A 57,671-nucleotide genomic window follows, 5' to 3' on the forward strand; every position below is an offset into this window, starting at 1 on the left:
ATATTCATGGTAAAAAGATCTTTGTTGTGGATGATGTTACAGATACGGGTAAAACACTAAGTCTTGCCGTAGAATACCTGGAACGCCTTAAACCAGCAGAGATTAAAACGGCAGTCCTCCAGCACAAAACATGTTCAGATTTCGTGCCGGATTATTATGCTGAGAAAATTATTAAATGGCGCTGGATCATTTACCCATGGGCTGCTTACGAAGATCTTACAGGATTTACCGAAAATATAATTGCTGACAGGACTTTAACCCCTAAACAAATTTGTAACGAGTTTGATGCCTGCTACAGTATAACTATAAAACGATCTGATCTGACAGAAATACTTAAAGACCTGAATGAAAGGGGACGTATAGAGTGCATTGATGATAAAGAGAATATGTTATGGAGAAAAGCAAACGTTTCGAAATAAACCGTGGATAAGTAGATTGCAGGTCCTTTGATTTGTATAAAAAATAGTTTAAGGATGTTCCTCCACAACCGCCACGCTCGGTGGATTGTCCTTTTAGAACTCAGTGGTAGTATACATCTTTTAACGTCCATTATCAGGCAAATATACAACTATACTGGATTGGAATGGCAAGCTCCTGACAACAATGTTACCTTCTGAAAGTACTAATGTCAAAACAAAGTTTGCACAGTATCATGCTTATGAAGATAAGGATGCAAGAGTAACGCTTGCCAAGAAGTTCATTGAGGCCAAGTTCTTTAAATCTGAGGCTGTCCTTGCTTACCTTAAACAGAGGTATCCTGGAATAGAGTATGATTTTACTGATGATAAGACTAAACTTGAGAAAGCCAAATCCATAAGAGAGATACTTGGAATTGAAGGTGGTGTTGCTTGGAAGTACTGGAATGAGTATGCTAAAGCTGTTCCTGAACAATATGATTTCAAGGCACGAACTGACAATTACAGAAGGGCAAATGGAGCAGGCGATAAAGTTAATGTAATGCTTAATTATGGTTATGCTTTGCTTGCTGTTATGATTACGGCAGGATCTAAACTGTTCTTGGCAATGGCTGAAGCTAAGGTTAAGGAACTTGGCTCAGTTCATGCATATATGGATACTGATTCTATCTTTGTTCCTCCTGAACATGCTCAGGAGATCATAGATTATTTCCAACCTCTTAATCCTTACAACCTTGATATTAATCTGTTGAAGCCTGAGAAAGAGGATATGTGGTTTTATGGAATTTCTTCAAAAAGATATGCTCTTTACACTTATGGGAATGAAGAAATCAAGTTTATGGAAGGAGAGAGATCTTTCAAATTACATGGACTTGGACATTTAACAAATCCGTTTCCAAAGGCTGTTGATGATTGGCAGGCTGAGATATGGGAAGATATTCTCATGTTGCATTATGGGATGATTTCAGGAACGAATATTGAAGAGAAGTATTCAAGTTTGTATGCTATCTCAAGACTTACCGTTTCAACTGCAAATGTTTTGCATAGGTTTGATACGATTAACAAAGGCAAGGAATGGAAAGACCAGATAAAACCTTTCAATTTCTATCTTGTTGGGTTTCAAGTTGCTGAAGAAGATGGTAAGGCAGTAAAGCCTTTAGCCCCTTATTCAAGTGATTCTCAGAGTGTTGTTTATGATTCGTTTATTGATTATGCAACTGGAGAGGTTAAGAAAGGATCTCATTATTTCAAGCCATTAAGCAGGACAATAATGCAGTATGTGGAACATCTTGAGCATAAGTTTGATGGTAAGGTTGGGATTCTTGAGAGGAAGCATGTTCATGCTGATGGTGTTGTTTACATTGGAAAGGAAGCCAACAATATTGATGAACAGGAATTGAATGTGAAGAAGGCTCAGGTGTTTTTGAACAAAAAAGAAATTATGCAAAAGATACTTGCCTTACCACAAAAGCTGGCTGAAGAATGGGGAGTGGATAGGAAGACTTTCCAGCGAATCAAGAGGAGGATTAAAAAGGGAAGGAATATTAATCTAAGAACTAACGCTGTCGAAAGGTTAGTTAAGCATTTAAACAAATAAAACAGAAATACAAATAAATATTAGAAAGTTTCAACTTTGACTATTTCCCACACAATTATGAGAGAAAAATTGTTTCTTCATAATTGATCTTTTTAAAATTTTATAACCACAACACTTCTAAAAATGTAGATATTATTTTACTACATCAACAATGAAAGATTCTGTGAGGAATACTATTCAAATTCAAAAAATTAAACTTTTTAGGAGAGTGGCATTTTTCTTAGTTACCTATATCCCCGAAAGGTTGTGCGGGGAAAGGGATTCGAACTCTCGTATTTTTGTTTATTTTTCTTTTTTTAGTTTAGTAAAGCACAACATATCTAAGTATAGTGATATATTAACTGAAATGTTTCAATATCGTGAAACTTATTTCCTGTAATCCGGGACCAGCTTCTTCTCCATTGCCGTAAAGATCACATCCAGCGTAAGTGCTATCAGTATCGCAGGAATGGCACCTGCAAGTATCTTCTCATTGTTGAAGCCCACCAGACCGTCAAAGATAAGCTCACCAAGACCACCGCTGCCTATGTAGGCTGTCAGGATAGCTATGCTGTTGATGAGGATGGAAGCGAACTTAATACCTGCAAATATGGCAGGATAAGCATTTGGAAGACGTATATAGCGGAGGATCTGCCACTTGTTAAGACCGATACCGTCCGCATAGTCAAGCATGGAAGTATCCACTGTGGAAAGGCCGATGTAGGTGTTCTTGATGATAGGCAGAAGTGCCCTCAGCAAAATTGCTATCAGAGCAGGATAGAAACCTATGCCGATGAGAGGTACAACAATAGCAACGACAGCGAAGCTCGGCACTGCCTGGGCCAGGTTCGCAAACTTCATGATGACATATCCGACACGCTTGCTGTAAAGGGAAGCAAACGCAAGGGGCAGGGAGATGCAAATGCTGACGAAGAGTGTGGTAAGTAAAAGCACAAGATGCTCACCGGTGTGTCCGAGGATGGTCTCAATGGTTACCATGTGCTATACCTCCTTTGTAGTTTCTTCTCAATGGAACCGGCAAAGCCGTCAAGGATCACTGCCAGAAGACCGGTCCATATACCGGCCACAAGTATGGTTCCGACCTCATAGAGTTGTATGCCGGCTATAAGGGCTGCTCCAAGACCACCTGCTGCGATAAGTCCTCCAAGTGTTACAACACCCATGGTGAAGACAAGAGCTATCCTCAATCCACCAGCTATCATAGGTAAGGACAGCGGAATTCTCACCTTGAACAGTATATCCCGCTGGGAAAGTCCCATTGCATGTGCTATATCCACATACTGCTGGTCGACCTCTTTCAGGCCGGTGTAGGTATTACGCGTGATAGGTAAAAGCGAATAAAGTATAGAAGCCACGATCGTTGGTTCCTCTCCGAGTCCGAATATTGGCAGAAGAAGTACAAGTAACGGGATATCAGGTATAGTTTCCACAACGTTCAGGAAATTGAGAACAGGATGAGCAATTCTGGGTCGGCTATACAGGTAGATACCTAAGCTTACCCCGATGATGGAAGAAATGACAATAGCAATGCTAAACATCGTCAGATGCTCAATAGTACGTGTGGTAAGGGAATTTGCTTCCCAGACGTTCATGAGGTCAGATAGCAACAAAAATTCTCACTCCCTATCAAACCAGTTGCCTGAAGACATCGTTGGGAAACAGGAAACCGCTGATCCTGTCGTCATCTGTAACAAATGCGATCGAATGACCTTTCTCATGCAGGTCCTTAAGTGAAGGCTCAAGAAGCTCATCACTGGCAAATGACGGGACACTAACAGCATGGTCACCAATCGTATCATTTGTCTCCCCCAGACGCATCAGGTCAGGTAGTCTGACAACGCCAACAGGTTCGTTGCCATTAGATACAACAGCAAGCTCGATGTCCTTATCCAACATTGAATCGATCGCTTCATCAACAGCAAGAGATGCAGCATGGACATATTTGTTGTCAAGGGGAGTCATAAGGTCCCTTATCCTCAAAGTATCAAGATGTTTGAACTTTTTCCCGGTATCAACAATACTTGCCACCATATCGTTTGCAGGATGGAAGATCAACTCCTCTGCTGTTCCTATCTGGACGAGCTTTGCATCGTCCATAATGCCTATCCTGTCCGCCAGCTTGAAAGCCTCTTCGATATCATGTGTCACGAAAATAATGGTCTTGCCAAGTTTCTCCCGGATAATACAGAACTCTTCCTGAAGCTGCTTTCTCAGGATAGGGTCAAGTGCACCAAAGGGTTCATCCATAAGCAAAAGTGGTGGGTCCATCACCAGTGCCCTTGCAAGTCCCACCCTCTGTTGCTGGCCTCCACTTAACTGATGGGGGTACCTGTTCATGAACATCTCTGATGGGAGGGAAACAAAATCCAGAAGGTATTTTACCCTTTCACTGATCTTTTCCTTATCCCAGCCTTCCAGTTTAGCAACAAGTCCTATATTTTCAGCTATTGTCATGTGAGGGAACAAGCCGATGTTCTGGATTACATAACCAATGTTCCTCCTGAGAGAAACCTGCTCAAGTTCCATAATATCCTGCCCGTTTATGTGAATAGTACCGGAATCCGGTTCGATCAGACGGTTGATCATACGTAGCGTTGTAGTCTTCCCCGATCCGCTTGGACCAATGAGAATGAGCATTTCCCCGCCTTCAATATCAAGGGTCAGGTCATTGATGGCAAACCTGCCTTCATACTTTTTGGTCACGCCACGAAGCTGGATCGAATCTATCCTGTCGAATATCCTTTTGGATGGCATAAGTAGATCTCAATAAAAAAGCTGTTTCTGCAGCTATACTAAAAAAACAAGAGAATGACAGAGGAATTAGGCCTCTATCAATCTGCTTTCTATCAAATAGTCTCTTGCAATGTCCTCTGCATCACGCTTCTCGACATCGAACTGGTAGTTCAGACCCCTCATTGTGTCTGTGTCGATCTGTCCTTCCAGTTTCTCAAGAGCAGCAACCGCATCAGGGTTTGCATCTGCAAAGTCTGCAGACATCACAATGATAGCATCGTATGGAGGCAATGCATTCTTATCATCATTCAGGATGCGAAGATCGAATAGTTCGTTCCTGGTGTCGGTGGTATATGCTGAAACAACATCAACCTCATCGTTTTTGATAGCCTCGTACATGATGTTTGCAACTGTAGGTTTGACTGCCTTGAACTCAAGACCATAAAGTTCATTGATGCGAGGCAGACCATCTTCACGGTTTGCAAACTCAGGATCAGTGCCTATGATCAGTTCAGATGCATATTCTTCCAGGTCGCTGATGTCAGAGACATTATTTTCCTCGGCCCAATCTTTCTTTACAGCAAGTGCATATGCATCCTCAAAGCCAAGGTCTGCTACGATGACAACACCATCAGCATTGAGGCCTTCCTCGGATTTCTGGTAGACCACTTCAGGATCCCATACTTCAAGTGCAGGTTCCTTCAGGATCTGGCTATATGCAGTACCTGTATACTCCACATACGCATCCACAGTGCCCTGTTTGAGACCTTCATAATTTATGAGAGTGCCTCCAAGACCTTCTTTTACATCGACCTCATAGCCTTCTTCCTCGAGCATGATGGCAGTCATGTGAGCCAGAATATACGACTCCTGGAACAATTTAGAACCAATGACCACTTTTCCCTTCTCACCATCTGCAGGATCTTCAGATTCCGTACATCCACTAAGGATAACAGCCAGAACAACAAAAGTTGTTAATAGAATTTTCCAATTCATTTTTTACCCCTCTTATAATGGAAACTTTTGAATATTTATAAGTATGGTCCATATGATCGATCTTTCGGAGTGCAATCCCTTATTGTAAATAAAAAGAGCTATTATATAAAATTACCAAAATATAAATGGATGGATTGATCTACAATATATTGTATATTATACATAATTAAAAATCGATAATTGATAAATAGATAATAAACAAAAAAAGAATGAAAATGAAAGAATCAATCTGAAATCAGATTGCATCCTTTCCGATCTGTGCGATCGTCTTGTCAATGTCTGCTGCAAGCTCTTCCGGAAGACCGGTTATACCCACATCAAGGAAACCACGAACGATCATTCCTACAGCATTCTCTTCGGAAAGTCCACGTGCCATAAGGTATTCGACCTGCTCCTTTGCGATCCTTCCGACAGCAGCTTCGTGTGTAAGCTCCACATCATCCACATTTGCCTCAAGTATTGGAATTGCGCGCTGTGTACCTTTGTTGCTAAGTACAAGTCCATGACATTCCAGATGACCTTTTGAGTGCAGTTCATTTGCAACCATCTCTCCTCTGGCAGTGATCTTACCGCCGGTAGTGATGGTCCTTGAAACAAGTTCAGCCTTCGTGTTTGGAGCATTGAAAAGTACTCTGCTTCCAAGATCAAGTTCAGAACCGGGGTGTGCAACAGCAATTGTATGGAACCTTGCAAAAGCACCCTCTCCTGCCAGGATAGCAGTAGGATAGGACTGTATCGACCTAACAGGCTTTAGCAGGATATAGTTGTTAACAAATGTTGCACCTTCTTCCAGATGAATAGCAGTTCTTGGACGTACTCCTATATCTTCGGCCCAGTTGTGTATCATTGTGAAGTTAAGGACACCGCCCTTCTTGACATATATCTCGGAGATGCCAAGGTGCATTGCCCTTTCCACGCCTTTTTTGGCAGTACAGCCGGTAATGACATCAAGCTGTGCATCTTCCTCTACAATAAGGATGTTGTGAACGGTCTGTGTCACATCCTCATGGCCCATTACAAGACAGGTCTGCACCGGCATAGAACTTTTCTTACCTGCAGGTGCACGAATGAAATAACCATTGGCATTCTCAAGATAGCTTTTTGCAGTGTACTTGTCAGCATCCACAGAAACGAGCTTCCAGGAATATTCTTCCAGCCAGTCATGTTTCTCCATTGCTTCATGCAAAGACATCAGTTCAATGTCAGGATCACTAATAGACGAATGGGATATTGCATTGTCAAGCATCAGGAAACTGCCTGAACGCTCCTTTTCATCAGGGAGAACACCTACATTTACAAGCGTCTGCTTAAGATCACTATCAAGATCCTCAAGATCATCCGTTAAAGGAACTTCTCTTGTACCGACCTCGAACTCGTTAAGATCGAAGTCCTCTCCATACATTGCAGTCTTTGCTATGGCCTTTTCAGCCTTTTCCTTTAAAGCTGTCCCCGTTTGCATTTAATGCACTCTCCATATCCCTGACTCTTTATTTCCTTGAGCATCTCACGTGGGTGACCTTTGCATATAACAGTACCATTGCAAAGTATGTAACCCATATCAGGCTCAACATAATCCAAAACCTGACCTGTATGTGTTATAACAAGTGCGGAATTTCCTCTCTTGTTATGGTCAACAAAACATTTTGACCTGCTTGCCAGCAGTTCGTCGATGGTCTTGCCTATCTCTTCAATGCTTACAAGGTCAACACCTGACTCTGGCTCGTCGAGCAAGTAAAGGCACGGGTTCTGTGCTGATAACTGTAATAATTCAGATCTCTTGATCTCGCCACCCGAAAAACCAACATTAACGTCCCTTTCCATGAAACGCTCCATATCAAGTTTCTTTGCGATCGCGTCAGTGTTAAGGCTATCTTCAGTGGATATGGCGTTCACAAGGTCCTTGAGCTTAACACCTGTCATGTTAGGTGGTCTCTGGGTCATAATACCCAATCCTCTTTTTGCTCTTTCATCAACTGAAAGGTTAGTTATGTCCTCACCCTTGAATATTATCTGCCCACTAACAACATTGTAACCGCTAAATCCCATAAGCGTCATGAGAAGTGCGGATTTACCAGCTCCATTGGGCCCGAAAAGAACAGTGGTGCTACCCTGCTCTACTTTGAGATTGACCTTGTTCAGGATCGTCCTGCCGCCAATCTCAACTACCAGATCTTTTACCTCGAGCATGTTTCCTCCAATTTTTTGAAGAGATATTAGTTACCTATGAATTTAACACAAAGTTTACAGATTAAACGTAACCAGTTGCTGATCACTAATTTATCTATAGCATTTTTCAAATCAGAACATGAGTATCTGTTACTTAGTTCTATCGACAAAATTGTTCAGGCCGTTAGTCTTATAGACATTACTGATAAGCTTTTGTGTTTGAGTTAACGGCGTGAATATGGGAATTGATGGGATATATAATTTATCTTCGGAAAATGAAAATGAATTCTGGCAAAGTAACCGCTAGCTCCGAAAGACAAATTCTGTGAATTTTTGGGAGTATATATATAAAACTTTGATTTCAAGTTGAAAATGAGGCAAATTGTTTAGACTATTGCTATTTCTTCAACAGACTTTATATGTATTGAGTTTGTTTAATATCATAAACAAATATGCTTATGGTTTGTTATTAAAAAAATTATTTCCACTTTTTTGAATGATAAATTATATTGATCATATTTGGTTAATCTTCCAACAAATAATCTCAGTGGAACTTTATAGAATTAGATACCATTAAGTGGTTCAGGTGCTTTATAGCAATTCACACATTTCACACTTATTTGTTTATAGAATAGGACAGAATGTTATACACACATTCTAATGATTTACATACTAACAACGAGGAATTAATCTGGCCAATTATAGAAGTAATATGAGAAAAAATAAGGGTGCAAGCGGCAAAGCTTCCGATACTCCGGAAGTTACAAGAGTTCGTACCCCACGAAAAGATAAAAATGAGATCTTAGCAACTGTTGGTACATTGCTTGGTGGAAAAAGAGTCAAATTACAATGCATGGACGGCATTGTAAGGATGGGCAGGATCCCCGGTTCAAAGAAAAAAAGGATGTGGGTTCGCGAAGGCGATATTGTAATAGTGACCCCATGGTCTTTCCAGGATTCCAAAGCTGATGTGATCTGGAAGTACACATTTCCACAGGTAAACTGGCTTCAACGCAAGGGCTACCTGAAATAAAATAATGAATGTATGATCATTCATTATTTATTTTCATCATCTATTTTCATTATTTTGTTAAATTTGGTATCTATGTCTCAATTAAATTAAGAAATGTGGATGGATATAGATATGGGTAATATAACGGCTGGTTTCACTATCAACCAGATAAATATTACAATCTATACTATAATTTAAAACTGCAACTCAAAACAAGAATTAGTATTAAAAAAGTGACAATGAAAGATCGAACAATACGACCTTCCATCATTGAGCTTATAAAGCTGTAATTAAACGAGTTCGCCGAATGCGAATTTTCTCATGACCTTGGTAATTTTGATTGATACTTCGTCGCCAACTTTTGCGCCTGGGACAAAAATTACAAAACCGCTTACTCTAGCGATTCCATCGCCTTCTCTTGCGATATCTTCAATTGTTACGTCGTATGTTTCGCCAGCTTCTACTGGTGCAGTTGATTCCATGTTATTGAACAAATATTTCACTTCCTTTAAAGTGCTTAAAAAGATAATAACCAGACTAGTAAACATAAGGAGAAATAGCAAAACAGTTAAAGCAATACCATCCAAACCTATATATTCATCAAAGCAGCGTTAATTCTCTAAAAGCAATTTATACATACCTTATTTACATATAAATCTATTGGATAATACTGCCACCATCGACTGAAAAGAAAACAAATATATCATGTCAGATTTGATTCTTCTTAATTGTCTATTCAGATCTATATTAAAAAAAACATAATTAATTCAAAAATCTTTTATACCATTACAATAGATATAATAGAATATTCAACATATAATATATTTAAAATTTTAAATACTTATGGGCATAGGGGGAGCTAAACTGATAAAATCTAAATACTATTCATTTAGTCTAATAATTTTAGCATATGCTGCACTTGCTTTAGTAGCAAAAACACTTCTTCAATTGGAAATTGCTGCAATGAGATCCGGAGTCAGCGTATTCCTTGAAAGTAACACATTTCTTATGATAGCTCCTTCAATGGCCCTGGTAGGATATGCTGCAGTTAAGACCCTTAAATTAGCTGAGTAAGATCAAGGATTCTCTCCTTGACCATGATTTTATTGTTCATTTAACTTTATAGGTTTCCATCATATCTACACATCATATGTAATGTAAATCCTTATTCTGACAATTGATCTTTGAGATATTGACCTTCATTTAGATAATCTCGATGTAGATCATCCCATTATAATCTCTATATATAGTTTAAGAGAAAAACTATAGAATGATAATATTGTGTAGCAGATGCTGTATTTGCTATCAAGAGGGGGAATTGACAATTACTAATGATTCTGAAACATTTCAGGATGAGATCAGATCAGTTCAAAAAGGCTTAGCCCGCAATGAAATTATCGCAAGAACTTCAAAAAGTGTGTGCCCGGAATACCTTAAAGTCATTAATTGCCAGATGATACTGCGTGAGAATAAGGTCTTTTTACGTAAACACTGTGTGGATCACGGTTCTTTCGAAACCCCTGTGTATTCGGATGCCAACGATTATCTTGATGTCTTAAGCACCAGGGCCTGTTCAAGCCCCCTACACTACCAAAAGCCTGTTTCGAAGAGCTGTCGCCTTGATTATGGATTGTGTGCGGATTATCAACAACACACATGCGTTGGGATTGTAGAGATAACTGATACGTGCAATCTGAATTGCCCGATCGGTTTTGTAGATTCAAGAGGAAGTTTTATACCTACCTTTTGAGAAGGTAAAGGAGATGATAGACCGTCCAAGTGATCAATCTAAAGGTTTCATCTTTGATAATATCAGAGTTGATAATGCTATTCTCTGGCTAAACTCAGTTTCAAGCATGAAATCTTTCATGAATTGCTCAGCTTCAGGATTATTGATCAGCATTAGCATATCGCTGAAATATTCGGGAATATAATATTCCGTATTTCCTGCTTCGATCGCATTCCTGTATTCATTCCTGACCTGTTCATCAAAATATTCTGCTTCATAACAGAGAAGTTTGAGGATAAGCTCAACTGCTTCCTGCTTCCTTTCCAGAACTGCCATGCTTGCAAAAGGAGGAACAAAGATACTTAAGAAATAGAATGTCCCGCTTAATGAATTCTCAGGATCGTACCAGATCTGAAGTTCGTCCATCATTTCACGATTCTTTTGCTCTCTCAATGAATCAGAAAGGGAATGGGTCTCAAAGATAGAAAGAATTGTCCGGAACTTTTTCTTTAGTTCCTGAAAGATCTTATCCCGGTCCAATAAGCTAGCTGAGTCAAAATGTTTCCAGCCCGGAGCAAAATAAAATGGAACGACAAGCGGTTCCTCGCCGATGGCCGGATAATAAAGCGTGTCAGACTCCCCTGTAATAATATCAAAGTAAGGCATCCTTAATCTGAGACTATAGCAAGCGTTTTCCTGGGATGAAATGTTAATAGCGATCTTATCTGCACCTTCACCGTTGGCACTGAATGTACGCTCAGGTTCATTGTTCAGCTTAAGCAATGGATATTGCGTTTCATGTACGCTGAGTTCAGCCTCCAGCATAACAAAATTCAATGGGGCTGCCGGCAAGGAGTAATCAATTGTGGTGTCAGGTTCCCACTTTTCGACCTCCAGGAAGATCTCCTCTACAATAATTGATCCGGAACCTGTATTAGCTAGAATAAATTTGATCTCATTGTTTCCCTGAGGGTAATCCAGAGTTATAGTAGGCCGGACCATCTTTAGGCATGATGACTCATTTTTCTCCATCAATAATTGCCTTAGAAGAGATATTTCGTTTGTGATCTCATCCATTTGTATGTTGTAGGACATCAGTTCATTCTCAAATGAACTGGTCGAAGCCTGGATGTTGCTGAGCATATCTATGGCATCAGAATAATTTCTGCCCATCCCTTGTTCTTCTCCGAATGCACGCCTTATAGTAGAAGCAAGCACGGTGCCCAGAAGAGGAACTGGCATTTTATTGATCTCATCACAAATAATATTCAAAGCCACTTCGCCAGTTGATTCCTTTAACTTCTGTGGAAGAGCTTTGAGCATAAAGCCAATGTAATTCTGAGCAAACGAAATGATCGAGTCCTTAGAAACTTCCTCTTGTCTTTCATTCAAATTGCCAGACATATTATCCCCACTTTTATTTTAGTGGGAAACTATAAACTATTTCGTCCGGGAACGTTAAAATTAAAGTAAAAATTGAGCGGAAATTGAGAAACTTAGAGTGATAGTATCAACAAAAAAATCAACTGCTTTTAACTCTCGCATGCCACCATACATATTCAAATTCTTCTGATAACAATTGCTCTTTATCTTTATCACCAGTAAAATCATTCCAATCGATCTGTGTAGCCAGATCAAAATTGATCTCGGTGTGGAAGATCTTCATCATTGTACGGGTGCCTCTTGCATTAAGCGAGATAGAGCTACCTGTGAAAACGATCTTTTTGCCACTCAGCTCTTCGGTATGATTAAGAACTATAGGCATGATCTTAAAAATAGAATGGATCATTGAATTACGCAAGTGTTCATTGTCAGAATATGACCTTTTTTCAAGGCCGATCACTATTGCGTCAATGTTTTCATAGTAACTTACTCCAACTATATTTACACCTGAATCCAGTGACATTTCAGATAATTCGTACATCAGGGTGTCTGCTATTGTTGGAGGTTCTGTTTGTGCGGAACCAACCATTGTTCCTACAGAGCCTGATGTGCTGTTGCTAACGATCAGAGCTGCAGTAGTGATCAAAAGGACCACAATTACCAGACCCATTGATAATTTTAAGACAGATTTCATCACTTTAGTACCACCACATATTGAATGAGCGGATTAGCTAAAAGATTAATTGTAATATATATTTTTCGATTATTTTGTACTGATGCAGATACAAAAAGGCACATAATAACAAATTCTGTGCTTTTTGTCAATCCTCAAATGAAGGTATACAAAAAGTGCATGTTGCACAGAATCTTTAAATGGTACAACAAATTAAAAAATAACTATGAGTTCTGTCCATGGGGTGGTGCAATTGCTACCGATTACGAGATCACTGGGATGCAGATCAGAATATCTTTGATGATGCAGTGATTCGGAAAGGACATCGGCTATTCAAACATTGTAATGACATCAAAATCACGCGTACTGTGCCTAACTGTTTTCTTAAGTTGCATATTACACAGGAATTAGGTATGCTGGGAGCCAGTTGTATCATCAACTATCATTTCTGTAATATAGCCGACAACAACCGATGCTATGATCATGTACAGTGTAAGTATCAACGTATAGGTAACACCAAAATAATGTATCATGATAGGAAGTAGAGGGAGTTTTATAGAGCGGTTATACAGGAATGTGCTCATGAAAGAAGTTCTCATTCCTTTTTCTTTAAGATCTGAAAGAAGAGGATACCATACATAAATTGGACCTGCACTCAAGATGCCCGCTACAATTGAAAATATCCAGCCTCTTGCCCCTGCTTCCTGTCCAAGATACGTCCCGATTTTGTCAGGTTTGATAAACAAGTCGAAAAGGAATATGAAAACAAATACTAATGCAAGTATTGGAATTACACTTAAAAGGATCGAGTAGGTTTGCAATACCGCTTCGTAGAACAAAGAAGGAAACGTAAAATAAACCATTAGGTAGATTGCGATCATTATTCCAACAAAATAATAATTTCTCACGGTTATATTTCTCCTATAAATCCCAGAGTTATTATTGTTAATATGGCCACAAAAAAAGCTACGATAAAGCAGATTATATTTCTTGTGAGTGCAAATTTTTTCCCAAGGAGGTCCATCTCAGCAGGGAGATTTAAAATTCCTACAGTAACCCAACTTAACAAGAATGCTGTAACAGCAACAAGAGATACACCTTCATTAAGGAGTTCACCTCCAATTACATAACTTGTTATCGGATTTCCCGCTGCCACACTCCCGATAAAACTACCGACGAGGGGATCAATAAGGATATTACCAGTAAAAATTTTAGAATAGAGATATTCAGGTACTGCAGCTATCAGAAGACTTATTGCCATTACGACTCCAAAAACTATAGGAAAACTCTGATTTATGGTATTCAGGGTTTTTCTGGCACTTTTTTCAAAATTAAGCATACATCCATCACCTTGATTAAGCACTATGAATGTGTTTTACTGGAAAATACTTAAACTTTGTTATACATCTATGCCTGTAGCTGGGAGTGTCAATCCATCCAGCAAATATCAAGATATATCAGTGTATTACCTGAACAAAATCAGAAAAATATTTGATTTAGAAAAAATTGGTAGCCCGGCACGGATTCGAACCGAGGTTGCGGGATCCAGAGTCCTGCATGATTGACCACTACACTACCGGGCTGCTTATGATTACAGCACCTACATAGTAACCCTAATTAATAAAGCTATCGGCTGGTGCTTAAAAAGAGCTTAGAGATCATCCGGATTCTCGTCCAGAATAGCTGTCATCCACCATCTTGCCATATCCATAAGATCGCGGCTGAACTGGCCCGATAAACGATACTTGTGGTTCTTATTGGTGATCATACCGGCACCAAGAAGCTTGTTACGCATCGCGTAGAATGAGGCACGGCCTATATCAAGCTCTTTTATGACATCCTGCCATTCGCTTGTCTTGATAGGATTACCTGCCTTCTGGCGCTCTTCAACCATGGTAAGGAATTTCTGCCCGCGCATAGCTGTGGCATCTTCCTGGAAAAGACGGCGCATAAGGCTGAAATAAGGATCCCTGGAACGGGTTATGCGCGCATTTGTATCGGAACGTACCATTATGGTCGTAGAGGTTCTGGGTGCATCTTTTACAGATACCATTTAAGATCAAAGCCTGCTGATCAGAGATCAGCTTGAGGCAATCCCCTTAGAATTAAGTTCTGACTTTAAAAGATCGGTATATTCTTCCTTTAAAGAATAGACTGTAAGAGTCTTATAAGATTCCTTATGGGACCTTAGAATTCCGAGCTTTGAATGTATATAGCCCACCATCGAAGCAACTGCGCTTCTGGAAACATCATACTTTTTGGTGATGCTTGCATGTAATTCATCTACAGTAGACTCTTTTAAGTTTAAGAACAACGATAGTATGTAGCTCCTAAGTCCATCAACGTCCAGTTCAATGAATTTTTCAAGCCGGTCTTTAATTTTAGATCGAATAGATGCCATGATATGTATTCTCCCTAAAGAACAGTAACATATATTATGTAGATTGGAGTATATATATCTTTGTAAAATAATGAAGCAGAATTGATATCAGAACCACTGATTCGCAAAGGGATGATAATGACAGCTCAAGATACTCGAAATTATAGTTATGATCTGAAAGAAAATATACTTTATGCAGGAGATCAACAGGTACCTGCCTATGAGCTGGAAGAAAATGAGATCGGTACCTGTGGGAACTGTAAATCGACCATCACAAGTCTCAGTTATCATGAGACAGATGATAAATTCATTGTTGTAGGCAACTGTACTAACTGTGGAACTCTCTTTGCAAACATCTATGGTCCTGACTGGAACTGGGTTAGCGAAATAGCCATTTCTCACTATTCCGGGCCGATCTCTGAACATAACGCAGAAGGAGTATCTAAAATATTCCCTGGTGCCAAAGGTCCTAAAGAATCAGAAACCCCTGATATTGATGGCCTGGAACTATTGAACAGAATCCCTATGAAGCAGATAGAAACCATTTTTTCACCCACGGAGATCACAGCACTGTTTGCACGTGCAAAAGGTGAGAAATGTATTAGGCAATATCTCTATAATGCCAGGAAAAAATATCAAACTTTTGAAGATGTTTTTGGGGTCAAGCTTACAATTTAAAATGAGGGCTTATGATTGCGTTTTTTAAAGTTCAAATCCATTCAGATCGATAATGTAATAAAATAATATTACAACAATTGATCAGCAAAATATAAATTAAAAGTATAATTGGATAATATATTATTGAAAATATTATATTGTGCACAAATGAACTAATTTATAACTGTTGGACCAGTACCAAACAAAGCAAACATATACAATTATTTAGAGTGTAAATTAAAAATCAAATTGAGTATTATTATAATAAAAATTAAATTTAAAATGTAGTACCTTATTTTGTACTATGTGTTTCAATTAACTTTTAAAATGTAGAGTGTATATGTAATAAGCTGAATGTTGGTAGAAAAACATAGGCATGTTTTTAAAAAATAATTATGGACATTTTGCAAATCATAAGACAAATTATAAGAAATGAAGATCTTTATTAAGCTCTAACTCAAAAAAATGAGTGATACTTTAGAGCATTAAAAGATATCTCTATTTTATTTATGCGCTTCAATAGAACAACTAACTATGGACGGAAAATGCCTATGCTTTTTTAGTATAATATTGATTGCAACCTATACCAGTTGTAATCTGAAAAAGTACAGAAAAATATAGGAGTTTTTGGGCAATGAAATGAGCCAACTTCAAAATCTAATTAAAATAATCAGACAAATTGGATCTGCTTTCACGAATATACCTGGCATAACTGAAATTAAAAAACTACTAAATTTGATATTGCGCATTACATATACTATATGCATAGGTTGTAGTAACATTCCTAATATGCATTTCTCGATTATTTTTTGCAGAGAATGGGGGGTTCGCAGGTTATAAAATGCATATTCGTATAGTCTATGGAATTGATGTGTTTGGGAAAGTACCCTCTTTTACACCTGCACATATCCCATTCTCATATAATATAAGAATGGTATACGGGTGGGATCTTCGTCGAGATCTACTCTGGACAAAGAGCGATTTCACCAAAATTAATGAGAAAGTTAAAAACTTCTCGAATAAATAGCCTAAAATGCAGGTTACTTCCATTAAAAATACTGTAAAAATTAAAAATTTTGGCTAAAATTTGCTATGTTTATTATGGTACTTTTGAGTTGTTACCTATACACTAACTGGTTGATAAAGGAATATATAAATATAGGCAAATAATAATTAAATTTACAAAATATATTGTATAATATATACTATAATACATATTCTGTTTGAAATGCTACGGAATAATAGGTATTATGCTCAAATAATAAGTTTAATAAAGTATATGCTTTAAAATACATAGTCGATAGTATACTAAAAAACAGTTATATATATTTAAAAATAAAAGATAATATAATATATGAAATATATGGTATAAAGTAATTGTTGGCATATAACGATTATATAGTATATAATAGATGATATATTATTAAAAAGAAAGTAAAGTAATAAAAAGTCAAACATGCACAAATTTTTTAGAGCAATTGCCTATACGAACGGAGGTATTTTTGAATCCGAGCCTATACACTATTCAATTTGTAAAGTAATAAATAAATATAGGCTTATAAAATTAAAATAATTCTTTTAAAGGAGGTTAAATTTAACACGGACTTAACACATCGATATATTAACAAAATTGAATAATAATCAACATGTTTATTTTTATTCAATCAATAATACAGATTGGAATATTATTGCCTGATTGAAGATCTGTAAATAGATTCTTATTAAAATTATAATGAATGACATTGCAATTCTAAATATATACTTTATGACATATATCAAAAAATATAGTCTTTTCATTTTCGATTGTACTAATATAGAGACTCACAATAAATAAAACAATATATTTAAACATATATAATTAGAAGTATTTATTGAATAACAATTAGACTAATTATATAAAATATAATATATACACAATGTGTTTTTAAAAATGTAATCATAATTATATATAGTATATTAAAAATATAATTAATAGTATTTAATTAAATATACATATCAGAACACAATTCTATTAAAGCTAACTAAATGAATTAAATGATAAATAGTATATAATAAAAGATATATTGCTATTTTCAGTACTATACGTACCAATCATTATAGTTTTTTACTTTTTAGTTTAAGGAATGGACAAAATGTGTAGCTACCTCACAAATATGATAATGGCTACTTGAAAATATATGGCAAGTAACTATATACTAGACAAATAAATATTAAAGAATACTAGCAAAGTTGGGGAACCTGGGGCATAAAATGAAAACCTATGATGATGACAACAGAAAACCGAACAGGTTGATCCATGAGAAAAGTCCGTACCTTCTGCAGCATGCATACAACCCTGTAGACTGGTATCCATGGGGAGAAGAAGCATTCAAAAAAGCGAAAGATGAAGAAAAACCGATCTTCCTGTCCATAGGATATTCAACCTGTCACTGGTGTCATGTGATGGAAAAGGAATCCTTTGAGCATCAGGACCTAGCAGATCTGCTAAACAACAATTTTGTTTCCATAAAAGTGGACAGGGAAGAAAGGCCGGATATTGATGCTGTCTATATGGAAGTCTGTCAGGCTATGAACGGAAACGGTGGCTGGCCGCTTACAATAATAATGACATCTGAAAAAGTGCCCTTTGTAGCTGCAACATATATGCCAAAAGAGAGCATTCCGGAGCGCATTGGGTTGATGGAACTTTTACCACAAATAAATGTGATCTGGACCAAAGAGCATCACAAGATAGACGAGCAGACATCCATGATCCGTTCCCATCTCTCAGAACAAACAGCTCAGAAGCCTATGGGAGAAGGAACAGTTGACGATAATGTCCTGTATCTGGCCTTCAAGCATCTTGAGGACACATTCGATGAAGAGAATGGCGGTTTTGGGAATGCACCAAAGTTCCCTTCCCCACACAACCTTATGTATCTGCTTAGATACTGGAACCGGAGCGGTGATGAAAGGGCACTGGAAATTGTAGAAAGAACTCTCAGTGCAATGAGATCCGGGGGGATCTATGACCATCTCGGTTTTGGATTTCACAGATATTCCACAGATAGCGCGTGGCTTGTGCCTCATTTTGAGAAGATGTTATACGATCAGGGAATGCTGGCAATTGCCTATTCAGAAGTCTATCAGGCAACCGGCAAAACCGAATATGCAGGAACGGTCAGGGAGATATTCGAGTATATCGAAAGAGATATGTCATCCCCGAAAGGTGGATTCTATTGTGCTGAAGATGCCGACAGCGAGGGTGTTGAGGGGAAGTTCTACGTTTGGGATACTAGCGAGATCAGAGAGATTCTTGAAGAAACTAATGCAGAGTTATTCATAGATCATTTCAACATGGAAAAAAGCGGCAATTTCCTTGATGAAAGCACTCGCAGACCAACCGGAAAAAACATATTGCACATAAAAGCCAGTCCTGATGAGATCGCACATAAACACAATATAAATCTCGAAGAACTTGAAAATTCCATTGAGAAAAGCAGGCAGAAGCTCTTTGAAGTACGTGAGAAAAGAGTTCATCCTTCAAAAGATGATAAAATTCTCACTGACTGGAACGGACTGATGGTAGCTTCACTGGCCATCGCTTCAAGAGCACTTGGGGAAAAGAGATACGAAAACCTGGCAAAAAGATGTGCAGACTTTATCCTTACCAGTACATATATGAGAACAGGCAGTCTTTCCCACCTGTGCAGCGAAAGAACAGAAACACCGGCATTCCTGGAAGACCACGCATTCCTAATATGGGGACTGATCGAGCTATATGAAACTACTTTTGAAATATCATACCTCAATACAGCACTAAAGCTCAACGGATACCTTCTGGACAATTACTGGGATACTGGAAATGGAGGATTCTACCAGACAGCCAATACTTCGGAAAGTCTTCTTTTCAGGAAGAAGGAAGTTTATGACGGTGCGATCCCAAGTGGTAACTCAGTTGCTTTTTCTAACCTGATCCGCCTTGGAAGAATGACGGGGAACACAGAACTTGAGAAAAAGGCCTACGAGATCATGAAGACCTTCTCCGGAACCGTTTCAGCCATACCTATCGGACATACCCAGTTCCTGTCTGGTGCGAACTTTGTCTTAGGACCTTCAAGTGAAGTGGTAATTGCAGGCGACCTTACTTCAGAGGACACAAAACTAATGCTATCACATCTTCACAGGGAGTACCTGCCTAACAAGGTCGTGATGTTCAAACCATCAGGAACTGAAGGGAATGCCATCACCCGGATCGCGGAGTACACTGAGAACCTTATTATGAAAAATGGAAAGGCAACAGCTTACGTGTGTAGGGACTTAAGCTGCAAAGAACCTACCACTGATCCGGAAAAGATGATCCAGTTGCTCAAGGCTAAGGAATATTAACAATAACATACGTTTGGCTTCAGTTGTACTAATATTATTTTTTGTTATGCTATGCGGCTGTGTTGGATAATGAAAATCTCGAACCTCCGGAGGATGAGCAGGATAGCCCCTCAAGTCCAACCATTGCACTTCTTTCCGTAGCCATAGCTTTTGCTATTCTAAGAAAGAAGACAAAATAAGATGAATGAAAAGTTAAAAGTGTCATAAAAAGAGAGAAGGTCGTGTACAGTTACGATGATCACTCATCGAGTATCTGGAACACGATCTCGACTATTCCATTTTTGCAGGTCATTTTTGAGCTTTTAGGATCGACCTTTGGTTCCAGTTCAACATGCTGGGTAAAGACCTGTTCTTCAGTCTCGAACTGAAGTTCAAGTTCAGACCCTGATGCACTATATGAGACATCATCGACCTCAACTCCGGTATCAACTGTAACGTACAGTTTATCATCTACCTCGGTGCACTCTACGACCAGGTCCTTCTTTGAAACATAGAAGAAGCTATTATCGCCTAATTTGATGGTGGAGAAGTGCTGCTCCTCAGAGTTATCAGCTCCATTGTAGATTACGGAAAAACCATAAAATGCAGGTTTTTCGAATCCCTCTTCAGCCATATCATCCATGATACGCTCAATAAGGGATCTGACAATTTCTTCCAGTTCCTTCATCGGAAGAGGAATTGAACCATCATCTTTGCGTTCTTTTTCGGTCATGGTCTGCCTCCATCATTTTTTGTGTTTCAAGGTCGTTTCAAAGAAGAAAAGAAAAAAATGTAAGTAATTAAGTAGTAAATAAATTAGTTAAGAAAGAATTTGATTCACTGGTGACGTTCGTGTATATACGAACTGTTGTTATATAAATGTTTTGTCAGGGGAAAATACCGTTAAATGAAGGAAATTAGACATAAAATCATGAAATCTGACAAATTTTTAAATGAAAGAAAGACACAATACCTCTTATGAACACTGAAGATCTTCTTGGCTCGCTTCACAAAGCTGCACGAAGCATGTCCACATCAGATCTTATGAAAGCAAGGGCCTTCATGGTCAGATCAGCTTCCGGTTTGCCTAAAAAGTACAGGGAAGCATATTCAACTGAGCTTTTCAACTATCTGTATACCATCTTTACAGAGATCAGCAATTCAAAGCAGCCTGAAAAGAATGAGGCCATTGATGCAGAAGAATATGATGATCTTATGAAAAGGCTCGACCAAATGGGTGTTTCAGAAGATCTGAATCAGGAGTATTTCAATAAGTTAGTAAATCTTACAGCTCCCTATCTTGTATTCATCGTCAAAAAACCGATCCATCCAATAGGGATGGTCTTTCCAGGAGGAGATCAGGTCCTGGAAAAGGATGGAATATACTATTGCCCTGTGAAAGACAAGCAGAATGATGTGGAGTGTGCTCTCTGCAAATTCTGTATTTGCAGGGATGCAGAAGAAATGGTAGAAGGTGATAAATGGAAAATGGAGGTATAAGATGAAGCTTAGATGTTAGCTCCATCTAAAACACGCTTGAAAAATGCAGTAGACATACCTTCCTCATCTACTTGACCAACAAACTTGACTAATTCCCAGCCATCAAGACCCATCTGATTAAGATCTTCTTTTGTCTCACCAACTTCTCCCATTCGAACAGACTTAATATCATATTCCCAACATGCCATGACAACACCTCATTTTGAGTTTCATTTGATAATAATAAATAGCCCGTTGATGGTATATAACTGTTTTTAAAAATTATATTTAACATTTAATCAACTAAAATTGATTAACAAGGTTCAATAAAAAGGGAAACAAAACGTCAATGAAAATTGGGGTAACTACAATCATTAAATATCCATAAAAGTAATTCTGAACTCAATTCCTGCATGGAACATGATCTTATAAATAGATAGAAACAGAAAATCTGTATAGATGGATCAGAATGGATGTAAACCAAAAAAACCAAGACTTTTTCCGTTACTGCTCATCAACTTCATCAATACCCTTGGTTTTGGAATAGTCATTCCGTTCCTTGTTTTTCTGGTAGAGAGATTCGGAGGGAACGCCATAGTTTACGGATTCATCGGTGCCATGTATCCTGCCTTTCAACTAGTGGGAGCTCCGATACTTGGAAGATGGTCTGATATTCACGGAAGAAAGAAGATCCTGTTCATAACCCAGGCAGGAACATTGTTTTCCTGGATCATATTCCTGCTTGCATTTTTTACCCCCGTGAAGACCCTTGTTAACGTAGATTCCGCATTCTTCGGGACATTTGTTATCACAATACCACTTCTCATCCTTTTCATAGCAAGAAGCTTTGACGGGCTTACGGGGGGAAATGTAGCCGTAGCAAATGCTTACCTTGCAGACATAACTGAAGAAAAGGACCGCAATAAGAACTTTGGGAAAATGTCTATTTCTACGAATCTTGGATTCATAATAGGACCGGCACTTGCAGGCCTGCTTAGCATAACGATCTATAGAGAACTGATTCCAGTACTTGCTGCTGCCCTCATATCCCTGGTAGGAACTGTTGTAATAGTTCTGTATCTGCCGGAATCAAGGCAATGCACCATAAGGAAAGCAGAGAAGATCGGCTTCAGGGAAGTGATCGGGATAAAGAACATACCATATATGTTGCTGCTATATTTCCTGATATTTCTTGGCTTCAATATATTCTATACAACATTCACACTTCATGCCATCCGTTCACTTCAGTGGTCCGTTGCTGATCTAGGGATCTATTTCTCAGTACTTGGAATAATGATGATAATAGTACAGGGCCCAATACTTAGCGAGGCGGTAAAAAGGTATTCAGATGCTTACCTGACCATATTCGGAAGTATTGTACTTGGTACAAATTTCATTCTACTTGTTCCCGGAAACGTTGCTCTTACATATCTTGCAGCTGTTTTCTTTGCACTTGGAAACGGACTCATGTGGCCTTCGGTCCTTTCTATGATCTCAAAACTTACGGGTAAAGACCAACAGGGTGCTGTACAGGGTTTTGCCAGCAGTTTTTCAAGTCTGGCCAGCATTGCAGGCCTGATCTTAGGAGGATTCCTCTATGAAATACTTGGAGGCTTGTCGTTCATAATAGCTGCAGCAATTATTTACGCAGTATTTCTGCTGTCCTTCAGGATGCTTTCTTTTGAGAAGAAAGTGCATGGAGAAGATTGAGCATAGGAAAATGAAATCTATGACTGTTAGCTGGCAGAATGCCAGGAGTGATAAACCATTTACTCTCAATGCTCATGTAAGGGAGAGGTTGGAAACTTGGGGAGAGTGAAATAAGGCATGTATCAACGCGACAAAAAAAAATGATTGATAACATTAAATATCAATCAGTTTGAAAGTTTCGATACCAAATATTCATGCTTTCAATGTTGCCAGATATATTGGTATTATTTACAAGTCTGCCACAATATTCATACCCGCATTTTGCAAAAACAATATTCATTCCATAAGAGCTGGCTCTTGCAATGGTATATGCAGTTTTAATCCCCTTTGCTTTTATGTCTTTTTCCATTTTTCGAAGCAACTGTGACGATAAACCTTTTCCACGAAATTCAGGCAGTGTTGCAAAATCTGTCATTTCCACACCCGAGTAATCATAGTCTATTTCAGCAGAAGAAAGTGCAACAACTTTTCCTTCTTTGAAAACACCGAAATATACCACATTATCTTCCATTGTCTTTAACAGATAATCAGGATCATGTATGGGGAAAGGATAGGTATCGAACGTCTTTTGGTAAACGTCAGCCATCTGTCCAATATCCTGCTTCTCACATTTCCTTATGGAATATTCAGATGGAAGAATGGAATGCATTCCTTTTTCTTTTGACAGGGCTGTCTTTATGACATCCTCATGCATTTCATTCAGGCAATTAATGCTTCTCTTGTCATCAAGGAATTTGCTCATGATAACTGCATCTTCTTTCCCATAATAATATCGTGGGATCGATGCTTCACAAAGATAGCTCCGATCACAAAGAAGTTCTTTGAAAGATCCAGGAACCTTTGTGAAGATCTTGGAATAACTTTCCTTTTCTGCAAGAGCATCAATTTCATCCAGAAGTGAAGGCATATCTGCCGGATCCAGTTTCATAAGATAGATCCGGTCGTTATAACTTCCGTGCTGGATAACAGAATTACCTATTTTCTCAATGGAATCCATTAAGCCCTTCTCTCCATCCTCGCATTATCTTCAGGAACAAGACTGGTGGTATCATCATGATCCGAGAGAAGTTTGGCAATACCAATTCCCTTGTACTCTGTAGCATCGTCAAGTTTAAGCTGAAGGTCACACTTTTCGCAGTTCCGATCACAATATATTTGTTTGTATGATTCCGGTTCCTTGTAGGTGGTAATAACACCTTCATAATTACGGAGGATCACACGATTAGTTGACCATGAGATAATATAGTTGGGCATGACCGGTATTTTTCCTCCCCCATGAGGAGCATCAATGACATAGGTAGGAACTGCAAAGCCACTCGTATGACCGATCAGGTTTTCCATGATCTCTATTCCCTTGCCTATAGGAGTCCTGAAATGTGAAAGTCCTTCTGAAAGATCACATTGGTACAGGTAATACGGACGAACACGGTTCTGGACCAGTTTATGGACCAGTTTCTTTATGATCCTCTGGCAGTCATTCACACCTGCAAGCAGTACCGTCTGGTTTCCAAGAGGGATACCACCATCTGCAAGCTTTTGAAGCGCTTGCCGGGATGAAAATGTTACTTCCCTGGGATGATTGAAATGTGTGTTTAACCAGACCGGATGATGCTTTTTCAAAACCTCAACAAGTTCATCTGTTATACGATATGGAAGTACGACAGGCATTCTGCTGCCGATACGGATCACTTCTACATGAGGAATGCTACTTATTTCAGAAAGGATCCAATCAAGGTAATCATCAGATAGCATCAAAGGATCGCCACCCGAAAGCAACACGTCCCTTATTTGTGGTGTGTTCCTTATGTATTCAATACCTTTGAGGATCTTCTCTTTTCCAGGTATACAATCAATGTCCCCAACTTTTCTTTTACGTGTGCAATGGCGGCAATACATAGAACAAACATTGCTTATGTGGAAAAGGACCCTGTCAGGATACCTATGAGTTATGCCCTCAACAGGGCTATCTGTATCTTCCGAAAGAGGATCTTCAAGTTCCTCATCTAATACAGTTAATTCTTCGGGTGAAGGAAACGCCTGGAGAAAAATAGGATCGTTCCTGAAATCATCAGAATCTATCAGCGATAGGTAGTAAGGTGTGATAGACAATGGGAATTTTTCCAGCGTTTCTTCGAGCTTCTCTTTTTCAGATGGCTCAAAACTTATTCCGAGTAGTTTCTCGAAAGTATCAATATCACGAATTGAATGTTTTAACTGCCAATTCCAATCTTTCCACTTATCCAGAAAGTCTTCAGAATCAATCATTGTTGCTATTTCTTTTTGTTGCTTACTGTATTTTTCCATCAAAATACCACTGCTAAGGTTTCGGCTTCAAAAAACGGCATCTGTAATTTGACATCCAAAATTGGCATCAAAAAAGCATATTGGACCCTAAATAACAGATACTTTTAGTCACTTTTCGTTGACTGTCGCCTATAAAATAAAATACACCTACACTATATGGTTGTACAGGGCATAATTTGAAGTTGGTATCTAATAAACCTTTCCCCTCCATATGTGGGAACTTGAAATCAGATTAGACATAAAGGAGTGGTAAAATATCTAAAACATCAATCAATTTATTGTAAGAGTTCCGTTTTTTCACGTTACCTATTACCCCAACTTGCTATGCGGGGATATAGGTAAGAAGAAAAAACGGAACTCCCATAATTTACATTTTAAGTGAAAGTAAGCAACAAAATTAATTAAAATAGTCCGATTCCTTCATTTCTATCAATGATTTTTCTTATAGTCTCATTAATATTTTCATTTCGAACTAAAACAAAATTTGGGTGTTTTTTCAAATGCCTTTTAATTGATCTCTTATAACTCATACTAGATTGTTTATTCAATTTAATAAATGATAATTTAAGCTTGTATGAGATATCTGCCCTGTATAGAACATCAATATCACTACGCCTATTATTAGGCAGTTCTTTGCTACTTACAGTCTCAATTATAGCTTCTCTTTTCTCTATTTCATTTTTGTTTTGTGAATATAAAGTTTCTACATATTTTTTATCTAATTCTTCCGAAAAAAATACATTTTCAAGACAATTATAAAATTGAAGAGTATTAAGTGAATCAATATCTTCTTCTTTTGTTACAAAAATAGTAGTATGGGCATCTTTTTTAATATTATACATATTGTTATCAATTAGAATAAGCATAATATTTTTAGATAAAGGAAGAAATATTTGCAAGCCACGAGATTTGCATCCGGTTGTACTCCGATTTTTTATTCTTTTGTAATTGTAAAAAACAACGGGTGCATCACTAAATATAAAATTTTTACTAGTTTTGTTGATCAGAAGTACATATTCCAAATCAATTATTGAATCTACTTTCTCAAAAGCAGCTTCCATTGAGACCTTATAAAAATCGGAGCATACTATTTTTAAATTATCAATCTGACTTGAAGTGTATCCTTTTCTTTTAAGTTCTTCATCACTTTTCATCAACGGTTTTAGATATTTTGAGCAAAATTCCTCAAACATTTTATTTGCAACATTCCTTTCATCTTTTGTTCTACTATACTGCAATAATATAAACAATCTCAAATAATAAAATGTATCTCTAGTTAAAAAATCAAGATCTTGTTTACCAATGATTTGCTTTAATATGGGAGACTGTTTTGTTTCTATTTGATTAAGAAATGTTTCTAGTTTTAAATCATTTCCATAAAAATACTTGCTTTGGCATAAGTTCTTAATAGTACCACTGTAAGCTTGTTGCCTTTTAAGATTATATACAAAAAGATGACTGTTATCTTGAGAAAATTTTCTCATATAAAATTGAGGAATATAATGTTGTTTTTTATTTGCAGCCATAAAAGTTTTTGATAAAGCTCATGACATATTTATGTTCTGATTTTTTTATTAATTTCCACGTTTTCATCATAAATTAGACGTTTTTAGCAGTCTTTGTTCCTATCCTTCCAACCTTTCCCTAACATGAGCATTGAGGGTAAACAGTTTATCAACCTCTTCACAGCCGGAGTATTCACATTTAAATCCCCAATATCTTTAATCCTCTGTTTAATCCCCTGAAACCTGCTCCTAGAAACTCCCCTTGCTTCAGCTTCTTTTTGTGATATCTTAAGAATAATATCCATTATCTCTTGTTTGTTAATAAACTCCTGAGCCTTCTTCACATCCAATTCCTGTTCATCAATATTATTGACTTCCTTGCCAATGTATAACCGATCAATCCGATAATCCTAATACGATTTGAGCAAATAAATCTACCAGAGCAGGTAGTTACTCAGAGGAAAGTTGTGTTTGAGTGGCGTGTCAAGGTTCATCATCTTTTAAAATTTATTTCATTGGTTATGTATTAGACCTTTATAGAGCAGATATTACTTAACTAAAAATATGTAGATTCAATCTTGGAATAGTTAAGGTGAAAACATGCTGGACAAAATACTTTCTACTGTTGTATTAAATGCAAATGATGTTACTAATCTAAAAATAAAAAAGGCAATGAAAAAAATGAATTGTGCTGATGTAATTGAAATAAGAAATTTTGATAAAAAAAGAAGGGGAATAATAGGGAAATACATAAACAAGTTTGGAAAAGAAGGACAACCTATGTTTAGTACTATGCATGGTACTGATGATACATTGTATATTTCTCGCAATACTGATATGAAAAGGCCTTTGGAAATGGAAGTAGCAAATTTAGTGATGAAAGGAAAGACTATTGAAGAAATTGCTAATTTCATCTTTGAAAATGAAATCGAAGCTGGCGAAATGGAAGTAAATTATGAACTAAGAAGAGATATAGCAAAATGGTTGAAGAAGCAGAAGTTTTAGTAAATGAATACAGAAATAACTGTGAATGTATGAAGAAAAAAAAGGACTGATATAAAATGGCAAACGAAGAAAATAGCAAATGGGTTAATAGAGAATGTCCGAACTGTAAGACGAATATTCCCGCTAATGAAATCGAATGTCCTTTTTGTGAAGTTAAAGTAGGGAAAAAAGTGCTACTCCTGAATTTCCAGGATCATATTATAAATATTGTAAACCTGACAACAGAAAACATGTTAAATGTAAAAATCCAAAATGTAAAAAATGGATTCTGAGAAGATGGGAAAAACGTCCATTTTGTGATAATGAAACATGAAAATTAATTGTAAATAGTTCTTTTTTCTCCACTATACCTATATTTCCTCTTTGAGAATCATCCGTTTTTTATTGACTACGAATTAACTTAAAATTTAATTTTTGAGAGTTCCGTTTTTTCACGTTACCTATATCCCCAACTTGCTATGCGAAGGGAGAAATTCGAACCCTCGCTTTTTTTTTTGTTCTTTTCTTTTGTTTGGTATGTACAACATACCCTCAGTATAGAGTATGTTTTAACCAAAGTGTTTAAACAGCATGGAAAGACAGCGAAGAAAGAGGTTTGTGTATAAAGAATACAATATAGAAAAAAGTAAAAACGAAGAATAAGAACGAATTATTCTGCTTTAATCGTCTTCAATTCATCAAGTACGGCCATTGCATGCCCTTTGGCCTTGACTTTATCCCACACCTTCGCAATGTTGCCTTCAGGATCGATAAGGAAGGTTGTCCTGACAGTACCCATGTATTCCTTGCCAGCCATCTTCTTCAAATGCCATACATCATAGCTTTGCTGCAACTCAGTACTCTCATCTGAAAGAAGAGTGATTCCCAGTTCTTTCTTTTCAATGAACCTCTTGTGTGATGCCTGGCTGTCCTTACTTACACCAATGACGAAAGCACCTTCTTCCTCGAACTCGCCTTTAAGCTTTGTGAATTCCATTGCCTCTATACTGCATCCTGAAGTGTTATCTTTGGGATAGTGATATAGACAATAGTATTATATTGTTTACGGGTATTTTTTAGAATGTAATATTGATTTTATGGAGGGATACCATGGCAAATGAGGATAGCAGAAAATACGCTAATGAGAAAGAAAGAGTAAAGGCGTTAAATAATCGGCAGCTCAAAAGACTAATGGACAATACCAATAATGATGCTAAACGTAAATTGTACCAACGATTCATTAATTCATTTAGAATATCAGGTTCAAGCGTATATACGGTTAGAAATCATTTATCTTCATTGTTAATATGGGATAATGTCATAAAAAAAGATTACAGTGAACTGACATATATTGATATTGAAAATGCATTAATTGAATTAGAAGATACTAAACTATCTGATAATTCAAAGAAAACACACCAGATAAATCTGAAGGTATTTTTGAAATTTACAGACATGGAAACATTAGCGGACAAAATTAAGGTCCGAAAAAGTAACAAAAATAAGTTACCTGATGAACTATTAACAAGTGATGACATAGACAGGTTGATTAATGCCGCACAGAATCCACGAGATAAAGCCATTATAAGCCTACTGTACGAATCAGGTGCAAGGTTAGGGGAAATGTTAAGTCTTCAAATAAAGCACATTGAACCACATGAGAAAGGCTTACATGTGCAATTTCCAGAGGGGAAGACAGGTGCAAGACGTATAGTAGTGATATATTCAGCTATGTATGTAAACCAATGGATAACTAATCACCCACTAAAAAGAGATTCAGAAGCATTTTTATGGTGTCAAATCGGTGGCAAACACGATTGTTTAACAATTGCTTCATTCAGGAAGGTATTAATGAGTGCAGCCAAAAGGGCAGACATAAAAAAACCTGTTAATCCGCATGCGTTTAGACATGCTCAAGCAACCGAATTAGCCAAAGAATTTACAGAGCAGACATTGAAGCGCTATTTAGGTTGGACACCAGATAGTAAGATGGCTGCAACCTATGTACACCTTGCTTCTAAAGACATAGACCAGGCAGTTTTGAAGCGTGCAGGTATTCATATTGAAGAAAGGGATACACGCTTAAAGGTAGATGAATGTCCAAGATGCCATGAAATCAATCCACCTAAAGCTAAGTTTTGTATGAAGTGTGGATTTGTGCTATCAAAAGAACAAAGTGAAGAAAACAATGAAACACTGATGATACTATTGGATAAACTTAAAAAACATCCCGAAATACTAGAATTGATTAATGAGATTTCTTAAGGAAATCGTTATTAATACTCTTTATAGCCTTTAAAGCATCTCCTGAATTCGATAAGATTTCTTTAATTTCCATATAGACAGCATGCTTTGCAAAATATGAAGCGGCTTTCTCACAAGCCTCCTTTTTAGATTTGGCCCTATCTTCATTTAAAGTTGTTATCTCGTTTATTAATTCATCGTTTCTTCTACCTGCCAGCATATCAGATAATAAAGAATGTTCAAAAAGATATTGTACTAAGTCTTCAATTGGAAAAGAATGAGATTCGGAGACACTTAATAGAAGCTCAGTTTGCCCATCCATCGTCAGACGGAAGTAATCAGAAGCAGTTTTTTCAAGGACATCTGCATCATTATTTAGAAATAATTCAAAAAAAGATTGTGATTGATAAAATTTTACCATCAAAGCATAATATGCTAATTTATTCATCTTTTTTTGATGTTTCGAAAAAGAAATAACTTTCTCTTTAATATCTTCCTTTGACTTCCTTAATTCATCAGTATCCTCATGCAAATCGTATAATTTGTCTAAAATAGTTAGATATTTAGAATTTGTCTCAAAAACTCCATTATAGCGACATGCCCATCTGTGTTTCAATGCTACATTATTCAAAACAATTATACTGTTTTGAAGCAAAGGCACAAATTCTGGATATTTTACTAGCTTTCTGAGACATTCGATAGAATAATCTAATGCATAGTATAATCCCTTCTCACGACCATATACAAACCCCTTTTTAGATTGCAAAATCCCTTTTTCATGCAATAATTTACAGCGGTTGTTTACCCCACCTTTGTTCTTCCCAATCCTTCTTGCAATCTCTGTAGGATACGTTCCTGTACCACTAGTTAACAGAAAATGTATGATAGCTTTGTCTACCTCACTCAATTCACCCATATTTTTCATAAATAAATTACTAAATTTTACTATATAGATATGATTGTGAATGTGCGATTAACAACTAACATAACTAAAAATGAGATAGTACAGTGATTTCAAAAATAGTAAACACCTCATGAACCTATTAATAAACTCTAATCCAAAAGTATTCATTGATATTATGTCTAAAATGGAAACATTCAGTTTCAGGCTTCCACCTGATGCTATAGTAAATGCAAATAAAATAGCTGCACAAGAGCATGTTCCATTAAGAACTCTATTGAGGTCATGGATTATGCAAAGACTTGACCAAGAAACATCAGTTGTAGCCGGAAGAGATGTGGCGTCTACGCCCGACTACAACGAGCAGGCCAACCGTTTCACTGGAGGTCCTACAAATGGAGATTAATTCTGATTCTACTAATGAGTTATCCTCATGGGCACGCGAATTCTTGAAAGAACGAAAAGAGAGCATTGATTACATCTCAAAGTTCGGATCACCCCTTGACAAGGCCTTGATCAAAGTGGTTTTCAAATGTGCAGAAGGTATGGAAGATTTTCAATCTTCAGCAGCAACTGATATTGAAACTCAAAAAAGAAACTGAAGTCAGAATCTTCGGGTTATTGCAGTCGATTAAAAAGACAAGGCTACTTTGACAGAGGTAAAAAGAGAGAAGAATCTCGATTTTATTATGCCACTTCACGCCCATGATCAAAAAAGCAGTTGTTCCGGTGATTCACGAATTTGGAACATATCTTTTTGTCCCAGATTTAGAACTTTATCATGCTTTTATTAATTATTATGTAAACAATGTAGAGGATAGTTACAACCACTACATTACCGACAGACATGGTCGCAAATTCAAGTTTTGGTCGAAACCTGGAGGGTTACGTAACCCAAAAACCAATGAGTTGGCATTTGAGTATATATTGTCATGGAAAGATGCTATAGGGGCTTCAAAATGCCATATTGTAGTTAAACCTCTTTTTGGACCAGGAACAAAAACAAAAACCGGTCAAATTCTCAACTTACCAGAAATAGGTACAAATATCGAAGTTCAATGCTCTTATTTTGAGCTCCATGATATTCTTGATATTTATGAGGACATTTTAAAAGCAATTGGTGCTACCAGATTTGAACATTCCATTGATTGCAAGCGTTCAAGAATATTTCATATGGCAAGGCATGTTCGATATCATGAGAGACATGAACCAGAAGTCGTATACATGCTAAAAGGAATCAAGAATAATTCCTCAATGCGAGGAGATGTTGATCTTGTCGAAAAGGTTCGTAGTGGCAAGTATGATATGTACAAGATAGACTTGCCTTCTTTTGATGTCTGCAATATTGAAACGGATTTTGTTCATAGTGTAAAATCATACCGAATTAAGAATTTCCTTGAAAGAACTGCATCGGATCCCCTTAGACACCCTAAGCTAGAAGTATTCCTTAACAGCAAAGAGCATAAGAGGATCTATGGAAAGTACCCTACTATAGACGAATTCTTACAGATCGAAAAAGATCTGGATAGGCTTCTTGCATCTTTATTGAACTTTGTCGGCCCTATTGAATAGATCTCAGATGCTTATTTTGATGCTGACAAAACAAAAGAGATCCGATATGATCTCCCACAATGGGATTATAATAGGATAACTACTGAACCAGATAGGGAATTACCTGATAACAATGCTTCACTAAAAGTGCTTGGTTATATTGCTTTTCAAAGACATGGATGTGCTGAAGTCTCAGACATAATTGAAGCTACAGGTATTCCTGAACGTTCTGTTTGGCGTTACATAAACCAATATAAGGAAAAAGGAATGCTCGATACTGTAAGAGAAAAGACAACAAAGGTCTTTTTCACGAAAACTTCATTGTGGGAACAGGTCAGAGAAGCATTGATCAAAATAAGCAAATGTCTTGACATTGGACTTAAGCACATATATGGTGCTGTATATTTCGATTCCTGCATAATTCGATCACAAAGAAAGAACAGAAAGGTGCCTAAGGAAATGCAGCCTATTGTTCAATACGATGATGAACCTATTATTGTGGACTCTTATAAAGAAGCTGATAAAATCAGTGCAGATCTCAAAAAGAGAGGCATCAAACGCAAAGTTTTGGTTGAATCTACGGGCCGAAATAAGCGCTACAGCCGTGTTATCAATTAAGCGAAGCTTTTTAATCCTCAACTGTATAAATTAAATTATACTGAATTGCAGCAACCTTTTTTTACGGTATTTTATTAAATTTGAAGTCTACTTTGTTTTGCGCAATTTTTTTTGTTTCCCCAGGCAAAATGGCTTTTTTCTTCTGTTCCCTTAGGTACACGATTAAGGGGTATCTGCCACCGATGGCTTATTCCTTGATTTTGACAACATTTTTGGAATCCATATTTCCACTAGAAACGGTTGGTATCGGCATTTTTAGAGGGGCAGAGTTCCACTGCACAATTATAAGTAGATTATTGCTTGCTTTTCATACTAGGTATCTATGTGAATTTTTGATGGTTCCAAAGAAATAATCATGAGTTCTATTTTTGTCAAAATTTCTCGCGCATGTAGGTACTTCTTATCAAATACATAGTATATGTATTATAATCTACCAATTGCACCAAAAATATGGTTATAATATACCCAAATATAACCAGATATTGCCACATAATATACCCAAATATAACCAAATATTACCATGAAAAAAAGACCCATTCTAAGATACTCAATATTCTGCCTCGGAATCTAAAATCGAATGTCAGCTATCAATTGCAGAACTTAAAGTGTAAAAATAAGATGTTTGGGTTCTCTTTAACATCGTGTGGGTAACCTATCCTTGAGTCATGCTCTCATTATTGTTGCTCACAGACCAAGCCTTTCGCATGCAGCATTTATTTTGAATGAATCGCTTTTCATGGCCTCAATATGCTACGAGGCGACAAATGACGTGATCGTGCAATTCTCCAAAATAATCAGCGGTGAGCCATGATATTAAGTTACCAACTCAATGTTGGGGAGATCCAAAATGAAATAGGCAACTTATTCAAAATCCGAGAGCATAACTATAAAATCTATCAAGTAAATATAATAATTGCCAAATAAATTCCGTTCATCGATGGGGAACTCTTGATTGGATTTATGACTTCTTGGGGGGATTCGGATGATAATTGGACCAAAACATGACTTTGTTAAGACTTGCAAATTTGTTGATAGGGAAGACGAGATCCAGATCTTCAAAGATTCCGTTGAACGTATAGAGCAAAATAAGTACAGCGTTCTGGTTTACTATGGAGTTGGAGGCATTGGCAAAACCGGTCTGATAGGTCAACTACGAGAATTGACCAGCGAGGGAGATGCATTATGGTCTTCGATAGACCTGAGCAACAAAAACTACAGAGATATGGGGACAGCCCTGATCACTCTAAGAAATGATTTCCGTGCAAAGTACGGTGCCAAATTCCCTTCCTTTGACATTGCATATGCTATATACTGGCAAAAGGTCAACCCGCAGATACCCCTATCAAAAGATAGCTATTCATTAATTGAAGAAGGGTCGATCGTTGATGATCTACTTAATGTTGCAAACAATTTTATACCTTTCAGACTGTTCACCGATGTTGCTGCTGTTGCCAAAAAGTTACCTGACAAATACAGAGAGTGGTGGGCTAAACATGGTCAAAAAGAGCTCTCCAAGCTACCAGAAATGGATTCAAGCGATATTGAACAGATGTTGCCGAAGTACTGGGCATATGACCTTATGGATCATCTGGAAAGCAGATCCAGATCTGCAGTGATCTTTATAGACACTTACGAAGCCTTCTGGGAAAACTTCAGAGGACAGGGTAGCTTTCATTCCAGAGACGAGTGGTTAAGAGAGCAACTGATACCATATTTACCAGACAGGGTATTATGGGTGATCTGCGGAAGAGAATCTCTTCGCTGGGAGGAGGTTGACCCAGAGTGGAAATTGTATGTTGATCAACATAAGGTCGAGGGGCTCCTTGAGACTGATTCCAGAGATTTCCTGCGGTCCTGCGGGATTGAGGATGAAAGTGTTCAGGAAATTATATTCAATGGCAGCAGCGGTGTGCCTTACTATCTGGACCTTACAGTTGACACATACCAACAAATAAAGGAGAACAGGCAGCCAACTCCATACGACTTTGCCAAAGCGCCTCATGAGGTGTTTGAGAATTTTATCAAATATTTAGATAGGGCTGAGAAAGAAACTCTTAAAGTACTATCATCGCCTCGTTTCTGGGACGAAAACCTGTTTGAAGTACTCATCACCGAGTTTAAAACAGGTTATTCCCTCACTGCTTTTTCGGAATTGAACAGGTTCTCTTTTATGACCCAGGAAAGTGGGGGCAGATGGTACATGCATAAGTTGATGAAGGAGAGTCTGCAAGAGTACCAGGATCAGGACCTAAAGGAGAAGGTTCATCGATTTATGTTTGAGTACTACGATGGGCAGTTAACAGATGTAGACATCCAGAAAATCAAGGATGAACACAAAACTGCTCTGACAGAAGGTTTCTATCACGGCAAGATAGTGCTTGAAGCACAGGAATTATTTAGCTGGTTTTATGAGAGGGCAGACATTTTTAACAGGGCTGCACAGTGGCAACTAATCATGCCGTTATATGAAGAAATGTCACAAATTCTGGAAAAAGGTTTGGGATCAAATCATTCAGATGTTGCAACTTCCCTGAACAGTCTGGCAATGCTCTATGGTAAAATGCGAAATTATGATGATGCTCTGACCTTGTATCAGCAGGCCCTTGATATTCGTAAGCGGGTTTTTGGTCCCAATCACCGACATGTTGCAACTATTATGAACAATCTGGCAGTGCTCCATAGTAAAATGGGAAATTATGATGATGCTCTGACCTTGTATCAGCAGGCCCTTGAGATTCTTAAGCGAGATCTTGGTTCCGAGCATCCAGATGTTGCAGCTATTATGAACAGTCTGGCAATGCTCTATACTGAAATGAGAAATTATGATGATGCTCTAAAACTCTACCAGTGTGTTCTTGAGATTCAGGAGCGAGTTCTTGATCCCGATCACCTAGATGTTGCAATTACTCTGAACAATCTGGCAATGCTCTATCGTAAAATGCGAATTTATGATGATGCTCTGACCTCGCATCAGCGTGCCCTTGGTATTCTTAAGCGAGTTCTTGGTTCCAATCACCCAGATGTTGCAACTTCCATGAACAATCTGGCAGGACTCTATACTGAAATGGAGAAATATGACGATGCTCTAAAACTCTACCCGCGTGCTCTTGCTATTCGTAAGCGGATTTTTGGTCCTAATCATCCCGCTGTTGCAACTATTCTGAACAATCTGGCAGTGCTCTATCGTAAAATGGGAAATTATGATGATGCTCTGACCTTGCATCATCGGGCCCTTGAGATTCGTGAGCAAGCATTTGGTCCCGAGCATCCAGATGTTGCAAATTCCCTGTACACTCTGGCAGTGCTCTATGATGAAATGGAGAAATATGACGATGCTCTAAAACTCTACCAGCGTGCTCTTGATATCATTAAACGTTGTCCAAGTTATAAAGATTATGTTACTTTCATCCAGGAGAGGTTGGATGATATCGATATATCTTGAACATCTGGATTCAAGCAGATGAAAAAGAAAGCATAGGTCGCATGAACCATCAAGGATTATGTTACATCCCAAGCCTGAAAGTTTTCACTCCCTTATGAAGAAAATTTCCTCCCTTTAAACTAAATTTTTCGTCAGGAAATCCTATTTGACAGTCTCAACAAATTCACTCTAATTGTCATGAAATTCCCCCCCTTTTGTCTCAAAATCAGTGTATTTATCGCATCAAAATTGGTATAAATGTACTTTTTTGACCTTCTCTGCCATGAATCCATGGTAACTGTCAAATTCGAAATGAATTTTTCAACAACTTTCCGAATAGAAGGCCACAGTGGCATTCCAAATCTATTGAGATACTCAAAGACAATGAGATACTGATCTGCCTTTCTGAGCATATCATATGAAAATATTTAAGTTTATTTATCTATATATTTTAACTTTTATTTTATGCTCTCCAACTCTTAAAACTCTGGACTAACTTGCGATTCCACAAAACATGTCTTTTTAATTACATAAAACTATATCATTTACTTTATAAGTTATGTGTTACATAAAATATGTTTAATGGAATATAGAGATAAATCAGTAGGATATGCGAGAACTAGCACAAAAGATCAGAACATAGATACCCAGATATTACAACTCAAAAACAAGGGTATTCCTCCAGAACAGATATTTTTTGATGAAGGTATCAGTGGGAGTATTCCAGCCCCTAAAAGGCCAGGATTTAAAAAACTCCTGAACTACCTCGATTTACATAACGTTGATACAATATATCTTTTTGAGATATCAAGACTTGGCAGGACCTTTATAGATACCCTTAACCTGATTATGGAATTTGAAGAAAAAGGCATCAAAGTAGTCTCTTTAAGTCCTAGTGAATCCTGGTCTACCACAGGAGACCCACATTACAGGAAACTACTGATATCTCTCTTTGGTTGGGTTGCAGAAAATGAAAAGAGAATTTTAAAGGAACGCATAAAGATAGGCATAGAGCGACACAGAAAAGAAAATAAGAAATGGGGGAGACCCACCAAAGAACCGAACAGGAAAGAGGTCATGAAGTATCGGAATAAAGGGTTGACTTGGTCTGAAATCTCAAGGGTTATGGATATTCCCGCCAGTACGTTGTATAAATACAGGGATGTTTGGGAGGAAAGAGATCGTATAGATAAAATTAGAGGTGTTATTGAATAATAGTACGGATGAAGCAAGCAACTAGATAACAATATATGAAATAAAATTAATCTTTTAATGGGGGTATTTAATGAACAAAGAATTTAAAGATCGAATCGATTCACTTCCAAAACTACAAAATGAATTGATGAATTCAATAAAAAGATATCGAGATGATCTACAAGATATACCTAAAAGTGGAGTATATGTTTTTTATGAAAATGAAAAACCTATTTTCGTAGGCCGCTCAGACCATATGAGAAAACGGATCATGACACAAGGTCGTCAAGGTTCAAACCACAACAGTGCTCCTTTCGCCTTCAGTTTAGCTAAGGAAGCAGCAATTGAAAAAGAAATGGATGTTCAAAATAAGACACGAAATGAACTCGAAAATAATCCCGAGTTTAATCATTTATTTCTTCAAGCAAAAAATAGAGTTTCTAAAATGGCAATAAGGTATATTTCTATTGAAGATCCGATACTACAGACTCTTTTTCAAATATATTTATCTATGGAATTGAAAACACCATATAACGACTTTAAAACTCACTAATGTTTGGGCTCTGTAGAAATCCTCAACAAGACAAACTATTCAATCTTGACGTGCATGTTGGAGAATCATTCAAAATTTATAAAAAGTTTCACCTAATAAATATTATATTATTATTAAGGGGGCGTTTAAATGAAAGCAATGTTACTGAGAGTTGGTATCGATAAAGGATCAGGTGGGAATTTGGGCCCAATATTTAAAGATGGTTCTTTCGAGTACATTCCGATACCTGAAGATTTTCCTTCAGATATTGAAAACACTTATGCCGATACTCCTGGAAGAAATGGAAATAACTTATCAGCCTATGTACGGAAAGGATTGAAAGATAGACAAATTCATTTCGATCCTGAATTTAAGTCATTTACATATGGTGCTGGTAATCACAGACCCATTAGCAAATTGAATAAAAATGATTTGTTAGTATTTTATGCAGGCTTGAAACCATATGAGAATAAAAGATATGAAGAAGGCTTGTACATCATTGGATACTTCACTGTCAAAGAAGTATTGAATTTTGACCTAATGGATGAAGATGAAATTGAAAAATCCACAAAATCATGCCGTAATAATGCTCATATTAAAAGGAAAAAGGACACAGATGGTCTTGTTATTGTGAAAGGATACAAAAATAAGAGCAAACTATTAGATAAAGCCATAAAAATCAGTGTGAAAAGTGAAGATTCAATAGGAAAAACTTTACATGTGTTGTCTCCAAAAATGGAAAAGATAACAGCCCTCTCTGGATCTATTCAAAGAAGTACGCCTAGATGGATTGAAGAAGAGAAAAATGTCCTCAAGTTACAGAAACTAATTGGATTGGAATAAGCTTCATACCAGACTCATTCATATCTCGAAATAGTTCCCATTGACCTTCAGCCATTCCTTCCTTTTTTCATAATCACTCAGAACCGATCCCATGATCTCCCAGAACTTCTGTGTATGATTTTTTTCCTTCAAATGAACCAGTTCGTGTACCACTACATAATCAACGATCGGCATTGGTACAAGTATTGTCTTCCAGTGGATATTGATTGTTCCTGCTGAAGAACAGGATCCCCACCGGAACTTCAGGTCAAGTACCCTGATGTCTGATGGTTCCACTCCGAGTATCGATTTGTAGATTTCCACACGCTTTTCAATAATAGGAAGTGCATGTTCTCGATACCACTTGATAAATGTCTCCCGTCCCTTGTCAGCATACTTTCGATTAAGTTCGAAATAACCATGAGATAGTTTCAGTGGAGCACCACCGTCAACGATCTGTAACCTGTAGCTCTTTCCAAGATAGAGAAATCCTTCACCATTAACATATTTTTTAGGAGGCAGTTCATCTTCTATCAAACGCTTTTCTGCCAGCTTCTGGTATATCCAGAACTTCTTGCCTTCAAAGAAATCATCAATAACATCAACAGGACAATCCTGTGGTGCCCTCACTATGATGTCATTGTTGCGCTCTATAGTGATTCCAAGAGTCTTACGCTTGGACCGTATCAGTGTGTATGTTAACGTTTTTGATGGCATGTATCATGAGTCTTTGAGCTTTGTGTCGAGAGTCTCTGCAAGTTCCATTAGACGATTTGCTATCTTATCCCTGTTCTTTATGACATCGGGTAATTTAGATTTTACCAGAAGAGCTACGATGTAGCTTGTGAGTTTCTTAATCTCGGAATCCTTGTCCCAGAAGTCGATGATGTCAATTTCCCTTTTTATCAGAGATACAATGTCGGATGTAAGGCCGACTAGTGTTTCCTTATCCTTATCATTTGGCTTATTCTCACCATACAGTTCCTTCACGATGATGTCATAGAACGGCTTTTCAATAACAGGATCAAGGCCATCTTCTTCCTTTTGTCTCCCAGAACGTACCGTGGTCAGGAAATCTTCCAGTTCATGAGATAATTCTTCCCAGTTTTCCTTGTATTCTGCCAGAATTTCTTCCAGCCTCTCACTCAATTTCCGGTAGAATTCAGGATCATAGTCGATATTTTTCGAAATATGATACCTGATAGCATGTTCCATCTCAGATGCTTTTGATTTAGGGGACTTGATGCTTGTGACATAAGTCTCGAAATCTTCTGCCATGATGGAAATTGGTGGGATCTTCGGGTCTACACCCTGCGAGATGATGTATTCATCAATCAGTTTCTTGACTTTCTCTTCAGCATCTGCAATGTTCAGGCTATCGTCCCTATATCGATTCCTGGCTGTCAGTTTGATGAAAGCGAGTGTTCTCATATCCTGCACATAAGGCAATGCTGCAGGGTTAGGAAGGACTGTATCCATGCTTTTGAGGAAATACTTGAATGCCACAATGAAGTCGGCTCTGATTTCTTCATCAGCAAGATAATCCACACATGCATCAATGTCATCAATGCTGCTGATGTATGCCTTTTCGAATATGTTCTTCACACGTTTGTGACGTTCACGAAGTTTGGGAATCTCATCTTTCAGTTCAATGAGAGCGCCTTTGACATCATTGGCAGTGAATATATCAAGTGCATCTCTTAGATGGTTACCGATTCCATAGTAATCCACTACAAGACCGTAGTTCTTTCCACTTGCAGGACGATTGACACGTGCTATGGCTTGCAAGAGGTTATGTTCGACAAGTTTCCTGTCGATATACATTACCTGTTCTACAGGTGCATCAAATCCGGTGATCAGCATATCCTTCACAATGAGGAATGCAAGACCACTTTGTTTTTCAGTATCATCTGCCTTGAGGGGTTTCTTGAACTTCTCAATATCCCGATTCTGGCGTGCACGATCGGTGTATGGTGCATATTCAACGGGATCATTGTGGTCTCCGGAAATCACTACTGCGGTTTCAAGTCTCTTCAGGGTGTCAAGTTCTTCTTTTTTCTGTATGTCTTCAGATTGGGTCTCAAGCTCTTCAATTACATCCTTAATAGCATTATCCAGATATTCCTTGTAACGTATGGCTGCCTTTCTACTGGATGTTACAACCTGTGCCTTGAAACCGTTCTCCATGATGTTCTTGCGATAATGGTCAACGATATCAGTAGCAATGGCTTCTACACGTTTTGGTGCTGAGAGGATATCGGACTTTGTTCCATATTTAGCCTGTATGGCTTCTCTTTCTTCGGGAGTATAATCACGGAACATGTCCTCAAAAACATCGTCGAGAGCTCTACCATCCTTGACAGCATCCTTTGATGTCCTGCCTTCATAAATGATCTGAAGGGTCGAGCCATCTTTCACTGATTGCTCAATGGTGTACTTGTCAATGTAATCACCGAATGTCTCTGATGTCTTTCGTTTCACTTTTTCCGTGATCAGAGGAGTTCCGGTGAATGCGATCTTTGTACAATTTGGTAATGCATTGGACAGGCTCGCATGAAGGGTTGATGACTGTGTGCGGTGAGCCTCATCTATCAAAAGTAGGATGTTCTCGGAACGATTGAGTACGGGTAGTGGTTTGAACGTACTCTTTTTCTTCTTTTCATCCTTAGCATTGGACTTGTTCTTTCCATTACCTTTCTCTTTTTCCTGGAACTTCTGCATCATCCCCATGACGAGGTTTGAGGTATCACTTTTCAGCAGATCTTTCAATTCATCGATGCTGTCTGCAATGTAAACGGTTTCATCGGTGTTCTTTGCAGTACCACCCAACTGACTTTGAAGATCTGTTCGGTCTGTTACGAGTACGACCTTGTATTTTTTCAGTTCCGGGTCTTTCCTCATCGTTCGTATCAGGAACACCATTGTAAGGGATTTACCACTTCCCTGTGTGTGCCAGACAATACCGCCTCTTTCAGCGGGTGTAGTTCCTTCTTCTATCCTTTCAATGATCTTTCTGACCGCTCTGTATTGCTGATACCGGGATACAATCTTTGCTACTTTTCCCTTATCATTCTCCTTGAATATTGTGAAATTCTGTACAATATCCAGAAAGTTCTCAGGATGCAACATACCCTGTACCAGTATCTGCTGACTGTTCGGATTCGAGCCATCGGGATTGATCTCTGAATATTTGAAGGGATAGCAGTCCTTCCATTCAAGGTAATGTTCAAAACCACCACTGATGGTGGAGAACCTAGCTTCCTGCCTATAGGTTGCTATCATGAACTGATTGTAGTAGAATAATTTCTCATTCCCTTCTCTTTCTTCCGTATGTGGTCTGTTGTTGCTGTACCTTAGAAGCTGGTTTATGCCTTCCCACATTGGATCAGCGATTTTCGGGGATTTACATTCTACAACAACAAGAGGAATCCCATTAACGAACAATACGATATCAGGAATGATGTGGTTGTGTGTACCCAATACATTGACCTTGAACTGACTTATTGCAAGAAATCGATTATTTTCTGGATTCTCAAAGTCAATATATTTGACAGAGGGACTTTTCAAGCCTGACTCCCTATCCTCATCCACCACCGTATTGTTGAGAAGAAGGTCACAAACCCCCATATTGGCTTCTATGAGATTGCTCGCATTGATACGCTTCAGTTCATTGATGACTTCATGTATCTGGTCATCCTCCATCCACGAATTGATATCCTTCAATGCAATGGCCAGTTCCTTCTCGATAATAATCTCACTGTATGCGGAACGATAGGACTCCTCAGGAGCTGCCGTCATCTCCAGTTCAAGTATGTCCCATCCCAAGTGTTCAAGCTGCTCCATAAAAGGCTTTTCAACGTATGTATATTCGTTCAAATCGTTCATACTGTCACCCTAACTTTCCCAGTCAGCAGATCCTGCATAAGGCCTTTCTTTATTTCCAGGAGCTTGTCACGGTATGCTTCTTCTTTTTCGATACGCTGGTCTGTGGATGTGAGGATTTCAGCTATACGTTCTTGTTCTAGAGTAGAAGGAGTTGCTATAATATAATCTATAAATTCTCCTCTTTTTATGTGTACTAATCCAGATCCACCATGAGCAATCATTTCTACTCTTTCTCTAACCTTATCTAATGAATAATAAAACCACTTGCTTTTAACATCATTTTTTGGAATTACTTTGAATATATGTTGATTCAAGAGTCCAGTATTGCCTTTCCAAATGTAGGGTCCAAAAGAAGTTCCTCTATTTCCAGACCATGAAAATAGAAGTGTTTGTGGTGGTACCATATAGTTGTCTGAGATCTCACCCTCAAAATAATTGTAGTCTGTCCCACCATTTAAGTTTTGAATTCGAATAATTGGCAACCCATATGTTTTCCAGTCCTCTGGTTTGAAAGCATATCCATTGATGAGATTGCACATTGAACCAAGTTTGTTGATATCCCACTCCACCGGCACTCTCCCCAACACCGAATCCTTAAACTCATGCGTATCTTCACTCCGAAGATTTCTCTCTTCATCAATACCTTTAGTGAGAAGATCGGACATGAGTCCCTTTTTCACATGCTGGTATTTCTCTATGAGTGCCTCGGTTTCTTCGATGGTTTCGTCTACTGATGAGAGGATGGATGCGATTTTTTGCTGTTCGGGAAGGGAGGGAATTGGTATTTTTAAATTTCTGATCATGCCTAAAGAAATGAACTCTTGAACTCCACCAGCAGCATTTCTTTCAAATTGTTGTTTAATAACATTTGAATCTAATAGATACAAAACATACCGATTTACCATGCTACTATCAATGAATTTTATTAGAGCAATATTCTTGATTGAAAAATCAAATTCTTTTTTCACAATCACTGGATTACCGATTGTACCTATCATTGCAAATAATATGTCACCATCATCCACTTTTGATCTTTGTTGTATTTTATGGTGGTCATCCTTTGAAATATAGTTAATGTTTGTGAAATCAATACAATTATTCTTTAAATTTTTTGAAGTGATAAAAGGAATTCCTTCACTAACATATTTCGGAGAATCGTGAGTACCATCTCTTACATCAGTTACTTTAATTAATGTGGTCAAATTCCAATCATCAGGAATCTCTCCCAATTCCGTCATCTTGTAGCCATCATGCACCATAACCAAGTTCCTCCAAGAAATCGTTCATACTGTCACCCTAACTTTCCCAGTCAATATGTCCTGCATGAGTCCTTTCTTGATTTGCAAGAGCTTGTTGCGATATGATTCCTCCTTTTCTATACGCTGATCTGCTGCTGTGAGGATTTCAGCGATGCGCTGCTGTTCATTGATACCAGGAACGTGCACCAATAGGTTTCGCATTTCTCCAACGTTGAAATGCTGCTGAGCCAAGCCACCTTGCCCTTCAAGTACTTGGCGTTTTCCATAATCTGAATTGATCCAAATGGAAAGGTAATCTGATCGAATCTTAGTTTGGTCAGGACGTGAAATGACAATATCGATACAGTTGCAACCATCAAAGTCGGTAGGAACGACTGATGTAGTACCAGGATAACCGGTTCGAACCGTTACCAGATCGCCCGTGCGAAGCTGACTTTTTTTTAGTTTAGAGTTGTCCGCCTGTGACATATAGACGAGATCATCAGCATTAATTTTATTTTCGTGAACATTTGCTGAACGTAGGACTGGTACGCCGTCTGGTCGATAGTACTGAGCTGGTCGAATAACAATTCCAACTACGATTTCCCGGCAAATTGATTCACAGGGTTTAACATCCCACTCCACCGGCACTCTCCCCAACACCGAATCCTTAAACTCATGCGTATCTTCACTCCGAAGATTTCTCTCTTCATCAATACCTTTAGTGAGAAGGTCGGACATGAGTCCCTTTTTCACATGCTTGTATTTCTCTATGAGAACCCCGGTCTTTTCGATGTTTTCGTCTACTGATGAGAGGATGGATGCGATTTTTTTCTGTACGGAGGCTGGAGGCAGGGGAATAATAAAATTTTTGACCTGAGATTGGCTTATCATTGGAACGCCGGTTTGTGATAAATTATCCTGAATCATATTCTGGGTTTTTTCACCACAAAGCCAATAGTACAAAAATAAAGATGCTATTTTAATGTTTTTTACTAAAATTAAACTTGGATTTATTGTCGTTTTGCCTAATTTCCTATCAACAATTGTTACTTTTCCCAGACTTCCTCTTTGTACAATTAAAATGTCCCATTGATTTACCATAATTTCTGGGGATTCTTCGTATTTTTCAATTGTTAAATGGGTTGTTTTTAATAAATTTAGCTTATTGTTTTTTGATATATTTTCTGCCCCTAATACCAATGGTCCAGATTCTCTCAAGTCATGAATAGTGTAACCTTTCCATCCAACTCTCCCTTTTATTTCAGCAATATCGCTAAAAAGATTAACATCCCAATCCTCCGGAATCTCTCCCAATCCCGTCATCTTGTAACCATCACGCACCATAACCAAGTTCTCCCAAGAACTCGTTCATCTTTGACCTTGCAGCGTCACGTTCGGCCTCTATTGTCTTTGCAGGGATGTTGTACTTATCCCACCATTTATCGAATGCTGCAATGAATCCCTGTCTGGATTCGGTCAGGTACTGGTCAAGGTACTTGTCGAGTTCATCCTTGAATTTCGAAAGGACACATTCTGCAACCTGACCCCCATTTGTGGATGAAGTGACTTCAATTGCACATTCTTTGGCATCCTGTTCAGGTTCCCTGATGTTACCGTCATCGTCCAATAGCTGCACATTGAGAACGAAATCTTTGCTCCATCCGGTATTTATGGCCGTCTTCAGATCATACTGGATGGACTTCCACCAGTTAACGAATATACCTGCCACTTTGAAGTCATCAAGAAGACTTATAGGTACAAGTTTCTCTTTGATGGAATCAAGGAATTCCTTACGGATAACGAATGAATCCTGTGTGTCAGGAAGCCTTTCTAACCTCTTGTGATTGCCATTCCACCATTCATCAAGGGATGAGTGCATATCGTCCTCTATGGGCTTACAGAGGGCTTCAGAGATGGCTTTGATCTTATCTTTCTCATCTATCGATGGAATGAAATCATAGTAATCCGGCATGTCGTCCTTTTTGACCAGTATGTCCCCATCTTTCAGAAGGTATTTTCCAAAGATATGGGATTTGGTTTCCACTTCAGCAGCAGGAATGCCACCCATAAGATGAGCATGGACGTCATGGGGTTCTGGTTCAGGAGAATTATCAACATATCTGCGTATGTTGAAGTTGAAATCCTGTTCTTCAATTTCTGAAAAGTCAACCAGTCTGGAATATTTTGGTATTTCCAAATGCTTGTGATAGGCCGTGGAGATCTTCTCAATGTCTTCAGGCCTCAGCCGGTTCTGGTTCTTACCTTCTGCAAATTCAGCATCTGCATTAATGAAAAGTACTTTATTTTTCAGATCATCGGACTTGTTCTTGTTTACCACAAGCACACAAGTAGGGATGCCTGTACCATAGAATAATCCTGAAGGCAATCCAATGATAGCTTCAATAACATCGTCCTTCAACATACCTTCGCGGATCTTCTTCTCGTCCCCACCTCTGAAAAGAACACCATGAGGCATCACCGTAGCCATCTTTCCCTTACTGTTGGTACTGGCTACCATATGTTGTGCGAACATCAGGTCAGCCTTCTTTTTCTCAGGTGAGAAACCATACAGATATCGTTCCTGGAATGTCAGGTTCTTCTTCGAATAATCAAGTGAGAATGGTGGATTGGCAATGACCCTGTCAAAATGCATGATCTCCCCACCTTCAGTATGTCTGGGATCTGTCAGTGTATCGCCATGTTCGATCTTTGCATCCTGTATATCATGCAATATCATGTTCATTTTACAGATAGCCCAGGTACCGCCATTGGCATCCTGTCCGTACAATGTAAGGTTACGTGAGTTCTGTCCCTTCTCTTCCACATACTGTTTCGATTGTATCAGCATACCACCGGAACCGCATGTAGGATCGTAGACTCGCATTCCCTCTTCCGGATCAAGGACCTGTACCATCATACGTACAACTTCATTAGGCGTGTAAAACTCCCCACCTTTTTTGCCTGCTGAATCTGCAAAATACTTGATCAGATATTCATAAGCTGCACCAAGCAGGTCAGGGAATTCGAAATCATCGTTATGAAGTGGTTGTTTATCGAAATGGACAAGGAAGTCCTGTAATTTTGAATCAGCAATACGATTCTTTCCCTTCTTCGCATTGAAATCGATATGTTTCAGAACCCCATCAAGTTCAGACGGATTGTTATCTTCCAATGCAGCAAGAGCTTTATTCAATTCGTTCCCGACATCCTTCTTCAGATGCTTGAGATTGTCCCATCTGGCTTCTTCAGGAACATAGTATAGGTATTCAGTAGGAGAATCAGCCATTGATTCCGCTTCATCTTTTGTAAGCCCCTCAGCAATCCATTTCTGGATGATCTTTTCCCGTTGTTCATCAAATTGGTCAGACATTCGTTTCAGGAAAAGCATTCCGAAAATGTATTCCTTGTATTCAGATGCATCCATCGAGCCACGCAGGATGTCAGCTGCCTTGAATAAGTGGGACTCAAGTTGTTGAAGGGTCAGTTTCGCCATGTTATTTTAATGAATTGTTAAGGCTTATAAATTTATTTATTTGGTGTTGGTTGTGGGGATGGTTTAATGGCCGGGTTTAATATTTTACAGATGGTACATCATCAAATATTTATGTTCAAAATTTAATCTTGTTTTAGTTATGTGGTGAAGAGAATGAGACATTGTGAAAAATGTGAAACTGAATGCCCTGACTCGATTGATTTTTGTCCAGAATGTAAGAGTCTTCTAAAAAAGGGCATGTATAAAGCAACTTACAAAGACGGGGATGATATAGCAATATGCAAAAAATGTGGTACTAAACATTCAAAGGATAGTCTTTCTTCTGATGGTGTTTGTCTTGCATGTCTCTACAACAAAGAGAGACTCAAGTATGAATATAAACATAATTAAATTCAAAGAGGCTAACAAACATTAATTATGGTTATAGTTCACTTTTTTGCTTTAACAGTTTTTGACACCATTCATCAATCGGACGGGCATATTGGCCAATCCTTTGACCTTCTTTACCCATATGATTGTTTGTGTTACCCCAACAACATGGATATATTCTATTATCATGTGGTAAGAGGATGAATTTACCTACATCGGGAGATGTTTTTGCTTCCGCAATAAAATTTACGCCTCCCGTACTCTTTAATTCAGTAATCCTTTTTTGAGGTTGAGACGATATTGCTTCAAATGCTTGATCGAAATTACATACTGGTTGTGGTTGCATAAGGGGGCGATTGTCATGTGGCATATTTAATCATCCTTTGATCCAACCTGAAATCTATTATTTATATATGATATCATCCATTCGACCATATTAAAATCTCAATTGATACTGTTTATGTGAAGTTAAACTAAAAATTAATGAACTATTATATTAGTTATTTCCATATATTTGCTACATATTTATTACATTGCTCCCCATCTAATTGACGTGTAGTATTTCCCGATCTCATGAAAAATAATCGTTTACCATCCTTTTCTAAATATGCTGGATATGGCGATTTTTCGATGGACAATATACAAATCAAATAGCCTTTTATTCTGTGGTAGGATGATTCTACATAATAACTCAAATCAGATCCAATATGTAAGTCTATTAATTCACTTATTCTTTGTTCATAACCGTCTATATTCTTTCGCTTTAATGTCAAAATGTCTTTTTCAATACCAATTATTTCGTTGTTATCATTAACACCGAGTATAAGTTTCCCACCTTTTGTATTTAGAAAGGCAACAATGGTTTTTAAAGAAGAATATTTAAGGTCCTTGTTTACTTTATTTTGCGTGTAATCCCATAGTATAGACGATTTAAATTCAATTTTGATGCTTTCTTTAGAAGATGTAAGACTTAAAATTTCATCAGTTTCTTTTCTTTTATCAGAAGTCAAAAGCATTGAAGGTTTTAGAGTTCTAATCATACCTTCATAAGAATTTGTTACTTGTCTTATGAAATTATTCATTTGTTCAGAATCCCAATATTCTGCTACTTCAGGATTTTCACTTACATCGAGATATCTGGCTCTTACTGATTGCACTTCTGATTTATAGGGATTTGATTTATTAAATGATTTATATATTTGTGCAATTTCAGAAATTAAGTCATTCGATGCATCTTCAAGTTTCTTTTTATCAGAAAGTCTTTCAGATAGATCTTTAGGAATTCCACATTCCACAATAGCAATTATTGAAAGCATTAGAGACTTTAAACATTTCCAACCATGATTGACAAATTTTATTCTTTCATCTGCATGATGCTGTGAAGTAATCAGCATATATTCTTTGAAACTGTCATCAAATACTTTCGATGGAATGTCTATCTCTGAAAGTGCAGATTGGAACTTATCTACATAGTCATCAACATCTGTCGTAAATAATGTGAACAAATTTTCAGAATATGCAGCTAACAAAATTTCTTTATTAACTTTAGTTTTCCTATACCATTCAGTTAACATTTCTCTTACTTGATCATTTAATACATATTTATCATCTTGAGTTTTCTGAGAAATTTTGAGCAATGGTCCTTTCATGTTTTTTGTTTCAGATCCAGAAACAAAGCCGTTTTTATGAATTATTACAAGTGTTTTGATTCCAATTTTATTGTCTATTCCATTTTTTTGAAGGGAGTCAAAATAACGCCAAGTTTGATTAATTCCCCACGATATCTTTGGTGATTTTGAAGCAATCCTTTTAAGTTCTTCAATTGCACCTTGAAACAGTTCTGAACCCACAACTTTTTGAAAGGATTGTATATTAATTGGCATTTCGGCTTCATCAGCTACTTTTTCTAAAAACTGAAATATGGAGCGTGGATTTCCTCTTGAGGCTATATTAAGAACTGGAATTAAATCCTCATCAACAATATCACTAACCTCATATCCTTCTACTTTTGCTCTATATTCTATTAAACTTCGAACTTCTTCGTTTGATAGTGGTTCAAGTTTTATACTATTTGTAAAATTAATATAACTTAAGTCCCTATCCCCTAAGAAGGATTTCCATTCAGGAGCACATGAAATCACAATTACCATTTTTTCTGATAATTTTTTAAGTATGGGGTCTGCGGTTCGGAAAAAAGAGTTGATATAGCTCAAATCACCTTGGTTCTGATAAAGCCTATCTAAATTATCTATAAATAAAAAAAATGGTCCTTCTTCTGCACCATCTAAAATACTGATTACATTAGCGATATCATCAGATGCACCATTTGATAAATTTCTTGCAATTATTTTAAATATAGCAGTTGTTCTTTCATTAAATTCTTTATCGAGTAATTCTGTGAAATGTAAACCAATATCAATTATTCTACTAAAATCTGATCCCTTTTGAGTGTCAACATAGCCTTTAAGATATGTTAGAGTCGTAGATTTTCCAATACCTCTTGGACCAATAACCAAAACAATGTTTCCTTTTTCTCTCTCAATATTTTGATCAAATTTTCTTTTTGCGATTTTCAAACTAGTCAAATCAACAATTTGATTTAATTTTGGTGGACCCTGGCTGGTGAAAAAATCACCTCTTATTTTCACAATAGAAACTCCTTTTCACAAAAATGGAATATATACATATTTAGTTTGGTAATTGTTTTATAAACAACTATTATTTTCTTGATAAGTATGCTTTAATCTATATATCTATTTACCTATACTCAGTAGTTCACAAATTTTAGTTTAAACCCATATAAAAAACATTCATATGTATATTAAATTTATGGTCTTTTTTTAATCTTAGAATTCATTGGTTATTTTTTTGTGAAATTTCAATCGTATTGACATTATGATTTATTTTTTTTGAAAAATTAACTTTAACCTTCCTAATGCAGAAATGTAAAACTTAAGGGTAGCTCTATTGCTACTGCTTACTCTCTTTTTTTGCTTATATTTAACCGGAAATCCTTAAAGTTTAACATTTCATGATTTTGTTAAATTTAAATTGATGATATGCAGACTGACGGGCAAGATCGAAAATTGTAATGCATAGGTGTATTACAGGCCTTGGACTTAAGTCCGGGGTATAGTGACTGTACGACTTACCGGCTTTGCTTTAAAAGTCATATTATACCCCAACTTTATACGCACAATCACCACTTTTTACACAGGAGCGATTTTCCACACAAAGCCGGGAAAGCCAAAGATTAAAACCATGACAAACGTCTCTTAATTTCTTCTTTTTCTACTGGTATGAATGGTAATCCTTGATAATGTCTCATTGAAGTCAACGAATCATGCCCTTGTCTCAAGCAAACTTCGTTAAGTGGGATTCCTGCAGAGATCATCCAAGACTCAATTGATTTTCTAGTACTTTTAGAGCTCACACCCCTAGAGGGAATATATGACTTTTCACACCATCGTTTCAAATTGTTATTCCAGGACTGTTGAGATGGTGGATTTTTCCCCTTGAAGAAATATCGGAGTACAGATTCAAGTTGTGGGGGTATTGGGTGGATGTACCTTTCAAGCTGCGCTCGTTTGGCCTTTCTCTGGGCTTCTGCTGGCAAATGTATAGTCCTTCTCTCCTTCATGATCCATTCGGGATGATTATACAACCTCTGAACTTCAACATACCTCATACCCGACCAGAAGCAAACCTCAAAGATATCTCGAAGATAATTCTTTTCTATGTTTGCAACCAATTTGTCATAATCAAAGGGACCTAAGACCCGAACTCCTTTTACAAAAATAGGCTCCATATTTACATTGAAGTTTTAATAAAACTTAAACTTTTATAGGTGATTCCTTGGAGATCCGGACGGTCCAGAAGTCTCCAGGGGAAAGAAAAGTTTCAATTATACCATAAAATAGCAATCTTTCCTTTTGATCTATGCCGGAAGATCCCGGAGCGAATCTTTAGGATCCTTTGGAGATATTCATCACTTCAGACCTGAAGATCATCTCTCTGAAGAAGAACTCGAAGGTATAAGATAGGCTGTTTTAGATATTCTTAATGATGGTCGTGAAACTCTCCTGAAGTACAACTTTGAAGGAAAGCTATTCTATGTACATGATGATAGCGATCGAGAAGAAGAGGAAGTAGACGACCATATCCCGATTCGTGAGTTTGTTCCTTATGGTATGCTTCAGCGTGAGAGTCTGAATGCCTGGCTTGTTTCGATCGAAGCTGATGGGGTCGATGAAAAGGCTAATCCTATCATGGACAATTGTAATTATTGTGAAACCTTGATTGAAAGATACTGTGAGATCCAGGAAGATCATGATCTTTCTTCTAAATTAAGAAGATTATATCTTGATGATCTCCCTAATCCGCCTGATTCTTTTAAAATTGTGTCTCGATTTGGTGAAATTGATAAGGATTGAGTAGTGATAGCTATTAAATTAATCTCGTTCTTCTTCTTCTTCTTCCTCTTCTTCATAATCAATTATTTTTCTAACGGATATAAACAAACGTTTTACGTCTTCGGGAATATCATCAATAGTACATTCTTCTGCAAAGTATTTTCCTAATTCCGGCTTACTTATATAGTTTGAATCACAATTTTCAGCAACCGCTTTTATAATTGCATCAGAACACTTTTTTTCCTCTTTTAACTGGCTTATTTCTTCAGTTGTCCAGTTTAATAAACCTTCTTTTGGACGATGTTTATTTAGAACTTTAACAATGAATGTGTCCGAAAATGAATCTTCTAGTTCTTTATTTCCAATATAAATTATTTTTTCAGAAAAGAAGTCATCTACCCATTTTTTATATTCATCGATATTGCAATCTGCTGTTGTTGGATTATAAGCTTTATGTAATTCTTTTATTCGTAAATTTTCTGTATCAGCATCTAAGAACAGGCATATCAAATCTCGTTTATTTTTCATAAGTAATTTCATAAAATTAGAGGCTGCACCGTTTCCATCTAAATTAATTAATGAAATCCCATCTTCAGTAAATGATGATCCATATGTTTTTTTATACGCTAGTGGAAGAAAGTTTATTTCAGTTTTTCCTTCAACTAATATGAATGCTTTTTCAAAAAATATGTGACTATTAGATAATCCCATTTCTTTGCAAACAGAAGTCATAAATTGGTTTGTTTCGAATTCTTCCTTTTCTTCCAAAAATTCAATTGTTGTCGTTGAGTCTTCACTTCTTTTTAATAGCCCTATAGTTTCAATTGGCATGTTATCAATCATGAAAAGAGAGTGGGTACAGACAATAATTTGGTTATTACTATCCGATGATATAATTTTTTTAATTGCCTTATACATTTTTCTTTGTGCATCAATGTGAAGATTTGTATCTGGCTCATCGTAGCATCTAATTACTGGCAAACCCTCTAATTTTTTTATTACTGAGGAGTCCCAGTCAAATATCCCCATAAATAATCTTTTTTGAGTTCCAAATCCCCGATTTTCAAAAGGTATGGTGGAACTTGTTTTTTTATCGATTATTTCAATGGGTGTGCGTAACAATGAATTTGAAAAATCAAATTCAGGAGAAATGTGAATGTCTTCTATGTCAGGATTGTATTTTGTTATGTATTTTTTTAAATTTTGAGCTTCTTCGTTGATCTCTTTCTCTGCACATTCTAATATTTTATTTAATTCTTTGCTTTTTAATTTTCGAGATCCAGTTTCATCATTAAGTTCGTATAGTAAATGAGTAAATTTTTCCCTGAACGTTTTAATAATCATGCTGGTTGGATCTTTATAATCATTAACATCGTACCTTATTATTTTTGGTAAGAATTGTGCGATTTCTTTCCAATCTGTTTTTATAAAATCGAATGAATGTGGCAAATGATCATTATTTAGTAACTCTTTTATTTTTTCTATTCTTGCTTCTTTTCTTGTTTGAGCTTCTATATTTAAATCTTCAAGTAGTGTTGCCAACTCACTTGCACTTAAAGTTTCGTAAGTATTAAGTCTGTCGTCTTCATACACTTTCTTCTTTACGGCAATTTCAATTGCTGATTGTGTTAGTGTTTTTTTAATCATCAATTCGTTTTCTTCATTTAGCAAGTGGGAAATCTGATCGAGGACTTCAGGATTTGGTATAAATGTAATTATTCCTATAATTTCACTTGCACAGTTACCTTCAGCATTGTGGAAAAAGACTGATTCTTCAGGTAATTTATTATCCAGTATTAATTCTAAAAAATCGATTATGGAAGTCTTTCCAGAATCATTTTCACCAATAAAAGTAGTTATTTGGTGAAATTCAATGTTTGGTATATTTTGATGACATTTGTAATTTTGAATTGATATTGATTTAATTTTCATATCATTCAACTCTGAATAATATTACAGTCATAGCTTTGTCATTGGGATTATAATCTGGTCTTTTTGAAAAGGTATTCTCCATTTCTTTTATATTAGTCATTTTCATAATGGTGAACATTTTCCACGATGGTACTTTTGAATTGGAGTGACCACCGATTTGATATGCTCGAAGAGATTGTTTTCCTGTAGTTGTGTTCCCTACTAGGTATGGTTCAACGATTCGTTGTGCACCATCATAGAAAAATTCAATTGTTTTTTTATTAGCTATTGCTTGTTCAATTGTTGAAAGGCTCATTTTAGTTCCTCTTTTATTATGCTAGATGAATAATTATAATTTATTTTTTCAGAATAGTTATAGTTGTTTTTTCATGATGTGATTATTTGATTTAAAGTTTTTTATATAGGTATCAAATGTTTATCTTTCTCCTTTCGAATGGTTCGAGGGTAAATCAGCTGTACCTCTGATGGATATCAAGGAAGGATCTCATTATTTCAAGCCATTGAGCAGGACAATAAAGCAGTATGTTGAACATCTTGAGCATAAGTTCGATGGCGAGATTGGAGTACTTGAAAGGAAGCATGTTCATGCTGATTCTGTTATTTATATTGGGAAAGAAGCTAACAATATTGATGAACAGGAATTGGATGTGAAGCAGGCTCAGGAGTTTATTGATGTGGAGGAGATCAAGAGGAAGATCCTTGAGATGCCACAAAAGGAAGCTGAGAAGCTTGGGCTTAGCAGGAGTACGTTTCAGGATATTAAAAGAAGGATAAGGGAAGGTAAAAGGATTAATTGGAAAACTCCTGCAGTGAGGAGATTGATGGTAATGTTTGTCTGAAAGCATTCTATGCTTAATATTTACCAATAAATTTTTGTAGACATATTCTCATACATATTTATTGGGAAGTGGATAAATGGATGGAAAATTATTAGAAATAATTGAAAAGATTAAATCAGAAAAAATCTCTCCTCAATTAGATGAAGCAGCCACTAAGCAAACTGTGATATTGCGTATATTGAATTCTTTAGGCTGGGACATCTTTGAACCTGAAGAAGTCTATCCAGAATATCCTGTAAACGGTATAAAAGTGGATTACTCTTTGAGAAGTAACAACAAAGATAGAGTATTCATAGAAGCCAAGAAAATTGGAGAAGATTTAGAGAAACATCAGGAACAACTTTTGAGATATTCATTTAAAATGGGTGTAGACCTCGCGATTTTAACTAATGGAATTACTTGGTGGTTTTATTTACCACTTAAGAGTGGAGAGTGGGAGAAGAGAAAGTATTATTCAATAGACATTTATGGCCAAGATGCAGATGAAATTACAGACAAATTCATCGACTTCTTGCTAAAAGAAAATGTAATTACTGGAGAATCTGTTAAAAGAGCGGAAGATGTCTACAAAGGCAAAATAAAAGAAAAAGAAATTAAAGAAACATTACCAAAAGCATGGAATAAAATTTTGGATGATCCCGATGAGACTCTTGTAGAATTGGTAGCAGAAACAACTGAAAAGCTTTGCGGGTATAGACCTGACGACAAATTAGTAGAAAAATTTGTCATAACTCATATTCAAAAGAAATTAACACCTATCAAAAAAGAGCCTGATGAAAAAAAGCGTAAAGAATATGTTGGAAATGAATCTCTTTACAATATACTTGATACAAATAAAAGAAAAATAGTGGATGAACTTGAGTATTTTATTTTAAATCTTGATGAAGACATCCAAAGAGATTACGAAAAAACTCATATTGCATATAAATACAAAAGAGTATCTTGGATAGTTTTAAGAAAAGCTAGGCATGGGATTAGATTGTGGATTCGTGTCGATCCATTAACATTTTCAGATAATAAAAATATGTTTAAGAGAGTAGAAAAAAGGGGTACAGCTCAGACACATGGAAACTATGTTTCAGTCATATCTCAATCTGATATAAATGAGTATTTATTTTCAATACTGCGTGATTCTTATACTTTTAGAAAGAGTTCTAATTATTCAAAAAGATGGGGGGAACTATTAGACGAACTATATTAAATAATATGAGTATAATTAAAATTAATTATTACTATTTTTTCATTAACTATTGAAATATTTCTCTTTTGTGGTGACTTCCAACTTTAAAAATATTAGATTTAACTTTTTCCAAGACATGTTTGTTTCTTCCCTACACGATACCGAAAATTTATAGAGTTCGGTTTTTTGCTGTTACCTATATCCCCGATATGTTGTGCAGGGGGTAAGATTCGAACCTCAATAATCCAGTTATTTCTGTTTTCTTTTAAGTACGAATAAATGTGCCATTACAAGTGAAAGAATCGTAAAACCGGGTACTTTAAGAGTCTCAAGATCATTCTCAATTGGTCCTTCATACCCATTGATATACACTGTCTCACCCATTGTTTCCATTATTGCAGGAGGTTCTTTCCCATAGAAACTTTCGCTGATGTGGAGGGATTCGGAATTTTTAGTATAGGTTATGGAAACAATACAAACCTTTAGGCTATATCAGGGATAGAAATAAAGAACTACCCATTTTCCTTTAAGATCCTCTAAAGATACATCATTGCCTTCAGGATCCGGAAGACAAAGCTGTGGGGCTTTTTCGCCTGCAGAAAGTGATGTTTTAGCCATTTTTAGTACCTCATATTTATTTAAGGTATCCAGATACAAAAAACTAACTAAATCAATTATATTTCCAAAAGGTAAGCTTCATAACATCTAAAAATGAAACTAAAATGAAACTTCATCTAACATCAGATTTAAAAGCTATATTGTTCTCTTATTAGAAGAGAAAAGGTTCTGACAGATAAGGAGAGTGATCTTACTTGAGTTATGTATTTCTTTTTGCAGCCATACTTTTCGAAGTCATGGGAACTACCTGCATGAAACTATCAGAAGGTTTTACCAAAACGCTTCCTTCTATACTGATCTTTGTGTTCTATGGAATAAGTTTCACTCTCTTCACATTAGCCCTCAAAA

At 37.1% G+C, this 57,671-nt stretch carries 57 protein-coding genes, 1 tRNA gene and 1 pseudogene (2 of these 59 cut by a window edge); 25 read left to right on the forward strand and 34 right to left on the reverse strand.

What is annotated here, in order from left to right; translation table 11 throughout:
• Window positions 1-419: the 3' portion of a phosphoribosyltransferase gene (locus E7X56_RS05010; RefSeq protein WP_244603406.1), read on the forward strand. 307 nt of this gene lie to the left of the window's left edge; only the last 419 of its 726 coding nucleotides appear in the window; its start codon lies off the left edge, out of view; it ends in the stop codon at window positions 417-419.
• Window positions 420-603: 184 nt separating this feature from the next.
• Window positions 604-2,013, forward strand: a complete 1,410-nt coding sequence (gene cas1 / locus E7X56_RS12300) for a CRISPR-associated endonuclease Cas1 (RefSeq protein ID WP_371413350.1) — start codon at window positions 604-606, stop codon at window positions 2,011-2,013.
• Between the two features lie 366 nt (window positions 2,014-2,379).
• On the opposite strand, the gene E7X56_RS05020 is transcribed toward cas1, so the two are convergent.
• From E7X56_RS05020 to E7X56_RS05045, 6 genes are all read right to left on the reverse strand, one after another.
• A complete protein-coding gene (locus E7X56_RS05020) occupies window positions 2,380-2,991 on the reverse strand; it encodes an ABC transporter permease (RefSeq protein WP_135605457.1) in 612 nt (203 codons plus the stop codon).
• Window positions 2,985-3,623 (reverse strand): ABC transporter permease, encoded by a 639-nt coding sequence (locus tag E7X56_RS05025; protein WP_244603407.1) that lies wholly within the window; start codon window positions 3,621-3,623, stop codon window positions 2,985-2,987. The genes E7X56_RS05020 and E7X56_RS05025 overlap by 7 nt, the downstream gene beginning before the upstream one ends.
• A 16-nt stretch (window positions 3,624-3,639) precedes the next feature.
• A complete protein-coding gene (locus E7X56_RS05030) occupies window positions 3,640-4,767 on the reverse strand; it encodes an ABC transporter ATP-binding protein (protein ID WP_135605459.1) in 1,128 nt (375 codons plus the stop codon).
• A 66-nt stretch (window positions 4,768-4,833) separates the two neighbouring features.
• Window positions 4,834-5,742, reverse strand: a complete 909-nt coding sequence (locus E7X56_RS05035) for a glycine betaine ABC transporter substrate-binding protein (RefSeq protein WP_135605461.1) — start codon at window positions 5,740-5,742, stop codon at window positions 4,834-4,836.
• Between the two features lie 235 nt (window positions 5,743-5,977).
• The gene (locus E7X56_RS05040) at window positions 5,978-7,201 is read right to left on the reverse strand and encodes a SufD family Fe-S cluster assembly protein (RefSeq protein ID WP_135605463.1); all 1,224 of its coding nucleotides are present in this window, start codon (window positions 7,199-7,201) and stop codon (window positions 5,978-5,980) included.
• On the reverse strand, window positions 7,180-7,929 hold the full coding sequence (locus E7X56_RS05045; protein WP_135605466.1) for an ABC transporter ATP-binding protein: 750 nt from the start codon (window positions 7,927-7,929) through the stop codon (window positions 7,180-7,182). The genes E7X56_RS05040 and E7X56_RS05045 overlap by 22 nt, the downstream gene beginning before the upstream one ends.
• 691 nt (window positions 7,930-8,620) lie before the next feature.
• Between E7X56_RS05045 and eif1A the strand changes: the two genes are divergently transcribed.
• The gene (gene eif1A / locus E7X56_RS05050; protein WP_135605468.1) at window positions 8,621-8,941 is read left to right on the forward strand and encodes a translation initiation factor eIF-1A; all 321 of its coding nucleotides are present in this window, start codon (window positions 8,621-8,623) and stop codon (window positions 8,939-8,941) included.
• Window positions 8,942-9,210: 269 nt separating this feature from the next.
• Here eif1A and E7X56_RS05055 read toward each other — a convergent pair whose 3' ends face one another.
• Complete coding sequence (locus E7X56_RS05055; RefSeq protein ID WP_091689934.1) at window positions 9,211-9,402, reverse strand: TRAM domain-containing protein; 192 nt, start codon at window positions 9,400-9,402, stop codon at window positions 9,211-9,213.
• A gap of 361 nt (window positions 9,403-9,763) precedes the next feature.
• Between E7X56_RS05055 and E7X56_RS05060 the strand changes: the two genes are divergently transcribed.
• Window positions 9,764-9,994, forward strand: coding sequence for a hypothetical protein (locus E7X56_RS05060; protein WP_135605470.1), 231 nt, complete (start codon window positions 9,764-9,766; stop codon window positions 9,992-9,994).
• A 244-nt stretch (window positions 9,995-10,238) separates the two neighbouring features.
• A complete protein-coding gene (locus tag E7X56_RS05065; protein WP_135605473.1) occupies window positions 10,239-10,670 on the forward strand; it encodes a hypothetical protein in 432 nt (143 codons plus the stop codon).
• A gap of 33 nt (window positions 10,671-10,703) precedes the next feature.
• Here the strand turns inward: E7X56_RS05065 and E7X56_RS05070 are convergent, their stop codons facing one another.
• Both E7X56_RS05070 and E7X56_RS05075 read right to left on the reverse strand, forming a co-directional pair.
• Window positions 10,704-12,053: a hypothetical protein gene (locus E7X56_RS05070; protein WP_135605475.1), complete on the reverse strand. Its 1,350-nt coding sequence runs from the start codon at window positions 12,051-12,053 to the stop codon at window positions 10,704-10,706.
• Window positions 12,054-12,171: 118 nt separating this feature from the next.
• A complete protein-coding gene (locus E7X56_RS05075) occupies window positions 12,172-12,726 on the reverse strand; it encodes a hypothetical protein (protein WP_135605477.1) in 555 nt (184 codons plus the stop codon).
• A gap of 24 nt (window positions 12,727-12,750) precedes the next feature.
• Between E7X56_RS05075 and E7X56_RS05080 the strand changes: the two genes are divergently transcribed.
• On the forward strand, window positions 12,751-13,017 hold the full coding sequence (locus tag E7X56_RS05080) for a hypothetical protein (protein ID WP_135605479.1): 267 nt from the start codon (window positions 12,751-12,753) through the stop codon (window positions 13,015-13,017).
• A 95-nt stretch (window positions 13,018-13,112) separates the two neighbouring features.
• Here the strand turns inward: E7X56_RS05080 and E7X56_RS05085 are convergent, their stop codons facing one another.
• The 5 genes from E7X56_RS05085 to E7X56_RS05105 all read right to left on the reverse strand — a co-directional run bounded on the left by E7X56_RS05085 (window position 13,113) and on the right by E7X56_RS05105 (window position 15,106).
• Window positions 13,113-13,586 (reverse strand): permease, encoded by a 474-nt coding sequence (locus tag E7X56_RS05085; protein WP_135605481.1) that lies wholly within the window; start codon window positions 13,584-13,586, stop codon window positions 13,113-13,115.
• 29 nt (window positions 13,587-13,615) lie between these two features.
• The gene (locus E7X56_RS05090; protein ID WP_135605483.1) at window positions 13,616-14,044 is read right to left on the reverse strand and encodes a hypothetical protein; all 429 of its coding nucleotides are present in this window, start codon (window positions 14,042-14,044) and stop codon (window positions 13,616-13,618) included.
• Between the two features lie 168 nt (window positions 14,045-14,212).
• A tRNA-Gln gene (locus tag E7X56_RS05095) sits at window positions 14,213-14,288 on the reverse strand.
• A gap of 68 nt (window positions 14,289-14,356) precedes the next feature.
• Window positions 14,357-14,758, reverse strand: coding sequence for a hypothetical protein (locus E7X56_RS05100; protein WP_091689832.1), 402 nt, complete (start codon window positions 14,756-14,758; stop codon window positions 14,357-14,359).
• Between the two features lie 27 nt (window positions 14,759-14,785).
• Window positions 14,786-15,106, reverse strand: a complete 321-nt coding sequence (locus E7X56_RS05105) for a DUF2551 domain-containing protein (RefSeq protein WP_135605485.1) — start codon at window positions 15,104-15,106, stop codon at window positions 14,786-14,788.
• A gap of 81 nt (window positions 15,107-15,187) precedes the next feature.
• Here E7X56_RS05105 and E7X56_RS05110 point away from each other — a divergent pair, with 81 nt between their 5' ends.
• Both E7X56_RS05110 and E7X56_RS05115 read left to right on the forward strand, forming a co-directional pair.
• Window positions 15,188-15,763, forward strand: a complete 576-nt coding sequence (locus E7X56_RS05110) for a hypothetical protein (RefSeq protein ID WP_244603408.1) — start codon at window positions 15,188-15,190, stop codon at window positions 15,761-15,763.
• A 2,229-nt stretch (window positions 15,764-17,992) separates the two neighbouring features.
• Window positions 17,993-20,110 (forward strand): thioredoxin domain-containing protein, encoded by a 2,118-nt coding sequence (locus E7X56_RS05115; protein WP_135605486.1) that lies wholly within the window; start codon window positions 17,993-17,995, stop codon window positions 20,108-20,110.
• A gap of 238 nt (window positions 20,111-20,348) precedes the next feature.
• Here the strand turns inward: E7X56_RS05115 and E7X56_RS05120 are convergent, their stop codons facing one another.
• A complete protein-coding gene (locus E7X56_RS05120) occupies window positions 20,349-20,822 on the reverse strand; it encodes an Hsp20/alpha crystallin family protein (protein WP_135605488.1) in 474 nt (157 codons plus the stop codon).
• A gap of 245 nt (window positions 20,823-21,067) precedes the next feature.
• Here E7X56_RS05120 and E7X56_RS05125 point away from each other — a divergent pair, with 245 nt between their 5' ends.
• On the forward strand, window positions 21,068-21,589 hold the full coding sequence (locus E7X56_RS05125) for a DUF2115 domain-containing protein (RefSeq protein WP_135605490.1): 522 nt from the start codon (window positions 21,068-21,070) through the stop codon (window positions 21,587-21,589).
• 8 nt (window positions 21,590-21,597) lie between these two features.
• On the opposite strand, the gene E7X56_RS05130 is transcribed toward E7X56_RS05125, so the two are convergent.
• A complete protein-coding gene (locus E7X56_RS05130; protein WP_091689841.1) occupies window positions 21,598-21,777 on the reverse strand; it encodes a hypothetical protein in 180 nt (59 codons plus the stop codon).
• A 250-nt stretch (window positions 21,778-22,027) separates the two neighbouring features.
• On the opposite strand from E7X56_RS05130, the gene E7X56_RS05135 reads away from it, so the two are divergent.
• Entirely contained in the window at window positions 22,028-23,278 is a 1,251-nt protein-coding gene (locus E7X56_RS05135) for an MFS transporter (RefSeq protein WP_135605492.1), read from the forward strand.
• A gap of 160 nt (window positions 23,279-23,438) precedes the next feature.
• On the opposite strand, the gene ablB is transcribed toward E7X56_RS05135, so the two are convergent.
• From ablB to E7X56_RS05155, 4 genes are all read right to left on the reverse strand, one after another.
• Window positions 23,439-24,275, reverse strand: a complete 837-nt coding sequence (ablB, locus tag E7X56_RS05140; RefSeq protein ID WP_091690397.1) for a putative beta-lysine N-acetyltransferase — start codon at window positions 24,273-24,275, stop codon at window positions 23,439-23,441.
• A complete protein-coding gene (gene ablA / locus E7X56_RS05145; RefSeq protein WP_135605494.1) occupies window positions 24,275-25,582 on the reverse strand; it encodes a lysine 2,3-aminomutase in 1,308 nt (435 codons plus the stop codon). The genes ablB and ablA overlap by 1 nt, the downstream gene beginning before the upstream one ends.
• 401 nt (window positions 25,583-25,983) lie before the next feature.
• Window positions 25,984-27,108 (reverse strand): DUF4238 domain-containing protein, encoded by a 1,125-nt coding sequence (locus E7X56_RS05150; protein ID WP_135605496.1) that lies wholly within the window; start codon window positions 27,106-27,108, stop codon window positions 25,984-25,986.
• 83 nt (window positions 27,109-27,191) lie between these two features.
• Window positions 27,192-27,437, reverse strand: coding sequence for a hypothetical protein (locus tag E7X56_RS05155; RefSeq protein ID WP_244603409.1), 246 nt, complete (start codon window positions 27,435-27,437; stop codon window positions 27,192-27,194).
• Window positions 27,438-27,687: 250 nt separating this feature from the next.
• On the opposite strand from E7X56_RS05155, the gene E7X56_RS05160 reads away from it, so the two are divergent.
• Window positions 27,688-28,092: a hypothetical protein gene (locus tag E7X56_RS05160; protein WP_135605498.1), complete on the forward strand. Its 405-nt coding sequence runs from the start codon at window positions 27,688-27,690 to the stop codon at window positions 28,090-28,092.
• Between the two features lie 56 nt (window positions 28,093-28,148).
• Entirely contained in the window at window positions 28,149-28,364 is a 216-nt protein-coding gene (locus E7X56_RS05165) for a hypothetical protein (RefSeq protein WP_135605500.1), read from the forward strand.
• Between the two features lie 377 nt (window positions 28,365-28,741).
• On the opposite strand, the pseudogene E7X56_RS05170 reads toward E7X56_RS05165, so the two are convergent.
• Window positions 28,742-29,107, reverse strand: a pseudogene (locus E7X56_RS05170) (peroxiredoxin); the annotation flags it as partial.
• Window positions 29,108-29,181: 74 nt separating this feature from the next.
• Here E7X56_RS05170 and E7X56_RS05175 point away from each other — a divergent pair.
• Window positions 29,182-30,336, forward strand: a complete 1,155-nt coding sequence (locus tag E7X56_RS05175; RefSeq protein ID WP_135605504.1) for a site-specific integrase — start codon at window positions 29,182-29,184, stop codon at window positions 30,334-30,336.
• Here the strand turns inward: E7X56_RS05175 and E7X56_RS05180 are convergent.
• On the reverse strand, window positions 30,320-31,240 hold the full coding sequence (locus E7X56_RS05180; RefSeq protein WP_135605506.1) for a MarR family transcriptional regulator: 921 nt from the start codon (window positions 31,238-31,240) through the stop codon (window positions 30,320-30,322). The genes E7X56_RS05175 and E7X56_RS05180 overlap by 17 nt on opposite strands.
• A gap of 371 nt (window positions 31,241-31,611) precedes the next feature.
• On the opposite strand from E7X56_RS05180, the gene E7X56_RS05185 reads away from it, so the two are divergent.
• The 7 genes from E7X56_RS05185 to E7X56_RS05220 all read left to right on the forward strand — a co-directional run bounded on the left by E7X56_RS05185 (window position 31,612) and on the right by E7X56_RS05220 (window position 39,375).
• Window positions 31,612-31,818: a hypothetical protein gene (locus tag E7X56_RS05185; protein ID WP_135605508.1), complete on the forward strand. Its 207-nt coding sequence runs from the start codon at window positions 31,612-31,614 to the stop codon at window positions 31,816-31,818.
• 103 nt (window positions 31,819-31,921) lie between these two features.
• Complete coding sequence (locus tag E7X56_RS05190; RefSeq protein ID WP_135605510.1) at window positions 31,922-32,788, forward strand: hypothetical protein; 867 nt, start codon at window positions 31,922-31,924, stop codon at window positions 32,786-32,788.
• Window positions 32,789-32,914: 126 nt separating this feature from the next.
• On the forward strand, window positions 32,915-33,385 hold the full coding sequence (locus E7X56_RS05195; protein ID WP_135605512.1) for a hypothetical protein: 471 nt from the start codon (window positions 32,915-32,917) through the stop codon (window positions 33,383-33,385).
• Between the two features lie 982 nt (window positions 33,386-34,367).
• Window positions 34,368-36,827 (forward strand): tetratricopeptide repeat protein, encoded by a 2,460-nt coding sequence (locus E7X56_RS05200; RefSeq protein ID WP_135605514.1) that lies wholly within the window; start codon window positions 34,368-34,370, stop codon window positions 36,825-36,827.
• 561 nt (window positions 36,828-37,388) lie between these two features.
• Window positions 37,389-38,021, forward strand: coding sequence for a recombinase family protein (locus E7X56_RS05210; RefSeq protein ID WP_135605516.1), 633 nt, complete (start codon window positions 37,389-37,391; stop codon window positions 38,019-38,021).
• 70 nt (window positions 38,022-38,091) lie between these two features.
• Entirely contained in the window at window positions 38,092-38,553 is a 462-nt protein-coding gene (locus E7X56_RS05215) for a hypothetical protein (RefSeq protein WP_135605518.1), read from the forward strand.
• Window positions 38,554-38,682: 129 nt separating this feature from the next.
• A complete protein-coding gene (locus tag E7X56_RS05220) occupies window positions 38,683-39,375 on the forward strand; it encodes a hypothetical protein (protein ID WP_135605520.1) in 693 nt (230 codons plus the stop codon).
• An 18-nt stretch (window positions 39,376-39,393) separates the two neighbouring features.
• Here the strand turns inward: E7X56_RS05220 and E7X56_RS05225 are convergent, their stop codons facing one another.
• From E7X56_RS05225 to E7X56_RS05245, 5 genes are read right to left on the reverse strand one after another with little or no spacing between them, the layout of a single operon-like run.
• Window positions 39,394-40,071: a M48 family metallopeptidase gene (locus E7X56_RS05225; RefSeq protein ID WP_135605522.1), complete on the reverse strand. Its 678-nt coding sequence runs from the start codon at window positions 40,069-40,071 to the stop codon at window positions 39,394-39,396.
• A 3-nt stretch (window positions 40,072-40,074) separates the two neighbouring features.
• On the reverse strand, window positions 40,075-43,239 hold the full coding sequence (locus tag E7X56_RS05230; protein WP_135605524.1) for a type I restriction endonuclease subunit R: 3,165 nt from the start codon (window positions 43,237-43,239) through the stop codon (window positions 40,075-40,077).
• Window positions 43,236-44,498, reverse strand: coding sequence for a restriction endonuclease subunit S (locus E7X56_RS05235; protein ID WP_135605525.1), 1,263 nt, complete (start codon window positions 44,496-44,498; stop codon window positions 43,236-43,238). The genes E7X56_RS05230 and E7X56_RS05235 overlap by 4 nt, the downstream gene beginning before the upstream one ends.
• A 24-nt stretch (window positions 44,499-44,522) precedes the next feature.
• The gene (locus E7X56_RS05240) at window positions 44,523-45,824 is read right to left on the reverse strand and encodes a restriction endonuclease subunit S (RefSeq protein ID WP_135605528.1); all 1,302 of its coding nucleotides are present in this window, start codon (window positions 45,822-45,824) and stop codon (window positions 44,523-44,525) included.
• Window positions 45,814-47,973 (reverse strand): type I restriction-modification system subunit M, encoded by a 2,160-nt coding sequence (locus E7X56_RS05245; RefSeq protein WP_135605530.1) that lies wholly within the window; start codon window positions 47,971-47,973, stop codon window positions 45,814-45,816. Before E7X56_RS05245 ends, E7X56_RS05240 begins: the two co-directional genes overlap by 11 nt.
• 153 nt (window positions 47,974-48,126) lie before the next feature.
• Here E7X56_RS05245 and E7X56_RS05250 point away from each other — a divergent pair, with 153 nt between their 5' ends.
• Window positions 48,127-48,363 carry a hypothetical protein gene (locus tag E7X56_RS05250; protein ID WP_135605532.1) on the forward strand — a complete coding sequence of 79 codons (237 nt, stop codon included), beginning with the start codon at window positions 48,127-48,129 and terminating at the stop codon, window positions 48,361-48,363.
• Window positions 48,364-48,394: 31 nt separating this feature from the next.
• Here E7X56_RS05250 and E7X56_RS05255 read toward each other — a convergent pair whose 3' ends face one another.
• From E7X56_RS05255 to E7X56_RS05265, 3 genes are all read right to left on the reverse strand, one after another.
• Entirely contained in the window at window positions 48,395-48,712 is a 318-nt protein-coding gene (locus E7X56_RS05255; protein ID WP_135605534.1) for a hypothetical protein, read from the reverse strand.
• A 130-nt stretch (window positions 48,713-48,842) separates the two neighbouring features.
• Entirely contained in the window at window positions 48,843-50,990 is a 2,148-nt protein-coding gene (locus tag E7X56_RS05260; protein ID WP_135605536.1) for an RNA-binding domain-containing protein, read from the reverse strand.
• Window positions 50,991-51,595: 605 nt separating this feature from the next.
• Window positions 51,596-52,150 (reverse strand): site-specific integrase, encoded by a 555-nt coding sequence (locus E7X56_RS05265; protein ID WP_135605538.1) that lies wholly within the window; start codon window positions 52,148-52,150, stop codon window positions 51,596-51,598.
• Between the two features lie 382 nt (window positions 52,151-52,532).
• Here E7X56_RS05265 and E7X56_RS05270 point away from each other — a divergent pair, with 382 nt between their 5' ends.
• Window positions 52,533-52,775, forward strand: coding sequence for a hypothetical protein (locus tag E7X56_RS05270; protein WP_135605540.1), 243 nt, complete (start codon window positions 52,533-52,535; stop codon window positions 52,773-52,775).
• Window positions 52,776-52,793: 18 nt separating this feature from the next.
• Here the strand turns inward: E7X56_RS05270 and E7X56_RS05275 are convergent, their stop codons facing one another.
• Window positions 52,794-54,686, reverse strand: coding sequence for an AAA family ATPase (locus tag E7X56_RS05275; protein WP_135605542.1), 1,893 nt, complete (start codon window positions 54,684-54,686; stop codon window positions 52,794-52,796).
• A gap of 1 nt (window position 54,687) precedes the next feature.
• Window positions 54,688-54,981, reverse strand: coding sequence for a hypothetical protein (locus tag E7X56_RS05280; protein ID WP_135605544.1), 294 nt, complete (start codon window positions 54,979-54,981; stop codon window positions 54,688-54,690).
• Window positions 54,982-55,150: 169 nt separating this feature from the next.
• Here E7X56_RS05280 and E7X56_RS05285 point away from each other — a divergent pair, with 169 nt between their 5' ends.
• Window positions 55,151-55,525, forward strand: a complete 375-nt coding sequence (locus E7X56_RS05285) for a hypothetical protein (RefSeq protein ID WP_135605546.1) — start codon at window positions 55,151-55,153, stop codon at window positions 55,523-55,525.
• Window positions 55,526-55,601: 76 nt separating this feature from the next.
• Complete coding sequence (locus E7X56_RS05290) at window positions 55,602-56,726, forward strand: DUF5655 domain-containing protein (protein ID WP_135605548.1); 1,125 nt, start codon at window positions 55,602-55,604, stop codon at window positions 56,724-56,726.
• A 228-nt stretch (window positions 56,727-56,954) separates the two neighbouring features.
• Here E7X56_RS05290 and E7X56_RS11740 read toward each other — a convergent pair whose 3' ends face one another.
• Both E7X56_RS11740 and E7X56_RS05295 read right to left on the reverse strand, forming a co-directional pair.
• Window positions 56,955-57,098 carry a hypothetical protein gene (locus E7X56_RS11740; RefSeq protein WP_167879449.1) on the reverse strand — a complete coding sequence of 48 codons (144 nt, stop codon included), beginning with the start codon at window positions 57,096-57,098 and terminating at the stop codon, window positions 56,955-56,957.
• A gap of 99 nt (window positions 57,099-57,197) precedes the next feature.
• Window positions 57,198-57,323 (reverse strand): redoxin domain-containing protein, encoded by a 126-nt coding sequence (locus tag E7X56_RS05295; protein ID WP_244603411.1) that lies wholly within the window; start codon window positions 57,321-57,323, stop codon window positions 57,198-57,200.
• Window positions 57,324-57,517: 194 nt separating this feature from the next.
• Here E7X56_RS05295 and E7X56_RS05300 point away from each other — a divergent pair, with 194 nt between their 5' ends.
• Window positions 57,518-57,671: the 5' portion of a multidrug efflux SMR transporter gene (locus E7X56_RS05300; protein ID WP_091689844.1), read on the forward strand. It continues 170 nt past the right edge of the window; the window shows 154 of its 324 coding nt (coding positions 1-154); its start codon is at window positions 57,518-57,520; its stop codon lies beyond the right edge, outside the window.

Source organism: Methanococcoides sp. NM1, assembly GCF_900774285.1.
GTDB lineage: Archaea > Halobacteriota > Methanosarcinia > Methanosarcinales > Methanosarcinaceae > Methanococcoides > Methanococcoides vulcani.

Coding starts and splice junctions, on each gene's coding strand:
- E7X56_RS05180 (WP_135605506.1), bottom strand. CDS start 31,240: ATGAAAAATATGGGTGAATTGAGTGAGGTAGACAAAGCTATCATACAT.
- E7X56_RS05290 (WP_135605548.1), top strand. CDS start 55,602: ATGGATGGAAAATTATTAGAAATAATTGAAAAGATTAAATCAGAAAAA.
- E7X56_RS05285 (WP_135605546.1), top strand. CDS start 55,151: ATGGATATCAAGGAAGGATCTCATTATTTCAAGCCATTGAGCAGGACA.
- E7X56_RS05020 (WP_135605457.1), bottom strand. CDS start 2,991: ATGGTAACCATTGAGACCATCCTCGGACACACCGGTGAGCATCTTGTG.
- E7X56_RS05245 (WP_135605530.1), bottom strand. CDS start 47,973: ATGGCGAAACTGACCCTTCAACAACTTGAGTCCCACTTATTCAAGGCA.
- E7X56_RS05225 (WP_135605522.1), bottom strand. CDS start 40,071: ATGCCATCAAAAACGTTAACATACACACTGATACGGTCCAAGCGTAAG.
- E7X56_RS11740 (WP_167879449.1), bottom strand. CDS start 57,098: ATGGAAACAATGGGTGAGACAGTGTATATCAATGGGTATGAAGGACCA.
- E7X56_RS05175 (WP_135605504.1), top strand. CDS start 29,182: ATGGCAAATGAGGATAGCAGAAAATACGCTAATGAGAAAGAAAGAGTA.
- E7X56_RS05230 (WP_135605524.1), bottom strand. CDS start 43,239: ATGAACGATTTGAACGAATATACATACGTTGAAAAGCCTTTTATGGAG.
- cas1 (WP_371413350.1), top strand. CDS start 604: ATGTTACCTTCTGAAAGTACTAATGTCAAAACAAAGTTTGCACAGTAT.
- E7X56_RS05080 (WP_135605479.1), top strand. CDS start 12,751: ATGAGCGGATTAGCTAAAAGATTAATTGTAATATATATTTTTCGATTA.
- E7X56_RS05075 (WP_135605477.1), bottom strand. CDS start 12,726: ATGAAATCTGTCTTAAAATTATCAATGGGTCTGGTAATTGTGGTCCTT.
- ablA (WP_135605494.1), bottom strand. CDS start 25,582: ATGGAAAAATACAGTAAGCAACAAAAAGAAATAGCAACAATGATTGAT.
- E7X56_RS05215 (WP_135605518.1), top strand. CDS start 38,092: ATGAACAAAGAATTTAAAGATCGAATCGATTCACTTCCAAAACTACAA.
- E7X56_RS05070 (WP_135605475.1), bottom strand. CDS start 12,053: ATGTCTGGCAATTTGAATGAAAGACAAGAGGAAGTTTCTAAGGACTCG.
- E7X56_RS05165 (WP_135605500.1), top strand. CDS start 28,149: ATGGCAAACGAAGAAAATAGCAAATGGGTTAATAGAGAATGTCCGAAC.
- E7X56_RS05295 (WP_244603411.1), bottom strand. CDS start 57,323: ATGGCTAAAACATCACTTTCTGCAGGCGAAAAAGCCCCACAGCTTTGT.
- E7X56_RS05255 (WP_135605534.1), bottom strand. CDS start 48,712: ATGCCACATGACAATCGCCCCCTTATGCAACCACAACCAGTATGTAAT.
- E7X56_RS05035 (WP_135605461.1), bottom strand. CDS start 5,742: ATGAATTGGAAAATTCTATTAACAACTTTTGTTGTTCTGGCTGTTATC.
- E7X56_RS05060 (WP_135605470.1), top strand. CDS start 9,764: ATGGGCATAGGGGGAGCTAAACTGATAAAATCTAAATACTATTCATTT.
- E7X56_RS05115 (WP_135605486.1), top strand. CDS start 17,993: ATGAAAACCTATGATGATGACAACAGAAAACCGAACAGGTTGATCCAT.
- E7X56_RS05135 (WP_135605492.1), top strand. CDS start 22,028: ATGGATCAGAATGGATGTAAACCAAAAAAACCAAGACTTTTTCCGTTA.
- E7X56_RS05185 (WP_135605508.1), top strand. CDS start 31,612: ATGGAGATTAATTCTGATTCTACTAATGAGTTATCCTCATGGGCACGC.
- E7X56_RS05240 (WP_135605528.1), bottom strand. CDS start 45,824: ATGGTGCGTGATGGTTACAAGATGACGGGATTGGGAGAGATTCCGGAG.
- eif1A (WP_135605468.1), top strand. CDS start 8,621: ATGAGAAAAAATAAGGGTGCAAGCGGCAAAGCTTCCGATACTCCGGAA.
- E7X56_RS05190 (WP_135605510.1), top strand. CDS start 31,922: ATGATCAAAAAAGCAGTTGTTCCGGTGATTCACGAATTTGGAACATAT.
- E7X56_RS05130 (WP_091689841.1), bottom strand. CDS start 21,777: ATGGCATGTTGGGAATATGATATTAAGTCTGTTCGAATGGGAGAAGTT.
- E7X56_RS05150 (WP_135605496.1), bottom strand. CDS start 27,108: ATGGCTGCAAATAAAAAACAACATTATATTCCTCAATTTTATATGAGA.
- E7X56_RS05045 (WP_135605466.1), bottom strand. CDS start 7,929: ATGCTCGAGGTAAAAGATCTGGTAGTTGAGATTGGCGGCAGGACGATC.
- E7X56_RS05040 (WP_135605463.1), bottom strand. CDS start 7,201: ATGCAAACGGGGACAGCTTTAAAGGAAAAGGCTGAAAAGGCCATAGCA.
- E7X56_RS05220 (WP_135605520.1), top strand. CDS start 38,683: ATGAAAGCAATGTTACTGAGAGTTGGTATCGATAAAGGATCAGGTGGG.
- E7X56_RS05275 (WP_135605542.1), bottom strand. CDS start 54,686: ATGAAAATTAAATCAATATCAATTCAAAATTACAAATGTCATCAAAAT.
- E7X56_RS05125 (WP_135605490.1), top strand. CDS start 21,068: ATGAACACTGAAGATCTTCTTGGCTCGCTTCACAAAGCTGCACGAAGC.
- ablB (WP_091690397.1), bottom strand. CDS start 24,275: ATGGATTCCATTGAGAAAATAGGTAATTCTGTTATCCAGCACGGAAGT.
- E7X56_RS05210 (WP_135605516.1), top strand. CDS start 37,389: ATGGAATATAGAGATAAATCAGTAGGATATGCGAGAACTAGCACAAAA.
- E7X56_RS05030 (WP_135605459.1), bottom strand. CDS start 4,767: ATGCCATCCAAAAGGATATTCGACAGGATAGATTCGATCCAGCTTCGT.
- E7X56_RS05280 (WP_135605544.1), bottom strand. CDS start 54,981: ATGAGCCTTTCAACAATTGAACAAGCAATAGCTAATAAAAAAACAATT.
- E7X56_RS05085 (WP_135605481.1), bottom strand. CDS start 13,586: ATGATCGCAATCTACCTAATGGTTTATTTTACGTTTCCTTCTTTGTTC.
- E7X56_RS05160 (WP_135605498.1), top strand. CDS start 27,688: ATGCTGGACAAAATACTTTCTACTGTTGTATTAAATGCAAATGATGTT.
- E7X56_RS05105 (WP_135605485.1), bottom strand. CDS start 15,106: ATGGCATCTATTCGATCTAAAATTAAAGACCGGCTTGAAAAATTCATT.
- E7X56_RS05270 (WP_135605540.1), top strand. CDS start 52,533: ATGCTTCAGCGTGAGAGTCTGAATGCCTGGCTTGTTTCGATCGAAGCT.
- E7X56_RS05235 (WP_135605525.1), bottom strand. CDS start 44,498: ATGGTGCATGATGGCTACAAGATGACGGAATTGGGAGAGATTCCTGAT.
- E7X56_RS05120 (WP_135605488.1), bottom strand. CDS start 20,822: ATGACCGAAAAAGAACGCAAAGATGATGGTTCAATTCCTCTTCCGATG.
- E7X56_RS05055 (WP_091689934.1), bottom strand. CDS start 9,402: ATGGAATCAACTGCACCAGTAGAAGCTGGCGAAACATACGACGTAACA.
- E7X56_RS05250 (WP_135605532.1), top strand. CDS start 48,127: ATGAGACATTGTGAAAAATGTGAAACTGAATGCCCTGACTCGATTGAT.
- E7X56_RS05200 (WP_135605514.1), top strand. CDS start 34,368: ATGATAATTGGACCAAAACATGACTTTGTTAAGACTTGCAAATTTGTT.
- E7X56_RS05265 (WP_135605538.1), bottom strand. CDS start 52,150: ATGGAGCCTATTTTTGTAAAAGGAGTTCGGGTCTTAGGTCCCTTTGAT.
- E7X56_RS05090 (WP_135605483.1), bottom strand. CDS start 14,044: ATGCTTAATTTTGAAAAAAGTGCCAGAAAAACCCTGAATACCATAAAT.
- E7X56_RS05100 (WP_091689832.1), bottom strand. CDS start 14,758: ATGGTATCTGTAAAAGATGCACCCAGAACCTCTACGACCATAATGGTA.